At 40.2% G+C, this 57,671-nt stretch carries 51 protein-coding genes, 21 tRNA genes, 2 rRNA genes, 1 riboswitch and 1 other annotated feature (1 of these 76 only partly in view); of the genes, 55 read left to right on the top strand and 19 right to left on the bottom strand.

Translation table 11 applies throughout. The features are described 5' to 3' along the window. The first annotated feature begins 124 nt into the window (after positions 1-124). From AA0X95_RS08840 to AA0X95_RS08975, 28 genes are all read left to right on the top strand, one after another. Positions 125-3,060 (top strand): 23S ribosomal RNA (locus AA0X95_RS08840). Positions 3,061-3,189: 129 nt separating this feature from the next. Next, a 5S ribosomal RNA gene (gene rrf, locus AA0X95_RS08845) occupies positions 3,190-3,306 on the top strand. Positions 3,307-3,314: 8 nt separating this feature from the next. Next, positions 3,315-3,390, top strand: a tRNA-Val gene (locus tag AA0X95_RS08850). Positions 3,391-3,562: 172 nt separating this feature from the next. Next, positions 3,563-3,638 (top strand) — tRNA-Thr (locus tag AA0X95_RS08855). A gap of 8 nt (positions 3,639-3,646) precedes the next feature. Continuing rightward, positions 3,647-3,722: transfer RNA gene (locus AA0X95_RS08860), tRNA-Lys, on the top strand. Positions 3,723-3,736: 14 nt separating this feature from the next. Continuing rightward, positions 3,737-3,821, top strand: a tRNA-Leu gene (locus AA0X95_RS08865). Between the two features lie 13 nt (positions 3,822-3,834). Next, a tRNA-Gly gene (locus AA0X95_RS08870) sits at positions 3,835-3,909 on the top strand. A 5-nt stretch (positions 3,910-3,914) separates the two neighbouring features. Further along, a tRNA-Leu gene (locus tag AA0X95_RS08875) sits at positions 3,915-4,003 on the top strand. A gap of 13 nt (positions 4,004-4,016) precedes the next feature. Continuing rightward, positions 4,017-4,093 (top strand) — tRNA-Arg (locus tag AA0X95_RS08880). 6 nt (positions 4,094-4,099) lie between these two features. Beyond that, a tRNA-Pro gene (locus AA0X95_RS08885) sits at positions 4,100-4,176 on the top strand. A 16-nt stretch (positions 4,177-4,192) separates the two neighbouring features. Then, positions 4,193-4,268, top strand: a tRNA-Ala gene (locus tag AA0X95_RS08890). Positions 4,269-4,286: 18 nt separating this feature from the next. Then, positions 4,287-4,363: transfer RNA gene (locus AA0X95_RS08895), tRNA-Met, on the top strand. A gap of 161 nt (positions 4,364-4,524) precedes the next feature. Continuing rightward, positions 4,525-4,601, top strand: a tRNA-Ile gene (locus tag AA0X95_RS08900). A gap of 17 nt (positions 4,602-4,618) precedes the next feature. Next, positions 4,619-4,711: transfer RNA gene (locus tag AA0X95_RS08905), tRNA-Ser, on the top strand. Between the two features lie 173 nt (positions 4,712-4,884). Continuing rightward, positions 4,885-4,958: transfer RNA gene (locus AA0X95_RS08910), tRNA-Met, on the top strand. 3 nt (positions 4,959-4,961) lie between these two features. After that, positions 4,962-5,038, top strand: a tRNA-Asp gene (locus AA0X95_RS08915). Between the two features lie 6 nt (positions 5,039-5,044). After that, positions 5,045-5,120, top strand: a tRNA-Phe gene (locus tag AA0X95_RS08920). 32 nt (positions 5,121-5,152) lie between these two features. Further along, positions 5,153-5,228, top strand: a tRNA-His gene (locus AA0X95_RS08925). 8 nt (positions 5,229-5,236) lie between these two features. Beyond that, positions 5,237-5,310: transfer RNA gene (locus AA0X95_RS08930), tRNA-Gly, on the top strand. A gap of 6 nt (positions 5,311-5,316) precedes the next feature. Continuing rightward, positions 5,317-5,393, top strand: a tRNA-Ile gene (locus AA0X95_RS08935). An 8-nt stretch (positions 5,394-5,401) separates the two neighbouring features. Beyond that, a tRNA-Asn gene (locus tag AA0X95_RS08940) sits at positions 5,402-5,476 on the top strand. Between the two features lie 3 nt (positions 5,477-5,479). Then, positions 5,480-5,570, top strand: a tRNA-Ser gene (locus tag AA0X95_RS08945). A gap of 15 nt (positions 5,571-5,585) precedes the next feature. After that, positions 5,586-5,657: transfer RNA gene (locus tag AA0X95_RS08950), tRNA-Glu, on the top strand. A 926-nt stretch (positions 5,658-6,583) separates the two neighbouring features. Beyond that, positions 6,584-8,524 carry a 1,4-alpha-glucan branching protein GlgB gene (gene glgB, locus AA0X95_RS08955; RefSeq protein WP_413308009.1) on the top strand — a complete coding sequence of 647 codons (1,941 nt, stop codon included), beginning with the start codon at positions 6,584-6,586 and terminating at the stop codon, positions 8,522-8,524. After that, the gene (locus AA0X95_RS08960) at positions 8,475-9,620 is read left to right on the top strand and encodes a glucose-1-phosphate adenylyltransferase (RefSeq protein WP_413308012.1); all 1,146 of its coding nucleotides are present in this window, start codon (positions 8,475-8,477) and stop codon (positions 9,618-9,620) included. The genes glgB and AA0X95_RS08960 overlap by 50 nt, the downstream gene beginning before the upstream one ends. Positions 9,621-9,689: 69 nt before the next feature. Beyond that, complete coding sequence (locus AA0X95_RS08965; RefSeq protein WP_413308014.1) at positions 9,690-10,721, top strand: sugar phosphate nucleotidyltransferase; 1,032 nt, start codon at positions 9,690-9,692, stop codon at positions 10,719-10,721. Beyond that, positions 10,718-12,169, top strand: a complete 1,452-nt coding sequence (gene glgA / locus AA0X95_RS08970) for a glycogen synthase GlgA (protein ID WP_413308017.1) — start codon at positions 10,718-10,720, stop codon at positions 12,167-12,169. Before AA0X95_RS08965 ends, glgA begins: the two co-directional genes overlap by 4 nt. Beyond that, positions 12,159-14,552, top strand: a complete 2,394-nt coding sequence (locus tag AA0X95_RS08975) for a glycogen/starch/alpha-glucan phosphorylase (protein WP_413308020.1) — start codon at positions 12,159-12,161, stop codon at positions 14,550-14,552. The genes glgA and AA0X95_RS08975 overlap by 11 nt, the downstream gene beginning before the upstream one ends. 165 nt (positions 14,553-14,717) lie before the next feature. Here AA0X95_RS08975 and AA0X95_RS08980 read toward each other — a convergent pair whose 3' ends face one another. Then, positions 14,718-15,653 (bottom strand): 1,4-dihydroxy-2-naphthoate polyprenyltransferase, encoded by a 936-nt coding sequence (locus tag AA0X95_RS08980; protein ID WP_413308023.1) that lies wholly within the window; start codon positions 15,651-15,653, stop codon positions 14,718-14,720. Positions 15,654-16,006: 353 nt separating this feature from the next. Between AA0X95_RS08980 and AA0X95_RS08985 the strand changes: the two genes are divergently transcribed. The 6 genes from AA0X95_RS08985 (at position 16,007) to menC (ending at position 23,669) form a co-directional block, all read left to right on the top strand. Further along, positions 16,007-17,407 carry an isochorismate synthase gene (locus tag AA0X95_RS08985; RefSeq protein WP_413308026.1) on the top strand — a complete coding sequence of 467 codons (1,401 nt, stop codon included), beginning with the start codon at positions 16,007-16,009 and terminating at the stop codon, positions 17,405-17,407. A gap of 1 nt (position 17,408) precedes the next feature. After that, a complete protein-coding gene (gene menD, locus AA0X95_RS08990) occupies positions 17,409-19,157 on the top strand; it encodes a 2-succinyl-5-enolpyruvyl-6-hydroxy-3-cyclohexene-1-carboxylic-acid synthase (protein ID WP_413308029.1) in 1,749 nt (582 codons plus the stop codon). Then, on the top strand, positions 19,157-19,963 hold the full coding sequence (gene menH / locus AA0X95_RS08995; protein WP_413308031.1) for a 2-succinyl-6-hydroxy-2,4-cyclohexadiene-1-carboxylate synthase: 807 nt from the start codon (positions 19,157-19,159) through the stop codon (positions 19,961-19,963). The genes menD and menH overlap by 1 nt, the downstream gene beginning before the upstream one ends. A 17-nt stretch (positions 19,964-19,980) precedes the next feature. Continuing rightward, positions 19,981-20,799: a 1,4-dihydroxy-2-naphthoyl-CoA synthase gene (gene menB, locus AA0X95_RS09000; protein WP_308082801.1), complete on the top strand. Its 819-nt coding sequence runs from the start codon at positions 19,981-19,983 to the stop codon at positions 20,797-20,799. 267 nt (positions 20,800-21,066) lie between these two features. Continuing rightward, positions 21,067-22,563 (top strand): o-succinylbenzoate--CoA ligase, encoded by a 1,497-nt coding sequence (locus AA0X95_RS09005; protein WP_413308034.1) that lies wholly within the window; start codon positions 21,067-21,069, stop codon positions 22,561-22,563. After that, positions 22,563-23,669: an o-succinylbenzoate synthase gene (menC, locus tag AA0X95_RS09010; protein WP_413309916.1), complete on the top strand. Its 1,107-nt coding sequence runs from the start codon at positions 22,563-22,565 to the stop codon at positions 23,667-23,669. The genes AA0X95_RS09005 and menC overlap by 1 nt, the downstream gene beginning before the upstream one ends. A gap of 46 nt (positions 23,670-23,715) precedes the next feature. Here the strand turns inward: menC and AA0X95_RS09015 are convergent, their stop codons facing one another. The 4 genes from AA0X95_RS09015 to AA0X95_RS09030 form a co-directional block, all read right to left on the bottom strand. Continuing rightward, the gene (locus AA0X95_RS09015; protein WP_309859979.1) at positions 23,716-23,877 is read right to left on the bottom strand and encodes a DUF1540 domain-containing protein; all 162 of its coding nucleotides are present in this window, start codon (positions 23,875-23,877) and stop codon (positions 23,716-23,718) included. Positions 23,878-23,962: 85 nt separating this feature from the next. After that, positions 23,963-25,012 (bottom strand): cytochrome d ubiquinol oxidase subunit II, encoded by a 1,050-nt coding sequence (locus tag AA0X95_RS09020; protein WP_413308038.1) that lies wholly within the window; start codon positions 25,010-25,012, stop codon positions 23,963-23,965. A gap of 15 nt (positions 25,013-25,027) precedes the next feature. Further along, the gene (locus AA0X95_RS09025; protein ID WP_413308041.1) at positions 25,028-26,389 is read right to left on the bottom strand and encodes a cytochrome ubiquinol oxidase subunit I; all 1,362 of its coding nucleotides are present in this window, start codon (positions 26,387-26,389) and stop codon (positions 25,028-25,030) included. Between the two features lie 108 nt (positions 26,390-26,497). Next, positions 26,498-27,442, bottom strand: a complete 945-nt coding sequence (locus tag AA0X95_RS09030) for a metal ABC transporter solute-binding protein, Zn/Mn family (protein WP_413308044.1) — start codon at positions 27,440-27,442, stop codon at positions 26,498-26,500. Between the two features lie 210 nt (positions 27,443-27,652). Between AA0X95_RS09030 and AA0X95_RS09035 the strand changes: the two genes are divergently transcribed. Beyond that, positions 27,653-28,225, top strand: a complete 573-nt coding sequence (locus AA0X95_RS09035) for a beta-class carbonic anhydrase (protein WP_413308046.1) — start codon at positions 27,653-27,655, stop codon at positions 28,223-28,225. On the opposite strand, the gene yidD is transcribed toward AA0X95_RS09035, so the two are convergent. Next, positions 28,222-28,446 carry a membrane protein insertion efficiency factor YidD gene (gene yidD, locus AA0X95_RS09040; protein WP_413309918.1) on the bottom strand — a complete coding sequence of 75 codons (225 nt, stop codon included), beginning with the start codon at positions 28,444-28,446 and terminating at the stop codon, positions 28,222-28,224. The genes AA0X95_RS09035 and yidD overlap by 4 nt on opposite strands. Before the next feature lie 144 nt (positions 28,447-28,590). On the opposite strand from yidD, the gene AA0X95_RS09045 reads away from it, so the two are divergent. Beyond that, positions 28,591-29,064 (top strand): S-ribosylhomocysteine lyase, encoded by a 474-nt coding sequence (locus tag AA0X95_RS09045; protein WP_308082811.1) that lies wholly within the window; start codon positions 28,591-28,593, stop codon positions 29,062-29,064. A gap of 31 nt (positions 29,065-29,095) precedes the next feature. Here AA0X95_RS09045 and ytzI read toward each other — a convergent pair whose 3' ends face one another. Next, positions 29,096-29,260, bottom strand: a complete 165-nt coding sequence (gene ytzI, locus AA0X95_RS09050; protein ID WP_413308048.1) for a YtzI protein — start codon at positions 29,258-29,260, stop codon at positions 29,096-29,098. A gap of 128 nt (positions 29,261-29,388) precedes the next feature. Next, positions 29,389-29,646 carry a DUF6154 family protein gene (locus AA0X95_RS09055; protein WP_308082813.1) on the bottom strand — a complete coding sequence of 86 codons (258 nt, stop codon included), beginning with the start codon at positions 29,644-29,646 and terminating at the stop codon, positions 29,389-29,391. 214 nt (positions 29,647-29,860) lie between these two features. Here AA0X95_RS09055 and AA0X95_RS09060 point away from each other — a divergent pair, with 214 nt between their 5' ends. Then, positions 29,861-30,184 carry a hydrolase gene (locus AA0X95_RS09060; protein ID WP_413308053.1) on the top strand — a complete coding sequence of 108 codons (324 nt, stop codon included), beginning with the start codon at positions 29,861-29,863 and terminating at the stop codon, positions 30,182-30,184. A gap of 92 nt (positions 30,185-30,276) precedes the next feature. Continuing rightward, positions 30,277-30,750 carry an RNA deprotection pyrophosphohydrolase gene (gene ytkD / locus AA0X95_RS09065; protein WP_413308056.1) on the top strand — a complete coding sequence of 158 codons (474 nt, stop codon included), beginning with the start codon at positions 30,277-30,279 and terminating at the stop codon, positions 30,748-30,750. A gap of 21 nt (positions 30,751-30,771) precedes the next feature. On the opposite strand, the gene AA0X95_RS09070 is transcribed toward ytkD, so the two are convergent. Genes AA0X95_RS09070 through AA0X95_RS09080 form a run of 3 tightly spaced genes read right to left on the bottom strand, consistent with a single transcriptional unit; the run spans position 30,772 to position 33,373 of the window. Continuing rightward, entirely contained in the window at positions 30,772-31,539 is a 768-nt protein-coding gene (locus AA0X95_RS09070) for an ABC transporter permease (protein ID WP_413309921.1), read from the bottom strand. 19 nt (positions 31,540-31,558) lie between these two features. Further along, positions 31,559-32,335 (bottom strand): ABC transporter ATP-binding protein, encoded by a 777-nt coding sequence (locus tag AA0X95_RS09075; RefSeq protein WP_413308059.1) that lies wholly within the window; start codon positions 32,333-32,335, stop codon positions 31,559-31,561. A 21-nt stretch (positions 32,336-32,356) separates the two neighbouring features. After that, positions 32,357-33,373 (bottom strand): ABC transporter substrate-binding protein, encoded by a 1,017-nt coding sequence (locus AA0X95_RS09080; protein ID WP_413308061.1) that lies wholly within the window; start codon positions 33,371-33,373, stop codon positions 32,357-32,359. 127 nt (positions 33,374-33,500) lie between these two features. Here AA0X95_RS09080 and AA0X95_RS09085 point away from each other — a divergent pair, with 127 nt between their 5' ends. The 4 genes from AA0X95_RS09085 to AA0X95_RS09100 all read left to right on the top strand — a co-directional run bounded on the left by AA0X95_RS09085 (position 33,501) and on the right by AA0X95_RS09100 (position 36,154). After that, positions 33,501-34,295, top strand: a complete 795-nt coding sequence (locus tag AA0X95_RS09085; protein ID WP_413308064.1) for an alpha/beta hydrolase family protein — start codon at positions 33,501-33,503, stop codon at positions 34,293-34,295. A 37-nt stretch (positions 34,296-34,332) separates the two neighbouring features. After that, on the top strand, positions 34,333-34,575 hold the full coding sequence (locus AA0X95_RS09090; protein WP_413308067.1) for a DUF2584 domain-containing protein: 243 nt from the start codon (positions 34,333-34,335) through the stop codon (positions 34,573-34,575). Positions 34,576-34,686: 111 nt separating this feature from the next. Beyond that, complete coding sequence (locus AA0X95_RS09095) at positions 34,687-35,211, top strand: RNA polymerase sigma factor (RefSeq protein ID WP_413308070.1); 525 nt, start codon at positions 34,687-34,689, stop codon at positions 35,209-35,211. Further along, on the top strand, positions 35,192-36,154 hold the full coding sequence (locus AA0X95_RS09100; RefSeq protein WP_413308072.1) for a hypothetical protein: 963 nt from the start codon (positions 35,192-35,194) through the stop codon (positions 36,152-36,154). Before AA0X95_RS09095 ends, AA0X95_RS09100 begins: the two co-directional genes overlap by 20 nt. 15 nt (positions 36,155-36,169) lie before the next feature. Here AA0X95_RS09100 and pckA read toward each other — a convergent pair whose 3' ends face one another. After that, entirely contained in the window at positions 36,170-37,756 is a 1,587-nt protein-coding gene (gene pckA, locus AA0X95_RS09105; protein WP_413308075.1) for a phosphoenolpyruvate carboxykinase (ATP), read from the bottom strand. Positions 37,757-37,942: 186 nt separating this feature from the next. Then, a riboswitch (SAM riboswitch) is annotated at positions 37,943-38,091 on the top strand. A gap of 278 nt (positions 38,092-38,369) precedes the next feature. On the opposite strand from pckA, the gene metK reads away from it, so the two are divergent. After that, positions 38,370-39,572: a methionine adenosyltransferase gene (gene metK / locus AA0X95_RS09110; protein WP_413308078.1), complete on the top strand. Its 1,203-nt coding sequence runs from the start codon at positions 38,370-38,372 to the stop codon at positions 39,570-39,572. A gap of 256 nt (positions 39,573-39,828) precedes the next feature. Beyond that, positions 39,829-41,733 (top strand): asparagine synthase (glutamine-hydrolyzing), encoded by a 1,905-nt coding sequence (gene asnB, locus AA0X95_RS09115; protein ID WP_413308081.1) that lies wholly within the window; start codon positions 39,829-39,831, stop codon positions 41,731-41,733. Between the two features lie 54 nt (positions 41,734-41,787). On the opposite strand, the gene AA0X95_RS09120 is transcribed toward asnB, so the two are convergent. Beyond that, positions 41,788-42,300 carry a gamma carbonic anhydrase family protein gene (locus AA0X95_RS09120; protein ID WP_413308083.1) on the bottom strand — a complete coding sequence of 171 codons (513 nt, stop codon included), beginning with the start codon at positions 42,298-42,300 and terminating at the stop codon, positions 41,788-41,790. Between the two features lie 139 nt (positions 42,301-42,439). Here AA0X95_RS09120 and AA0X95_RS09125 point away from each other — a divergent pair, with 139 nt between their 5' ends. After that, positions 42,440-43,243, top strand: a complete 804-nt coding sequence (locus AA0X95_RS09125; RefSeq protein WP_413308086.1) for an alpha/beta hydrolase — start codon at positions 42,440-42,442, stop codon at positions 43,241-43,243. Positions 43,244-43,261: 18 nt separating this feature from the next. Then, on the top strand, positions 43,262-44,344 hold the full coding sequence (locus AA0X95_RS09130; protein ID WP_413308088.1) for a tetraprenyl-beta-curcumene synthase family protein: 1,083 nt from the start codon (positions 43,262-43,264) through the stop codon (positions 44,342-44,344). A 25-nt stretch (positions 44,345-44,369) separates the two neighbouring features. Here the strand turns inward: AA0X95_RS09130 and AA0X95_RS09135 are convergent, their stop codons facing one another. Both AA0X95_RS09135 and AA0X95_RS09140 read right to left on the bottom strand, forming a co-directional pair. Further along, entirely contained in the window at positions 44,370-44,942 is a 573-nt protein-coding gene (locus tag AA0X95_RS09135) for a class I SAM-dependent methyltransferase (RefSeq protein ID WP_413308091.1), read from the bottom strand. A gap of 3 nt (positions 44,943-44,945) precedes the next feature. Further along, positions 44,946-45,905: a TIGR01212 family radical SAM protein gene (locus AA0X95_RS09140; RefSeq protein ID WP_413308093.1), complete on the bottom strand. Its 960-nt coding sequence runs from the start codon at positions 45,903-45,905 to the stop codon at positions 44,946-44,948. Positions 45,906-46,116: 211 nt separating this feature from the next. Here AA0X95_RS09140 and AA0X95_RS09145 point away from each other — a divergent pair, with 211 nt between their 5' ends. From AA0X95_RS09145 to AA0X95_RS09180, 8 genes are all read left to right on the top strand, one after another. Then, complete coding sequence (locus AA0X95_RS09145; protein WP_413308095.1) at positions 46,117-46,380, top strand: YtzC family protein; 264 nt, start codon at positions 46,117-46,119, stop codon at positions 46,378-46,380. A gap of 14 nt (positions 46,381-46,394) precedes the next feature. Continuing rightward, positions 46,395-46,574 carry a glycogen biosynthesis protein GlgD gene (locus tag AA0X95_RS09150; protein WP_308082833.1) on the top strand — a complete coding sequence of 60 codons (180 nt, stop codon included), beginning with the start codon at positions 46,395-46,397 and terminating at the stop codon, positions 46,572-46,574. A 351-nt stretch (positions 46,575-46,925) separates the two neighbouring features. After that, the gene (locus tag AA0X95_RS09155) at positions 46,926-47,750 is read left to right on the top strand and encodes a hypothetical protein (protein WP_413308098.1); all 825 of its coding nucleotides are present in this window, start codon (positions 46,926-46,928) and stop codon (positions 47,748-47,750) included. 60 nt (positions 47,751-47,810) lie between these two features. Then, positions 47,811-48,323: a NapC/NirT family cytochrome c gene (locus AA0X95_RS09160; protein ID WP_308082835.1), complete on the top strand. Its 513-nt coding sequence runs from the start codon at positions 47,811-47,813 to the stop codon at positions 48,321-48,323. 2 nt (positions 48,324-48,325) lie between these two features. Next, positions 48,326-49,774, top strand: a complete 1,449-nt coding sequence (locus AA0X95_RS09165) for an ammonia-forming cytochrome c nitrite reductase subunit c552 (protein ID WP_413308101.1) — start codon at positions 48,326-48,328, stop codon at positions 49,772-49,774. Positions 49,775-50,033: 259 nt separating this feature from the next. After that, entirely contained in the window at positions 50,034-51,227 is a 1,194-nt protein-coding gene (locus AA0X95_RS09170; RefSeq protein WP_413308104.1) for an MDR family MFS transporter, read from the top strand. A 165-nt stretch (positions 51,228-51,392) separates the two neighbouring features. Continuing rightward, positions 51,393-51,613, top strand: a binding site (T-box leader). A 45-nt stretch (positions 51,614-51,658) separates the two neighbouring features. Continuing rightward, entirely contained in the window at positions 51,659-54,079 is a 2,421-nt protein-coding gene (gene leuS / locus AA0X95_RS09175; protein ID WP_413308106.1) for a leucine--tRNA ligase, read from the top strand. A gap of 70 nt (positions 54,080-54,149) precedes the next feature. Beyond that, on the top strand, positions 54,150-54,455 hold the full coding sequence (locus AA0X95_RS09180) for a rhodanese-like domain-containing protein (protein WP_413308108.1): 306 nt from the start codon (positions 54,150-54,152) through the stop codon (positions 54,453-54,455). Positions 54,456-54,501: 46 nt separating this feature from the next. Here AA0X95_RS09180 and AA0X95_RS09185 read toward each other — a convergent pair whose 3' ends face one another. From AA0X95_RS09185 to AA0X95_RS09195, 3 genes are read right to left on the bottom strand one after another with little or no spacing between them, the layout of a single operon-like run. Next, positions 54,502-55,029 carry a ferric reductase-like transmembrane domain-containing protein gene (locus tag AA0X95_RS09185; protein ID WP_413308111.1) on the bottom strand — a complete coding sequence of 176 codons (528 nt, stop codon included), beginning with the start codon at positions 55,027-55,029 and terminating at the stop codon, positions 54,502-54,504. A gap of 4 nt (positions 55,030-55,033) precedes the next feature. Next, positions 55,034-55,909, bottom strand: coding sequence for an FAD:protein FMN transferase (locus AA0X95_RS09190; RefSeq protein ID WP_413308114.1), 876 nt, complete (start codon positions 55,907-55,909; stop codon positions 55,034-55,036). Continuing rightward, positions 55,909-56,310, bottom strand: coding sequence for a hypothetical protein (locus tag AA0X95_RS09195; RefSeq protein WP_413308116.1), 402 nt, complete (start codon positions 56,308-56,310; stop codon positions 55,909-55,911). The genes AA0X95_RS09190 and AA0X95_RS09195 overlap by 1 nt, the downstream gene beginning before the upstream one ends. Before the next feature lie 147 nt (positions 56,311-56,457). On the opposite strand from AA0X95_RS09195, the gene AA0X95_RS09200 reads away from it, so the two are divergent. Further along, on the top strand, positions 56,458-56,643 hold the full coding sequence (locus AA0X95_RS09200; protein WP_335529969.1) for a sporulation protein Cse60: 186 nt from the start codon (positions 56,458-56,460) through the stop codon (positions 56,641-56,643). Positions 56,644-56,698: 55 nt separating this feature from the next. Here AA0X95_RS09200 and AA0X95_RS09205 read toward each other — a convergent pair whose 3' ends face one another. Then, positions 56,699-57,671 carry the 3' portion of an NAD(P)/FAD-dependent oxidoreductase gene (locus tag AA0X95_RS09205; RefSeq protein ID WP_413309924.1) on the bottom strand. It continues 311 nt past the right edge of the window, so the window shows 973 of its 1,284 coding nt (coding positions 312-1,284); the start codon falls outside the window, past its right edge; it ends in the stop codon at positions 56,699-56,701.

Raw genomic sequence — 57,671 nt, forward strand, 5'->3', positions numbered from 1 at the left:
TCTCTCAAAGCTTTTTTTAATCGTTCTTTGAAAACTAGATAATCGTAATGAAGAAGTCAAGTAAAACATCGAGTAATCGCCATTTTAGTTTTCTCTCTATTAATTTAGAGAAACAAACCTTTTAGGTTAAGTTAGAAAGGGCGCACGGTGAATGCCTTGGCACTAGGAGCCGATGAAGGACGGGACTAACACCGATATGCTTCGGGGAGCTGTAAGTAAGCTTTGATCCGGAGATTTCCGAATGGGGGAACCCACTGTTCGTAATGGAACAGTATCTTTACCTGAATACATAGGGTATTGAAGGCATACCCGGGGAACTGAAACATCTAAGTACCCGGAGGAAGAGAAAGCAAACGCGATTCCCTGAGTAGCGGCGAGCGAAACGGGACATAGCCCAAACCAAGAGGCTTGCCTCTTGGGGTTGTAGGACACTCAACATGGAGTTACAAAGGAACGGGGTAGATGAAGCGGCCTGGAAAGGCCCGTCAGAGAAGGTAAAAACCCTGTAGTCGAAACTTCGTTCCCTCCTGAGTGGATCCTGAGTACGGCCGGACACGTGAAATCCGGTCGGAAGCAGGGAGGACCATCTCCCAAGGCTAAATACTCCCTAGTGACCGATAGTGAACCAGTACCGTGAGGGAAAGGTGAAAAGCACCCCGGAAGGGGAGTGAAATAGTTCCTGAAACCGTGTGCCTACAAGTAGTTAGAGCCCGTTAATGGGTGATAGCGTGCCTTTTGTAGAATGAACCGGCGAGTTACGATCCCATGCAAGGTTAAGTTGAAGAGACGGAGCCGCAGCGAAAGCGAGTCTGAATAGGGCGAATGAGTATGTGGTCGTAGACCCGAAACCAGGTGATCTACCCATGTCCAGGGTGAAGTCCAGGTAACACTGGATGGAGGCCCGAACCCACGCACGTTGAAAAGTGCGGGGATGAGGTGTGGGTAGCGGAGAAATTCCAATCGAACTTGGAGATAGCTGGTTCTCTCCGAAATAGCTTTAGGGCTAGCCTCACGTAGTTAGAGTCTTGGAGGTAGAGCACTGTTTGGACTAGGGGCCCTCATCGGGTTACCGAATTCAGACAAACTCCGAATGCCAAAGACTTATCCGTGGGAGTCAGACTGCGAGTGATAAGATCCGTAGTCAAAAGGGAAACAGCCCAGACCACCAGCTAAGGTCCCAAAGTTTACGTTAAGTGGAAAAGGATGTGGAGTTGCTTAGACAACCAGGATGTTGGCTTAGAAGCAGCCACCATTTAAAGAGTGCGTAATAGCTCACTGGTCGAGTGACTCTGCGCCGAAAATGTACCGGGGCTAAACGTAACACCGAAGCTGTGGATTGACATCTTAGATGTCAGTGGTAGGAGAGCGTTCTAAGGGCGTTGAAGCTAGACCGTAAGGACTGGTGGAGCGCTTAGAAGTGAGAATGCCGGTATGAGTAGCGAAAGATGAGTGAGAATCTCATCCACCGTATGCCTAAGGTTTCCTGAGGAAGGCTCGTCCGCTCAGGGTTAGTCGGGACCTAAGCCGAGGCCGAAAGGCGTAGGCGATGGACAACAGGTTGATATTCCTGTACCACCTCTTTATCGTTTGAGTGATGGGGGGACGCAGGAGGATAGGGTAAGCGCGCTGTTGGATATGCGCGTCTAAGCAGTTAGGCTGGAAAGTAGGAAAATCCGCTTTCCGTAAAGGCTGAGCTGTGATAGCGAGGGAAATTTAGTACCGAAGTTCCTGATTCCACACTGCCAAGAAAAGCCTCTAGCGAGATAAAAGGTGCCCGTACCGCAAACCGACACAGGTAGGCGAGGAGAGAATCCTAAGGTGAGCGAGAGAACTCTCGTTAAGGAACTCGGCAAAATGACCCCGTAACTTCGGGAGAAGGGGTGCTTTTTGAGGTGAATAGCCTCGAAGAGCCGCAGTGAATAGGCCCAGGCGACTGTTTAGCAAAAACACAGGTCTCTGCGAAGCCGCAAGGCGAAGTATAGGGGCTGACGCCTGCCCGGTGCTGGAAGGTTAAGAGGAGGGGTTAGCGCAAGCGAAGCTCTGAATCGAAGCCCCAGTAAACGGCGGCCGTAACTATAACGGTCCTAAGGTAGCGAAATTCCTTGTCGGGTAAGTTCCGACCCGCACGAAAGGCGTAACGATCTGGGCACTGTCTCAACGAGAGACTCGGTGAAATTATAGTACCTGTGAAGATGCAGGTTACCCGCGACAGGACGGAAAGACCCCGTGGAGCTTTACTGTAGCCTGATATTGAATTTTGGTACAGCTTGTACAGGATAGGTAGGAGCCGTAGAAACCGGAGCGCTAGCTTCGGTGGAGGCGTCGGTGGGATACTACCCTGGCTGTATTGAAATTCTAACCCGCACCCCTTATCGGGGTGGGAGACAGTGTCAGGTGGGCAGTTTGACTGGGGCGGTCGCCTCCTAAAGAGTAACGGAGGCGCCCAAAGGTTCCCTCAGAATGGTTGGAAATCATTCGTAGAGTGTAAAGGCACAAGGGAGCTTGACTGCGAGACCTACAAGTCGAGCAGGGACGAAAGTCGGGCTTAGTGATCCGGTGGTTCCGCATGGAAGGGCCATCGCTCAACGGATAAAAGCTACCCCGGGGATAACAGGCTTATCTCCCCCAAGAGTCCACATCGACGGGGAGGTTTGGCACCTCGATGTCGGCTCATCGCATCCTGGGGCTGTAGTCGGTCCCAAGGGTTGGGCTGTTCGCCCATTAAAGCGGTACGCGAGCTGGGTTCAGAACGTCGTGAGACAGTTCGGTCCCTATCCGTCGTGGGCGCAGGAAATTTGAGAGGAGCTGTCCTTAGTACGAGAGGACCGGGATGGACGCACCGCTGGTGTACCAGTTGTCTTGCCAAAGGCATCGCTGGGTAGCTATGTGCGGACGGGATAAGTGCTGAAAGCATCTAAGCATGAAGCCCCCCTCAAGATGAGATTTCCCATAGCGTCAAGCTAGTAAGAACCCTGAAAGATGATCAGGTTGATAGGTCAGAGGTGGAAGCGTGGTAACATGTGGAGCTGACTGATACTAATCGTTCGAGGACTTAACCAAGTTTTAAGCGAACTCGTTTTTTACAAACACTTCTTCTACATTATCTAGTTTTGAGGGAATGAAAAAATTGAAATTTCCTCTTGCAAAATATGAAAAAGACATTATAATAAAATAGTGTCGAATAAATGGTCTGGTAATTATGGCGAGAAGGTCACACCCGTTCCCATACCGAACACGGAAGTTAAGCTTCTCAGCGCCGATGGTAGTTGGGACGAAAGTCCCTGTGAGAGTAGGACATTGCCAGGCTGTAATATGGAGGATTAGCTCAGCTGGGAGAGCATCTGCCTTACAAGCAGAGGGTCGGCGGTTCGATCCCGTCATCCTCCACCATATATTTTCCTTACTAAATGCCGGTGTAGCTCAATTGGTAGAGCACGACCGAATATGCTTCCTGAATAATCTTCAGCATACTGACCGAGTTGCTACTTGAATAAGCTTTCTGAGGTCAGGATGACGTTTACAAGGACAGCGTGTAAAATCTAATATTTTTTCCAAACTATTTGCCGGTGTAGCTCAATTGGTAGAGCAACTGACTTGTAATCAGTAGGTTGGGGGTTCAAGTCCTCTCGCCGGCACCATTTGGTACGAGCCATTAGCTCAGTTGGTAGAGCATCTGACTTTTAATCAGAGGGTCGAAGGTTCGAGTCCTTCATGGCTCACCATTTCAAATGAATATGCGGGTGTGGCGGAATTGGCAGACGCACCAGACTTAGGATCTGGCGCCGCAAGGCGTGGGGGTTCGACTCCCTTCACCCGCACCATTTAATTTTATATGCGGAAGTAGTTCAGTGGTAGAACACCACCTTGCCAAGGTGGGGGTCGCGGGTTCGAATCCCGTCTTCCGCTCCAGATGTGCCGGGGTGGCGGAACTGGCAGACGCACAGGACTTAAAATCCTGCGGTAGGTGACTACCGTACCGGTTCGATTCCGGTCCTCGGCACCACTTTTAAAATAATGCGCCCGTAGCTCAATTGGATAGAGCGTCTGACTACGGATCAGAAGGTTATGGGTTCGACTCCTTTCGGGCGCGCCATTATTACGGGAAGTAGCTCAGCTTGGTAGAGCACTTGGTTTGGGACCAAGGGGTCGCAGGTTCGAATCCTGTCTTCCCGACCATCCTTATCACAACATTGGGGCCTTAGCTCAGCTGGGAGAGCGCCTGCTTTGCACGCAGGAGGTCAGCGGTTCGATCCCGCTAGGCTCCACCATAACTTTAATAACTATTTGGCGGTGTAGCTCAGCTGGCTAGAGCGTACGGTTCATACCCGTAAGGTCGGGGGTTCGATCCCCTCCGCCGCTACCAAATAATTTTTCAGAACTTGGACCTTTAGCTCAGCTGGTTAGAGCAACGAGCAAAGCTCCTATGAAAATGCTACGAGTTGTCACCATCGAGCTGCTACTTGAGTAAGCTTTCTGAGATGGGGACAGACGGTTTTAACATTATGGTAATAGAAACTTCAACTTGGACCTTTAGCTCAGCTGGTTAGAGCAGACGGCTCATAACCGTCCGGTCGTAGGTTCGAGTCCTACAAGGTCCACCAGAAATTCTTAATAATATGGAGGAATACCCAAGTCCGGCTGAAGGGATCGGTCTTGAAAACCGACAGGCGGGTTAAACCGCGCGGGGGTTCGAATCCCTCTTCCTCCGCCATATTATTTTTTAAAAACTAAATTTTTACCGTCGCGGGGTGGAGCAACGAGCGTTGCTTCAATGAATAAACTGCGAGTTGTACCCATCGAGCTGCTACTTGAATAAGCTTTCTGAGATGGGGACAGTCAGTAACAAAACATGGAGCATATTTCAAACTTCATAATTTCTATTATCGCGGGGTGGAGCAGTCTGGTAGCTCGTCGGGCTCATAACCCGAAGGTCGCAGGTTCAAATCCTGTCCCCGCAATATGGTCCGGTAGTTCAGTTGGTTAGAATGCCTGCCTGTCACGCAGGAGGTCGCGGGTTCGAGTCCCGTCCGGACCGCCATATGTTGGCTCAGTAGCTCAGTCGGTAGAGCAAAGGACTGAAAATCCTTGTGTCGGCGGTTCGATTCCGTCCTGAGCCACCATTTATATTTTAAAGTAAATAATTTTTATTACGGCGATTGTGGCGAAGTGGTTAACGCACCTGATTGTGGTTCAGGCATTCGTGGGTTCGATTCCCATCAGTCGCCCCATTTATTTTGCGGGTGTAGTTTACTGGTAAAACCTCAGCCTTCCAAGCTGATGTAGTGGGTTCGATTCCCATCACCCGCTCCATAATATGGGCCTATAGCTCAGCTGGTTAGAGCGCACGCCTGATAAGCGTGAGGTCGATGGTTCGAGTCCATTTAGGCCCACCATGTATTATTCCGCAGTAGCTCAGTGGTAGAGCTATCGGCTGTTAACCGATCGGTCGTAGGTTCGAGTCCTACCTGCGGAGCCATATAGAGAAGTACCCAAGTGGCTCAAGGGGCTCCCCTGCTAAGGGAGTAGGTCGGGTAACCGGCGCGAGGGTTCGAATCCCTTCTTCTCTGCCATATAATTTAATTTTTGGCCCCTTGGTCAAGCGGTTAAGACACCGCCCTTTCACGGCGGTAACACGGGTTCGAATCCCGTAGGGGTCATACAAAAAAACTGATGATATATTATCATCAGTTTTTTTGTGTTCTTTTTAGAGGAAGCTTGGATTAAGATTATTGATTGTGAAAGGTGGATTTTTTACATGACCAAACATAACGTAAAACAATCGTATGGGTAACGTAGACAGTTCCTACGTGACCGAACACAACGTAAAACAATCCTATGGGTAACGTAGACAGTTCCTACGTGACCGAACACAACGTAAAACAATCGTATGGGTAACGTAGACGGTTCCTACGTGACCGAACACAACGTAAAACAATCGTATGGGTAACGTAGACGGTTCCTACGTGACTGAACACAACGTAAAACACCATATGGGTAACATAGACGGTTCCTACGTGACCGAACACAACGTAAAACAACCATATGGGTAACATAGACGGCATGTACGTAACCAAATGCTACATTCAAGACTAATCGAGTACCCTAGGTCCTTCCCCTCATATGTGACCAAAGCAGCTTTAAAAATTCATCTCTCCATTTCTGTGACCATTTCCTCATACACTAGCTAAAAAGTCCCATTATTCCATTTTAAGAATCACAAACCTCATCAACCGTGAAAATATTATAGAGAAATAATAATTTAGAGGATTTTCACCCGGAATCAAAATTGATAACGCTTACAAAATACTGCATTTCTTAAAAATTTACTACTTTAACGTGTTATAAATCAAATAATTTTTTTAAAGGTTTTTTATAAAAAAAATCAAAAAAACTTTAAAGATTCCTGTCGATTTACGATAGATTATTTGTCGTTTGGTGTTGAATATTGTTGAAAAATGCCTTTTTATAGCAGTTTACAACATTAATTGTCAGAAAAGATAAAAAAGTTTTTGGAGGCATATCAACCATTTGGAATTATAATTGGTTTTTGAAATACATATTTTCAATGGGGATGAGATTAGCCATGACAGTGAACACGTTATTTCCTACTGATTATCAGCTGCACTTATTTCATGAAGGAAACTTCTTTCAGAGTCATCAGCTCTTTGGCGCTCATATCTTCAAGAATTCCGACCAAGTATATACACGCTTTTGCGTATGGGCCCCTAATGCCCGTCAGGTAAGACTTGCAGGGGATTTTAACAACTGGAATGGTGAAGGGTATGAATTACAAAGGGTTAACAATGAAGGCGTTTGGATTCTAATCTTGAAGCAAGACATGACAGGAAGTCTTTATAAGTATGAAATTTTCTCACAAACAGGAGAAAGACTGTTAAAGGCAGATCCATTCGCGTTTTATTCTGAAATAAGACCAATGACCGCTTCGATCGTTTATTCACTAAATAACTATAAGTGGCAAGATAATCATTGGATGAATCGTAGAGGAAAAAAGAACTTCCTATCTGAACCAGCCATCATTTATGAGGTTCATTTGGGTTCCTGGAGGAAGACAACCAACAATGAATACTTAACTTATCAAGAACTAGCAGCAGAGCTAATACCGTATGTAATTGAACATGGTTTTACTCATATTGAGTTGTTGCCGATTGTCGAGCACCCGCTCGACGATTCATGGGGTTATCAAGGTACAGGATATTTTTCAGTCACTTCAAGGTATGGAACTCCAGATGACTTTCGCGATTTTGTAGACCAATGTCATCAGCATGGTATTGGTGTCATCCTGGATTGGGTGCCAGGGCATTTTTGTAAAGATGCTCATGGACTTTATCGATTTGATGGGACTCATATCTATTCCTATAAGCATGAATGTGATAGAGAAAATCTTGTATGGGGTACAGCAAACTTTGACCTTGGAAAGGGAGAAGTACAAAGTTTCCTTATCTCAAATGCTAGGTATTGGATGGAATATTTCCATATTGATGGTTTCCGAATGGATGCGGTGGCAAATATCATTTATTGGCCAAATGCTTCAAACGGTAAGTGTGAAAATCCATTTGGAATAAATTTTTTAAAAAAATTAAATCAAGAAATCCATGAATACGACCCACACTTTTTAATGATTGGTGAGGATTCAACTGATTTTCCACAAGTTACAGCACCCGTCCATTATGGAGGTCTTGGCTTTGATTACAAATGGAATATGGGTTGGATGAATGACATGCTTGAATATATGGAAACTCCTCCATACTCAAGGCAGCAAGCACATTCAAAAGTTACTTTTTCACTTTTATATGCTTTTTCAGAAAACTTTATGCTCCCCTTTTCGCATGATGAAGTGGTACATGGCAAGAAATCGTTACTAGATAAGATGCCAGGCGAATATTGGGAAAAATTTGCTCAATTAAGGCTTCTCCTCGGCTATATGTTTGCACACCCAGGAAAAAAACTTTTATTTATGGGGTTTGAATTTGGGCAGTTTGCCGAATGGAAGGATAAAGAACAACTTGATTGGCACTTAATGGACTATGACATGCACCGGAGCTTAAATGACTATGTCAAAGTGCTAACTAAGGTATATAAGCGCTCAAAAGCCCTTTATGAACTGGATCATTTACAGGAAGGTTTTCAATGGATTGACGCGAATAACAGTCATCAATCAGTCTTCTCCTTTATTCGAAAGGGGAAAAAAGAAGAAGATTATTTAATCATTATTTGCAACTTCACTGGTGTCAGTTACCCTATGTATAAAATCGGTGTTCCTCTACCAGGAGAATATCGGGAAATTTTTACTAGTGATCAAAAAGAATACGGTGGAACGGGAATGGTTAACAAAAAGACCATAGTCGCAATAGAAGAACCATTCCATGGTCAAACATACTCAATAGACATCTGCATCCCCGCATTCGGTTTTCAAATAATTAGACCGGTTAAAAAACGGAAGGAGCGAAAAGGAAATGGCAAAGAAAAAGTGCGTAGCCATGTTATTAGCAGGAGGGAAAGGTAGCAGACTTAATTCACTAACAAAGGATTTGGCAAAGCCAGCGGTACCATTTGGTGGAAAGTACCGTATTATAGATTTTACGCTTAGTAACTGTGCTAACTCTGGGATAGATACGGTCGGTGTTCTTACACAATACCAACCCTTGTTGTTAAATTCGTATATTGGAATTGGCAGTGCATGGGACCTCGATCGTAAAGATGGCGGAGTTACTGTTTTACCACCATACAGTGAGTCTTCAGAAGTAAAGTGGTATACAGGTACTGCAAGTGCCATCTATCAAAACTTAAATTATTTGAAGCAATATCAGCCGGAATATGTATTAATCCTATCCGGGGACCATATCTACAAAATGAACTATGAAAGTATGCTTGATTATCATATTCAAAAAAGGGCAGATGTAACGATTTCCTTAATCGAGGTGCCGTGGGTTGAAGCCAGTCGATTTGGCATCATGAATACAACCGAGGATATGAGAATAGTAGAGTTTGAGGAAAAACCCGCGAATCCAAAGAACAATCTTGCTTCCATGGGGATTTATATTTTCAGCTGGAATGTGCTGAAGGAATTTTTAGAAATGGACGATCGAAAAGCTGATTCAAGCCATGACTTTGGGAAAGATGTCATTCCGATGCTTTTAGAAGAAAATAAGAAATTGTTTGCTTATCCATTTAAAGGGTATTGGAAGGACGTAGGAACGGTGCAAAGCCTTTGGGAAGCAAACATGGATCTGTTAGGAGAAGAATGTGACCTAGATTTATTTGACCATGACTGGAGAATATACTCTGTCAATCCGAACCAGCCTCCCCAATATATATCACCAAATGCAGTGGTTAAGGAATCACTAATTAACGAGGGATGTACGATTGAAGGTGAAATCGAGCAATCTGTATTATTCCAAGGGGTGACCGTGGGAAGTGGATCTATTATTAAAGAGTCTGTCATTATGCCAGATGCCACAATCGGAAATAATTGCTTGATTGAAAAAGCGATTGTTCCATGCGATGTTCAAGTACCAGACGGAACAGTGATTCGTTCTTTTGATGGTGAGATTGTTTTAGTTACAGACGAAATGATAAGAGGACTGTATCCTGCATTTTAATTAATTTCAAGGGCCTAAAATAGCCCCCTTGAAAAGGCGTTTCCCATTTTATTAATTGGAGGGTTCGGAGTGAAAAGAAAGCTTTTAGGTGTCATTGATGCCACTACTTACCATGAGAATTTAGAAGATTTATTAACCCACCGTTCACTAGCTGCACTACCTTTTGCGGGCAGATACCGCATTATAGATTTTGTCTTATCAAATATGGTGAATTCAGGGATACGAAGTGTAGCTATTTTTCCAAAAATGCAATATCGCTCGCTTATGGACCATCTTGGTTCAGGGAAAAACTGGGATTTAAATCGAAAACGGGACGGACTTTTCTTTTTCCCGTCTCCAATTGTTGATAACGACGGGAATAAAATCGGGTCGTTTGAGCATTTTGCCGCGAACCTGGACTTCTTTTATCGAAGTACCCAAGAATATGCAATTATTACTAACTGTTATACTGTTTTTAACATGACCTTTAATTCTGTTCTTAATTGGCATAGTGAAAATGGATGTGATATCACTGAAATCCATCATAAAGATGGCCGTCCAATGGAGATGTATTTAATTAAGACTTCTTTGTTAATAAAGTTAATTGAAACAAGAAATGAAACAGGATATACGTGTATGAAGGATGTAGTAAATGATCTACATAATGACTTCACGATCTGCCGCTATAATTATGAAGGTCATGCGGTAATGATTGATTCCATTGAAAACTTTTTTTCTACTAGTATGAACTTGTTGCAGCCAGATGTATGGAAAAAACTCTTTATCAAAGAACAGCCGATTATTACAAAGGTAAAGGATGAACCTCCGACCAAATATGTAAAAGGCTCTGAAGTGAAAAACGCAATGATTGCTAATGGCTGTTTAATTAATGGTCATGTTGAAAATAGTATCGTTTCCCGTGGAGTTAAAATCGGTAAAGGTGCAGTGATTAAGAACTGTATTATCATGCAAAAATGCCATATAGAAGATAATTGTTATCTAGATTCAGTTATTCTAGATAAAGATGTAAGAGTAGAAGCAGGAACCCACTTAGTCGGAACTGCTCGTTCCCCATATGTGATTCGAAAAGGGACGAAACAAGGAGCGTTGATGAACTCGTGAAAGTATTATTTGCTGTTTCGGAATGTGGTCCATTTGCCAAATCTGGAGGTCTAGCAGATGTTGCTGGTTCCCTTCCAAAAGAACTAAAAAACCTAGGAACAGATGTAAGAGTAATATTACCTAAGTATGGAACCATTTCTGAAGAGTATAAAATGGAAATGAAAAAAATAAAAGAATTTACTGTTCCTGTTGGTTGGAGAAATCAATATTGTGGCATTGAAGAGTTAACTTATCAGGGTGTTACCTATTATTTTGTAGATAATGAATACTATTTTAAGCGGGAGAATCTCTATGGTTATTACGATGATGGAGAGAGATTTGCCTATTTTAATCGAGCGGTGCTTGAAACCATCGCTCAGCTGAATTTTTTTCCTGATGTCATGCATTGTCATGATTGGCATACGGCGATGATTCCTTTTCTATTACGAACAGAATATTACAAGAGAAAAGGGTACGGTCTTATTAAGACGATGTTTACCATTCATAACCTTCAATTTCAGGGTATCTTTCCGAAAGAGGTGCTTAGTGATTTACTTGGACTGGACTATCAAGTCTTTCGTCCCAACACCTTAGAGTTCTTTGGAAATGTTAACTTTATGAAGGGTGCATTGGTTGCAGCTGATAAAATCACCACCGTAAGTCCGACCTATAAAGAGGAGATTCAAACACCAGTCTTTGGTGAAAAACTAGATGGACTTCTAAGGGAGAGAAACGAAGATCTCCTTGGTATTTTAAATGGAATAGACGAGGACTTTTACAACCCTGCCAAGGATGAATTGATTTACCAAACCTATACAGCAACTACTCTCGAAAAAAAATCAATCAATAAGAGCGAGATCCAAAAACGGTTTGACCTCCCACAAAGCGCAGGAACTCCCTTACTCGTTATGATTTCAAGACTAACGAAGCAAAAGGGGCTTGATTTAGTGAAGTGTGTGCTGCGCGATCTTTTACAAGAGGAGATTCAAATTATCATTCTTGGCACTGGTGATTACGAATACGAAGAACATTTAAGACAGGCTGCCCGTATTTATCCTGAAAAATTAAAAGTTTATACTGGTTTTAATGAAGAGCTTGCTCATAAGTTGTATGCCGCAGCTGACTTATTTTTAATGCCATCCTTGTTCGAACCATGTGGACTCGGTCAGTTAATTGCTATGAAATATGGTGCGGTGCCAATTGTTCGTGAAACGGGAGGCTTAAACGATACAGTCCATGCCTGGAATGAATTTACTGGTGAAGGAAATGGATTCTCCTTTAAAAACTTTAACGCTCATGACATGCTCTATACTATTCAAAGAGCGGTTAGCTTTTATCATGACCGTGATGTGTGGGAAACCATTGTCACGCAAGCAATGAAAATGGATTATAGCTGGGCACAGTCCGCATTCCGATATAACCAACTCTATGCGGAGCTCATCTCAAGGAGTGAAACCCATGTTTTCTAGTACAACTGAGTTTAAGAAGACCTTTTTAAAGAGGCTTGAGATGCTGTGCGGGAAGAATTTCTCAGAAAGCTCTAATAGAGACCACTATCAAACACTAGGGAACATGATTCGTGAATATGTAAGTAATGACTGGATTGCTACAAACGAGCGGTACCATGCTGCACAGGGGAAGCAGGTATATTATCTTTCCATTGAATACTTATTAGGAAAGTTACTAAGGCAAAATTTAATCAATCTAGGAATTGAAGAAACTGTCCAAGAAGGTCTCCAAGAACTAGGCATTGACCTGGGAGAGTTAGAAGAACTAGAAAGTGATGCGGGTTTAGGAAACGGCGGCTTAGGAAGACTAGCCGCCTGCTTTTTAGACTCCCTTGCATCCCTTAATCTTCCGGGACATGGTCATGGAATACGGTATAAACATGGGCTATTTGAACAAAAAATTGTGGATGGCTATCAAGTGGAATTACCTGAACAATGGTTACGGAGCGGCAATGTTTGGGAAATTAGGAAAGTAGACTATGCGGTGAAAATTCCATTTTGGGGTAAGGTGGAAGCCAAAATGGAAAATGAACGTCTTGTCTTTCATCACCTAAATGCGGAAACCGTTACAGCTGTACCTCATGATATGCCAGTCATAGGGTATAAATCAAATACGATTAATACGTTAAGGCTTTGGAATGCGGAACCGTCACAATTTCCCTTTCATAAAGATATTTTAAAATATAAGCGAGAAACAGAATCGATTTCTGAGTTTTTATATCCGGATGACACGCATGATGACGGGAAAATTTTAAGATTAAAGCAGCAATATTTTCTCGTTTCAGCTAGTATTCAATCCATTATTAAAAGCTACAGAAAACAACATACGAGCTTAAATCAGATCCATGAACATATTTGTATTCATATCAATGATACTCACCCCGTACTTGCTATTCCAGAATTAATGAGAATCCTCATTGATGAAGAAGGATTTGATTGGGAACAGGCATGGGAAATTACACAAAATACAATCTCGTATACAAACCATACAACCCTATCTGAAGCCTTGGAAAAATGGCCAATCCATATTTTTCAGCCATTACTACCTAGGATTTATATGATTATTGAAGAAATTAATGAACGCTTTTGCAGTGAGTTATGGAATCAAACGCCAGGTGAGTGGGAGCGAATAAGGGGTCTCGCCATTCTAGCAGATGATTTTGTGAAAATGGCTCATTTAGCGATCGTCGGAAGCTTTAGTGTCAATGGTGTGGCGAAGCTGCATACGGAGATCTTGAAGCAACGGGAGATGAATCAGTTCTACCAGTTATATCCTGAAAAGTTTAATAACAAGACAAATGGAATTGCACACCGCCGTTGGCTGCTCAAAGCCAACCCGAAATTATCATCCCTGATTTCTGAATCGATTGGGGAATCCTGGACTTATTCAGGAACAGAGCTCTCCAGCTTACTTAATTTTCAACATGATACCGCATTTTTAGAGCAGCTCCTTAAAATAAAAAATGAAAATAAGCAGGTTCTGGCAGATATTATTCTCGATAAAACGGGTGTCGCAGTGGATACACAGGCAATTTTCGATGTCCAAGTAAAACGACTTCATGCCTACAAGCGTCAATTGTTAAATGTGTTACATATTATGCACCTTTATAACAAGATTAGAGAGGATTCCAGTTTCTCGCTTGTACCAAGAGTGTTTATTTTTGGAGCAAAGGCATCTCCGGGGTATTATTATGCAAAGAAAATTATTAAATTAATTAATACGGTGGCTGAAAAAATAAATAATGACCCAAAAGTGAATGACCGCTTGAAAGTCATTTTCCTTGAGAATTATCGTGTTTCTTTAGCTGAAAAAATTTTTCCTGCTGCAGATGTAAGTGAACAAATCTCAACGGCAAGCAAAGAAGCGTCAGGTACGGGAAATATGAAATTTATGATTAATGGCGCATTAACGGTTGGGACATTAGATGGTGCTAATATTGAAATAAAGGAATTGGTGGGCGACTCAAATATTTTTACATTTGGTCTTAGTGCAGAAGAAGTTCTCCATTATTATCAACATGGAGGATACCAATCTGTTGACTATTATCACCATGATGTTAGAATTCGTCAGGCAGTCGATCAACTGGTAAACGGATTTTTTCCTGGAGTTTATAACGAATTTGAGCCAATTTTTGATTCCCTACTTGAGGAAAATGATCAATATTTTGTTTTAAAGGATTTTGCATCCTATGCTGATATTCAACGTTCTGTTGGAGAAGCGTTTAATGATACTTTAAGATGGCAAAAAATGAGTTTATCGAATATTGCTCATGCGGGTTATTTTTCAAGTGACCGAACCATTCAAGAATACGCGGATGGTATTTGGGGGATTAAATCAATTTAACAAAAAAGCTTCTGCTAAAATGGCAGAAGCTTTCTTTGTTTTATTTAGGCTCCTTTAAACTTGGATGTTGATTTCCACTCCAGGCGCTTCGCTTTCCGCGGGCGTGCCGGGGAGCCTCCTCGTCGCTTCGCTCCAATCAACATTGCCGTTTATCGCAGCATTTATTTAAATATAATGTCCGATGAAAATTCCAATCGCTAATAAAAATCCAAAAATCGTATTGGTTTGGGCAGTTGCCTTCATTGCTGGTGCCATTTGAATTGGCAACGTACCAGCGATAAAACCTTTGATTGCTTTGATTGCTTTCGGTACACTTAGTATAACAACTGCTGTCCAAATTGGTGCCTCATTGCTGATGATAAGACCGAGAATCCAAAGGTAAGAAAAGACGAACATGACAGCTAATAAGCGGATGGCTTTCTTTTTTCCAATAAGGATGGCTAATGTTTTACGGCCATTTTCTTTATCACCATCAAGGTCACGAATGTTATTTGAAAAGTTAATTGCGCCAACTAACACTAATATTGGAATGGAAATAAGGATACTTGTCTTGGAAACAGTTCCTGTTTGGATAAAGAAAGTAATCAGAATTATTAACATTCCCATGAAAAAGCCTGAAAATAATTCACCAAATGGGGTGTAAGCTATCGGTAATGGACCACCGCTATATAGATATCCAACTGCCATACAAACGAGACCGACTGCTGCCAGCCACCAGCTGCTATTCAAACAAATATAAACTCCTAATAAAAGGGCTATTCCATAAAGGCTTAAAGCAATTTGCATTACTGTTTTTGGCTTAATTCCGTCACGGACAATAGATCCGCCAATTCCGACTGAATGTTCATTGTCGAGGCCGCGTTTAAAATCAAAGTATTCATTAAACATATTCGTAGCTGCTTGTATTAATAAACTAGCAATTAACATGGCTAAAAATAGTCCAAAGTGAATGTTGCCTGATTTTAAAGCAAGTGCAGTACCTAATAAAACCGGTACGAAAGCAGCAGTTAATGTATGTGGTCGGGTCATTTGCCACCAAACTTGAAAGCCACGATTTGATTCAACGGCAGGTTTTGAATTCTGCTGTATATTTGGCTGCATATTATTCTCTCCCTTTTCTAAAATTTATTCTCTATATGAAGTTCAATTAGTAGTGTTGTATGGGTTTATGCCCAAAACTAAGTGTATGGAATTCCAGTATTAGTGTCAATTAATTTTTGCTATCAAAACTAGAAGATAATACCTGTTCGATTATTATTAGTTGGTTCGTGGGACAATGAAAGTAATGATAAATCCGTTTTCACCAAAAAGGTGACAATTTGATATATAATAAGGAATGAAGGCAGTTTTAGTAGTGACAAGTAATATTGACTTCTTTACAATGGGAATAGTATCTTAAATAAAGCTTAAAATGAATGGATAACAGTCATTTCGGCTGTTTTGGAGGGATTTGTTTGGTTACCATTCAAGAAACGGAAATAATACAAAAGGGTCTTTCGGCGGTTAATCGTGCGAAAGAACTAGGTCGGCCGATTTTAATAAGTGAAGTTCATCAAATGGACATGATTCACCCATTACAATTTTTTAATGCCGGAAAGGAACGCTACCAAGGGGAACGTTTTTTCTGGAAGGATCCTACAAATGATGTCATTCTTATTGGACTTGGTATCTCTAAACAAATTCAGTCGGATCAGGCTACTGACCGCTTTTTTCTTGTTGAGAAGGAGTGGAAAAACTTCTTAAAGGATAGCCTTATTTACAACGAATTTAACGAAATTGGGACTGGTCCTGTCATGTTCGGTGGTTTTTCATTTGACCCTTATAAAGAAAAAACAGAGCTCTGGTCTAAATTTGCGGATTCTTTATTTCATATTCCTAAATACTTACTAAGTATTGTTCATGGAAAGGCCTTTTTAACCATCAACACAGTTTGTACCCCCCATGATGACTTGTCTTTATTCAGCAAGATTCTCGAAGAAAGAAATCAACTATTAGGTTCCTTAGAACAAAAATATAAATCACTGCCTAGTGCATTAGTTGAAAAAAGAGAGATTCTTCCTGAAAAATGGAAAAGCACTGTTGATGGAGTTGTGAATGAGTTAACAAATGGTCCGTTAAAAAAGGTTGTACTTGCACGTGAATTAAGGCTTGTTTTTAACGACTTAGTAGAGGCTGAGGATGTACTAAATAATTTGTACACCCAGCAGCACGAAAGCTTTATTTTTGCTTTTGAGTCGAATGGGGATTGCTTCATCGGTGCTTCACCAGAGAGGCTCGTTAAAAAACAGGGAACTGAAGTGTACTCTACATGTCTGGCTGGCTCTATTTCAAGGGGAAAGACCGAAGAAGAAGATCGAATTTTAGGTGAGACGTTATTAAACGATCAGAAAAACTTAATCGAGCATGGTTATGTGGTGGAAATGATTAAGGAAGCCCTGGAAGAATCATGTGAAGAAATCATTCTTCCAGCTAAGCCTCAGTTAATGAAAATTAGAGATATTCAACACTTGTACACACCTGTGATAGGAAAGTGTAATCAAGCAGCTTCCTTATTGCTATTAGTTGAACGACTTCACCCCACTCCTGCACTTGGCGGATTACCGAAAGAGGCGGCAGTTGAAAAGATTAGACAGGTGGAGGACTTAGACCGTGGTTTTTATGCTGCTCCGCTAGGCTGGGTAGATTATAGGCAGAATGGTGAATTTGCCGTTTCGATCCGTTCTGGTCTTATTCAGGGAAGAGAGGCTTCGTTGTTTGCTGGATGTGGTGTGGTTGCAGACTCGAATGCAGAAAGTGAATATATGGAGACGAGTTTGAAGTTTAGACCCATGCTTCGAGCTCTTGGAGGACAATAATATGAATCATCAAGAAGCATTAACCGCATATATCGCTGCCTTTGTTGCAGAGCTTTTTTCTTCAGGAATAACAGATGTGGTCGTTAGCCCGGGCTCTAGATCTACCCCCATGGCAATGGTGATGGCGGAACATCCTGATTTGAAGGTTCATATCCATGTAGATGAGCGCTCAGCGGCTTTTTTTGCCTTAGGAATAGCAAAAGCAACAAAAAGACCAGTAGCTATTCTTTGTACTTCGGGCACTGCTGCAGCAAACTATTTTCCAGCCATTGTTGAGGCACGCTATTCAAGGGTGCCATTAATTGTGTTGACAGCAGACAGGCCACATGAGTTAAGAGAAGTGGGTGCTCCACAGGCAATTGACCAAATTCATTTATATGGAAAACATGTTAAGTGGTTTGCAGAAATGGCCTTACCGGAGAATAGTGACGAAATGATCCGTTATGCACGGACAGTCTGTGCTCGGGCCACGGCTATCGCAACAGGGGCACCATCTGGACCCGTTCATTTGAATTTTCCATTTAGGGAACCGCTTATCCCTAAGATGGATGAAACTCTGTTCCAATTTACAGAACGGCCAAAAGGATATGTGAAGGTTCATAATGGCGAATTAACTATAGATGATGTGTATTTTAAAGAAATGGCAGTAAAATTAAGGGGAAAAGAGAGAGGCATTATTGTTTGTGGGAATCTCGAAGACAAAAATTTTGCTGATGCTGTGACCAAACTTTCCACTTCATTAAACTTTCCAATATTGGCGGACCCGTTGTCTCAATTAAGAAGCGGGGGACATAGTCATGAAAATATTATTGAAACGTACGATACATTTTTACGAAATGAAGATGCCAAATCCTTTCTGAAGCCTGAAGTGGTGATTCGATTCGGGGCCATGCCCATCTCGAAATCATTAACGATTTTCTTAAAAGAAAATCATGCAGCAGAGCAATATGTCATTGATGGTGGTGGAGGCTGGCGCGACCCCGCATCGTTATCTACTGAAATGGTTTTTTGTAATGAAACTTTATTTTGTGAAAAATTGCTTAGCTTTAATGAAAGCAAAGGATCTACTGCCTTCTTAGAAGAATGGCGTAAGGTAAACGAGCTAACGAAATCGAATATGACCCAAATACGAGATATCACAGAATTAAGTGAAGGGCGTCTGTTTTACCAATTAGCAGATTTATTGCCTGAAGGTTCAACTCTTTTTGTTGGAAATAGCATGCCGATTCGTGACTTAGATAGTTTCTTCCTAAATAATAATAAATCTATTAAGGTTATGGCTAACAGAGGTGCAAACGGGATCGATGGGACTGTATCCACAGCACTAGGGGCCGCCTTGTATTCTGATTCATTATATCTTGTGCTAGGTGATTTAACCTTTTTCCATGATTTAAATGGCCTTATCGCAGCAAAACTTTACAATATTAATATCCATATCATCCTAGTGAACAATAATGGGGGCGGAATTTTTTCTTTCCTTCCACAGTCTGAACACCCTAAGAATTTTGAACTCTTGTTTGGAACACCGTTAAATATAGACTTTGAGCACGCTGTTCGCATGTTTAATGGGTATTTTTCCAGAATCCAAAATTGGGATCAGTTTGAATTGGAAATGAAAAAATCAGTTGACCAGTCTGGTATTAATGTGTACGAAGTGGCAACGAACAGAGAAAAAAATCGTGACGAGCACCGCGAAATTTGGCGTTCTGTTTCCCAGGAAATATCAGAATTTGTCAAAGGAGCTCATTAATGGATGTAGTGGTGGAGGGGCTTAACTATCATGTTGAAGTTTTCGGAAATGGATTTCCCTTGGTTTGTTTACATGGATTTACAGGGGATTTTACGACATGGCTCCCATTTGTTGAAGAGTGGAGTAGGCATTCCAAGGTGATCATACCTGACATTATTGGTCATGGGCAGACTGAGTCACCTGATTCACTAGATTTCTACAATATTGAGGCGGTAGCCCATAATTTATATAAACTCCTTGATCATATAGGAGTGGAACAAGTGGATGTGCTTGGTTATTCAATGGGGGGAAGGCTTGCTCTTACCTTTGCCATTCTCTTTCCTCATAGGGTTCGTAAGTTGATTTTGGAAAGTGCATCACCTGGACTTCCAACAGAGAAGGAAAGAGAAATTCGCCGCATGAATGATGTGAAACTTGCAAATTTTATTAATGAGCATGGAATTCAACCGTTTGTCGATTACTGGGAGGAGATTCCCTTATTTTCGACCATGAAGAGTTTGCCTAAATCAATCAATGAATCCATAAGGAGTCAACGTTTAAACAATTCGTCAATCGGGCTTGCCAATAGCTTGAGAGGTATGGGCACCGGGTCACAGCCTTCCTGGTGGGGAAGATTGAATGAGATAGAAATAGATGTCCTGCTGCTTACTGGTAAAAAGGATAATAAGTTCTGTTTGATAGCTGAAAAAATGCTCAAAGAGTTGAAAAACGGAGCTTGGATGATTTGTGAAAACAGTGGACATGCAATTCATGTGGAAGAAAAAGAAAAGTTTGGTACAATAGTAAGTGACTTTCTTAATACATAATAAAGGAGGATATCATTTTGACAGTAGAATGGATTGCAGGACGTAAATATGATGAGATTTTATATGAAACATATAACGGGATTGCAAAAATTACGATTAACAGACCGCACGTACATAATGCGTTCACACCAAAAACAGTATCAGAGTTAATCGACGCTTTTGCTTTTGCACGCGATGATTCTAGTATTGGGGTTATTGTTTTAACAGGTGCTGGTGATAAGGCATTCTGTTCTGGTGGAGATCAATCGGTTCGTGGACATGGCGGATATGTGGGAGAAGACCAAATTCCACGCTTAAATGTACTCGATCTTCAACGCTTAATTCGAGTGATTCCTAAGCCAGTCATTGCGATGGTTAAGGGATATGCAATTGGTGGTGGACATGTTCTTCATGTTGTATGTGATTTAACGATTGCAGCTGATAATGCTAGATTTGGACAAACTGGTCCTAAAGTGGGTAGCTTTGATGCTGGTTATGGTTCAGGTTATCTTGCAAGAATTATCGGTCATAAGAAAGCCCGTGAAATCTGGTACTTATGCCGTCAATACAATGCACAAGAAGCCCTTGATATGGGACTTGTAAATACAGTAGTTCCACTTGAGAAAGTCGAAGAAGAAACCATTCAATGGTGTAATGAAATTCTTGAGAAGAGCCCAACTGCCCTTCGTTTCTTAAAAGCAGCAATGAATGCTGATACAGACGGCTTAGCTGGCCTACAGCAGTTCGCTGGTGACGCAACATTACTTTACTATACAACGGATGAAGCAAAAGAAGGCCGTGATTCCTTCAAGGAAAAACGCAAGCCTGATTTCGGCCAATTCCCACGTTTTCCTTGATTAAAAAAATTGCTAACAGCTTGATGGCTCCCATCAGGCTGTTTTTAATAGAAAGGCTATGTTAAAGATTCTCTGTTGTTTTTATAGACAATGTTGTTTGGAGCGGAAGGCGCGAAGACTCCTGCGGGAGTACGGGGCAGGGGAGACCCCGCAGGAGCGTAGCGATGAGGAGGCTCCCCGGCACGCCCGCGGAAAGCGAAGTGCCTGGAGCGGAAATCAACAAACAAGTTTAATACAGCCAATAGAAAAAGCGAAGGCGATGATTTAATGCAATACGAGACAATGCCTAACTTCATAAAGAAACGAGTTTTTTTAACGCCGGATCGGACGGCGGTGTATTTTAACGAGCAGACCTTAACCTTTAAAGAACTTTATGAACGTTCCTTTAAGACTGCAGGGCAGCTTCAGGCACTAGGCGTTCAAAAAGATGATTTCCTTGCCGTTTTATTAAAAAACCATATAGATACGATTGTGATATTATTTGCCCTTCAGTTGTTAGGGGTAAAAGCAGTTATTTTGAATAACCGTTTAACACCAGCAGAATTAGTATGGCAATTAAGTGATTCCAAAGCAGCCTTTCTCCTTGTTGAAGACTCATTTTCAGATATAGAACAAGCCATAAGAGTCGAAATACCATCTCTAGCTACAATGACAAAAAGCGGCTTGTTTAACGTGGAAACAAAAACTCCCGTAATACAGGAGGAAATCAACTTATCAGATACCTGTACGATCATGTATACTTCAGGAACAACAGGTCATCCAAAAGGAGTTATACAAACCTATGGGAACCACTGGTGGAGTTCGGTCGGATCTGCGTTAAATTTAGGATTTATGGACAGTGATTGCTGGTTATGTGCGGTACCACTGTTTCATATCAGTGGATTCTCCATTTTGATGCGGAGTGTCATCTATGGCATGCCTATTGTATTACATGATAACTTTGATGCGGAACGAACGATTGAAGATATGACCACTAAAAAAGTTACCATTATGTCTGTGGTAGGAACCATGCTAACCAGGATTGTTGATACACTACAGGAGAGGCGTCTACCTCCTCATTTTCGCTGTATGCTACTGGGAGGAGGGCCAGCGCCATTGCCATTGCTGCAAGCCTGTTTAGAAAAAAATATTCCAGTTTTTCAAACCTATGGCATGACCGAATCCTCCTCACAGATCGTAACACTTTCTCCAGAATACAGCTTAGCCAAGCTTGGATCTGCCGGTAAGCCATTGTTCCCTGCACAGCTGCAGATTAGGATGGAGGATGAACGTATGGCAGAGGCAGGAGAGGCTGGTGAAATTGTCGTAAAAGGACCCAATGTTACACCTGGCTACTTGAATAGGCCGGATGCCACAAAAGAAAAAGTACGCAACGGCTGGTTTTACACGGGTGATATCGGTTACCTCGATGCGGACGGATTCTTGTATGTGATTGACCGGCGGTCGGATTTAATTATTTCAGGGGGAGAAAATATATATCCTGCTGAAATTGAATCTGCATTGCTTGCCCATTCAGATGTTGCTGAAGCTGGTGTTACAGGGATACAAGATACGAAATGGGGACAGGTGCCCGTTGCATTTATTGTATTGAGAAGTGGTAAAAAAGTAGAAGAAGATGATCTTCGAGAGTTTTGCTTACAACGCCTTGCAAAATATAAGGTACCCAAAGCTTTCTATTTTACCGAAATGCTGCCTCGAAATGCTGCAAAGAAATTATTGAGAAGGAATCTTCGAGAATGGCTAAGAGAAGGAAGATATAAATGATGAAGATTGTATCAGTTGAACTTTTTGTCATTCAGATGCCCTTAAGATCTCCTTTCTTAACTCATTTAAGTACTGTAGACACTCGTGAGGGAATCATCGTAAAGGTTACAAATAAAGACGGGATAGCTGGCTATGGGGAAGGTGTGGCTTTTTCATCCCCATGGTACACAGAAGAAACCGTTTCAACTAGTTTACATATGTTAACCGATTTTTTAATTCCCTTATTACAAAAAAATCCAATTAACCATCCCGAAAATCTTCACTCCCTTTTTAATTCTATTAGAAGAAATCATATGGCAAAGGCTGCTTTAGAAACGGCCGTATGGGATCTATTTGCGAAAATCCATTCACAGCCACTGTCTAAGATACTGGGAGGTACTCATACGGAAATTGCCTCGGGTGTAGTTGTAGCAACAGACTCAGCATCAAAGGCATTAAAGCAGATTGAACAATATCTTGATGAAGGGTATCAGCGTATTAAAGTTAAGATTCATCCGAACCAGGATTATTTCTTTCTAACAGAAATCCGACGAAACTACCCAGACATCCCGATTATGGCGGATGCCAATTCTGCTTATTCGTTAGAGGATGTTGATCGTTTAAAAGCGCTAGATGATTTTAATCTACTGATGATTGAACAGCCGCTTGCACAAGATGATATTTTAGAACATTCCATTCTTCAAAAAGAACTGAAGACTCCCATTTGCTTGGATGAAAGCATTGTTAGTTTTGATGATGCAAGAAAGGCGATTGAGTTTGGCAGCTGTAAGGTAATCAACATCAAAGTGGGGCGTGTGGGAGGCCTATATGAGGCCAAACGAATCCATGATTATTGTTTGGAAAAGGAAATCCCTGTTTGGTGTGGCGGAATGATTGAATTTGGTATATCTCGTGCTCACAATATTGCGCTTGCTTCCCTTCCTGGATTCACCATACCAGGAGATATCAGTGCATCGAGCCGTTTTTGGGAGGAAGACATCATCTCGCCGGAAGTTGTTGTGGAAAATGGCTTTATTACAGTACCGAATCAACCAGGTATTGGTTTTAACGTAAATGAGAAGAGACTTAATGAGATTCTTTTAACAAAAAAGACTTTTCAGTTCTAATACGAAAAGAACCAGCCTACATGACAGCTGGTTCTTCTTTTATCAATTACGATAAACCACTTGGTTCAAAGGTCTTACAATCCGTTTCCTTATTAGAATCAGCTGTATCACCAGTATGGCTGACTACATAAATTTGATCCGCACTACATCTATTACCCTTCGCCCAAAACGAACAGTTATTTACTTCACATAATACATCTTTAGCCATTGTTGTATCACTCCTTTTTGGATTTTAAGATACAGAAATAGCATTTGATGATTTCAAGGAAAACATGCCTGCCAGAATAGGGATATTACTTTTTAGGAATGCTTGTTTTGGCCTGTCTTAAATAGCGCTTATCATTCATAAATAAGCTCCAGAAGTAAATAAAGCCGGGAAACAAAATGGCAAAACCAACAATATAGGTAATAAATATCGCTCTAAAAGAGTTTGGATCCGTAAAAGCAGAATGAATCGTAACCTCAGGATAAACAATGTAAGGCAAATGCGCTTTACCATAGACATAACTGGCTACTAAATATTGTGCGGTTATGGCTATAACAGATAGTCGAGGCCAGCCGGGTGTCTTTGTCTTATTAGAGGGTAGCAATAAGCCAAGTCCACCTACTAAAAAGCATCCTAGTGATAGGTAAAGTAATGGAAGGTCCTTCATCATTTTCCCATAAATCCAAGCTGCCTCATTTTTTAAAGTAAACATAATAAGAAATGCCATTATTAAAGAAATGGGCCCAATAAACAATGCATCTCTCCGATAGACACGGTAAGCCTCGAATTCCTCTGAGGCTTTTGAATAGTCCGCTAATAGGAGGGAGGAAAGGAAAAGAGTACTTGTTAGGGCAAATCCGAAAAAAGCATATTCATTGGGGCTCGTAAACAATCCTGCTAAATCTAAGGTTTGCCTGCTCCCGGAAAAATCCACATAGTTCCCATGGGTAATGGGAAGTACACTAATTAATAATCCTGGAATGACAATACCTGAAATTCCAGAAATGTAGGTAAGTGGTTTTTTGTATTCCTCAGCTATATTAGAAAAGACCAAGAACGCACTGCGGATGGACAACAGTAATAAGATAAGACTTCCTGGTACTAATAAAATCGTACCGAGTGTGTAGGCGCCTCTAGGAAAAAGACTGTATACGGCAACTACAAGTGCCACAATAAACGTATTAGTTACCTCCCAGGTCGGGGATAGGTAGCGGTTAGCAATGCTTGTAGCTGTTGCTTTTCTACGATTAATGTAGAACATCGACCAAAATCCTGCGCCAAAATCCATTGTGGCCATAACAGCATAGATAAACACAAATCCCCATAATACTGTTATTGCAAGATAGACATCTAACATGATTGTTCCACCTTCTTATGAATTTGAACTAAACAGTGGTACTCCTTTTTGATCCGCACGGTTTAGGTCATCAATAACGGTATTTTTCTTGAAATAATACCGAAGGACAAAAAGAACTGAAAAGGCTAAAATCGCATAGACAATCGCAAATAGGATGAATAATATTCCTAAATTGGTTGCTGTAGTGACAGAATCTTTTGTTGAAAGCACATGATAGATGGTCCATGGCTGCCTTCCTGTACAAGCAAAGACCCAACCAAATTCAATTCCTAAAACCGCCAAAGGACCAGAAAGCACGTAGAGCCACATTAACCACTTTGGAAAGTTATCTTTTTTCAACACTCGTTTCCACGCAAGTCCAAGAAAAGAAAGGAGAATGAGAAGAGAACCGATGCCAACCATTCCATTAAACAGGGTATGGACAAACAGCGGCGGCCAGTGTTCTTTAGGGAAATCGTGTAACCCTTTAACAACGGTATCAAAACTATTTCCAGCTAAAAAACTTAATGCCCATGGAATTTCAATCGCCCCTTTTATAGTCTCTGTTTCTCGATCTGTAAATCCACCAATCGCGAGTGGTGCATGGGACTGAGTTTCAAATAACCCTTCAGCAGCTGCAAGCTTCTCTGGTTGGTACTCATGAAGAAGTTGAGCGGATTCATGCCCATTAAGAGCAGTTAATAAGGAAAAAATACCCCCAACAATAAGACTCAGCATCAATGCTTTTTGATGAAATTGATAAATTCTTGAAGGACGATCTGCTTTTAGCATTTTATAGGCTGAGACCGTTGCTACAATGAAGGCCCCTGTTGTATAAGCGGATAGAGCTACATGCCCAGCGGTTACGAAAAAGCTTGGATTAAAGAAAGCTGCCCATGGGTCTACATCGACAATCTTCCCATTGACAATATTAAAACCAGCTGGTGTCCCTTCAAAGGCATGGACATTGGTAATCAATACAGCTGACCCCATTGCTCCTATGGCAACGAGGAGTAAGCTCGTAATTCTCATCCATGGGGCAATGCGTTCTGCAGCATAGACATATATGGACATAAATAAGGCCTCTATGAAGAAAGCATAGATCTCAATTTGAAAGGGAAGGGCCATTACCTTTCCAATCACTTCCATGAAACCAGGCCACAGCAAGGACAGCTGTACCCCAGCGATGGTACCAGTTGGAATGCCTACTCCGAGAAGAACGGCGAATGCTTTTGTCCATCTTTTAGCCATGACCACATACTCAATATCCTTGGTCTTTTGATAAATGAGCTCAGCAGTCAATATCATAAAAGGTAATCCAACCCCTATAGTAGCAAAGATAATATGGAAGCCCATCGTTGTTCCGAATAGACTCCTTGCGATTAATAAATCATCCATGTGAATCTCCCTCTCTAGTTTACACGTATGAATGTATTGTTTACATGTTAAGGAGGAATATGTAATTTTTTCTATAAAAAAACCTCCCGTTTTACAGGAGGTAGATACTTAATTATTTAATGCAGTTTTTAGGGAATCAAGATTTTTAGACATTAATGTAAAGTATGTTTCCTTGTTTTTGATGTCATTTTTTGATAATATTCCAAGGTTGTGAAGTGGTAAAGCCCTTGCACCAATTTCCTTTTGAACGACTTTTCCTAGTTTCGATTGGACGTTTTGTTCGAAAAGAATATAGTGTAAGCCGTCATGATCAGCAATTGAAATTATTTTTTCAAGTTCTTTTTGTGTAGGTTCATTTGTTGTTGAAAGTCCAGAAATACTAATTTGTTCAATGCCATACCGTTTTTCCCAGTAACCAAATGCAGCATGGGTAACGATTATTTTTTTATGCTTTGCAATTGAAATCGTCTGCTGATATTGAGTATTCAGTTCATCTAATTCAGTTGCCAGCTTCTGATAATTAGCTTCAAAAAGGTCTTTATTTTTCGGCATTTCTTTAGTTAATCGATCACGAATCACGGCTGCCATTTCCTTTGAATAAATAGGATCAAGCCATACATGTGGATTGACATCACCGCGGTGCTCATGCTTGTCTTCCTCTTCTTCGTGAAGAGTGCTATCTTCCTTTGGCAGTTGAAGTTGATCCGCAACAGACACCAACTTTACATTTTCATTTTTTAATGTACCTTTTGCCTTTTCTACAAAGCCTTCCAGTCCGAGGCCAATATAGAATAATAAGTCTGAATCAGCCAAATTCATCATATCCTTTTGGGATGGCTCAAAAGTATGTTCATCGGCGCCAGGTGGATAAATGGTCTTTACATCAACCAAGTTACCCCCAATTCGTTCTGTAAAATATTGTAAGGGAGCAACTGTTGTATAAATTGTTAATTTGTCTTTTTTTGATTGTGACTGTTGGGTACCGTCTGAACATGCAGATAAAACAAGTGTTAATGGCAACAACAGAGAAAGTAATAGAATAATTCTTTTCATAAAAACTCCTCATCCTATATTTAAATCGGATTTATTACGATTTATTTGTCAAAAAAATTTTAGAATATAAAAAAGAAATAAAAGTGTATAATACGGAACGATCCCGATTTCCTCAAGTATCTTACAAAAAAAAAGCCATCAATGCAAGTATAATATTTGTTTTAACTAAGGAATATTATGTATGCTTATATAGAAAGGTGGGATTCAGAAATGGAAAAATTAACATTGTTAAATGAAATCTTAGAGTTCAATCACCAATTTGTGGAAAAACATGAATATGAGAAATATGAAACAACTAAATTTCCAAATAAAAAAATGGTGATCCTCACTTGTATGGATACTCGTTTATTAGAGTTATTGCCGAAGGCTTTAAATTTAGGTAATGGGGATGCGAAGATTGTTAAAAATGCAGGAGCAATTGTCTCACATCCGTATGGAAGTATTATGAGGAGTATTCTCATCGCTTTATATCAATTAAAAGCGCAGGAGGTTTTAGTAATAGCTCACCATGATTGTGGAATGAGTGGTATGAAGGCAGAACCTGTGATTGAGAATATGAAGGAGCGGGGGATTTCTGAGGAAACGTTCAATATACTTACATATTCTGGGATTGATATTAAACAATGGTTGCATGGTTTTGATAATGTAACAGAGAGCGTAGAAAATAGTGTAAGCATTATTAAAAACCATCCATTAATGCCGAAGGATGTTCCGGTTCATGGCTTAGTCATTGATCCGAAAACAGGAAAACTAGATTTAGTTGTCGATGGGTACAAAAATTAATGCTTCTCTTTTTCAGGTACAGGATCTAATCCACCTGGGTGAAAGGGATGGCACTTTAATATGCGCTTGATAGTAAGCCAGCCGCCCTTGAAGGCTCCGAATCGTTGGATAGCCTCTAAGCCATAATGTGAACAGGTTGGATAGAACCTGCAAGTTGGTGGTTTAATGGGTGAAATAACAATTTGGTAAAAACGAATGAATGAAATAAAAACTTTTTTCAACACGGGTTTCACTCCCTAATTACGATTAATGTAAACATACCATATTTTACAATGGACGTCTAAATGCTTAACTGTACTAAGTAGATGAAAAAACTTGGTTTTTGCGGTATAGTAGTAGGTAGATTATAAAAGGAGTGATTCTTAATGCCTTCAGTTGAAAGCTTTGATTTAGATCATAATGCTGTTAAAGCCCCTTATGTAAGACACTGTGGTGTTCATAAGGTAGGTAGTGACGGGATTGTTAATAAATATGATATTCGTTTTTGCCAGCCAAACAAGCAAGCTATGAAACCAGATGCCATTCATACATTGGAGCACTTGCTTGCGTTTAATATTCGCAAGCATTCAGAGAAGTACGATCACTTTGATATTATTGACATCTCACCAATGGGGTGCCAAACAGGTTATTATCTAGTGGTAAGCGGTGAACCAACGGTAGAGGAGATTATCGATCTTCTTGAGGATACTATGAAGGATGCAGTGGAAATCATTGATATCCCTGCTGCAAATGAAAGACAATGCGGCCAAGCAAAACTGCATGATTTAGAAGGTGCCAAACGCTTAATGCGTTTCTGGCTTGAACAAAGCAAAGAGGATTTAAAACAGGTATTTGCATAAAAAATAAAAAGGTTGACTCCGGTCAACCTTTTTATTGTGGCTTATCTTCTTGATCCATCTCTTTTTGGTCTATATGTGGATTTTTTTCTAAAGAATCGATTGTATGTTTATAGGAATAGGCTTTGGAAGTAGTTATTACTGCTAAAAGTAAAACCACAATGACAATGACAATACAAACGACAAATACCGTATTCAAAGCTTTGGCCTCCTTGACTCCCTGTTCTTCTCTTATTGTATCACGAATAAGTCATCGTTGATTAGAAAAGCAAATAAAAAGGAGGCTGAATTGGCAGCCTCCTTAAATTAATTAAGTGGTATGTACAATCAATGAATATTTCTTGGATAATAAGTATTTGTGCGAAGTTGACCATATTCTTCCTGTGCAAATTTCCCTTTAAGACTTTCTATTAAGTAAAGCCCCATTAAATCATATAGTTCTTGTTTATCCATTTCTTGAATTAAGGCTAAAAGATCTTCATGTGTCATTTCTTCTAAAAAGGCAAATGTAAGCATATCAATATCCTCTTCGTCACCAGTTAGCTTATTTCGATACATTTCATATAACTCATCGACCAATTTCAATTGCCACACCTCCTTAGAATAATCATTTGCATTCCTAACTTATTGAATTCCCATATTAAGATAAAATAAACCCTTGGAAAAAATTAACTGAAAAATCTGTTTTCTTGATTGTATGTTAATTATATCGTATTCATCTCTAAAAAATGAGTCGAAATATGAAAAAGAATAAATTTTTCTCAATTGTGGACTACTATAGGTAAAAGGGGATGACATAATGAGTGAGCAAAAGAAAACCTATTATATAGATGTCGGAACAGGTGAAATTTCACAAAGTGCCACCAGCTCGACATGGAGTTATAAAATACAAGCGGACGATGAAGAAATAACACAACTGCGCGAACTGTTTGATGAAAATTATTCCACCGAGTGGCAAAACTTTTTTAGAGCCCATGTTCCTTATGTCCAGTATCATTACGACCGGGAAAACGATGCGTATGATAATACGATTCAGAAAGTGTATGGGATGCTGCATAAATTAGGTGATGACGAGGCAAAAAACCATATTGAAAGTATGGATATCTTACCCAAACAAGAATAAATGCAAGTAACAGGCTGACTCCTTAGTTTTTGAGTCAGTCTCTTTTTTCGCTTATAATAAAAGTATATTGAAAAAAGTAGGGCGGTTTTTTAATGATACAGTTTTTCGATCAGAATAAAAATAAAGTGGAACTTGTTTTCAAACAAAAGGCCTTTAAGGAAGAGGCCAAACATGTACTAGTTATTTGCCAACAAGGGGACAAGTGGCTTTTAACGAATCATAAGAAAAGGGGCCTGGAATTTCCTGGAGGAAAAGTAGAGCCCATTGAAACCCTGGAAGAAGCAGCAAGAAGAGAGACATTTGAAGAAACAGGTGCCATTTTGGGACAACTACAATTTGTTGCAGAGTACAAAGTGAGCGATCAAAACAGTTCATTTGTTAAAGCGGTTTTTTGGGGACAAGTAAAAGAAATGGATAGGAAGAACAACTATCATGAAACAAATGGGCCTGTCATGCTCGAGGGGGATGTATTGGAATTAAGAATGGGAAATCAGTTTAGTTTTATTATGAAGGATCAAGTCATTGAAGAATGTATCCATCACATTAAGCAAAAATCAAAAGAATAGTGGAAGCTTCTTCGCAAACCACTACTCTTTGATTAGTTTCTTTTCCAACAATTCAACCAACTGATACATAATCGTGGCAACTACAGCTATAACTAAAAGTGATAAGAATACAAGTGTAAAATTAAACACTTGGAAACCGTAGATAATCATGTATCCAAGTCCACGGGAAGAAACAAGAAATTCACCAACAATCACACCTACCCAGGATAGACCGACATTTACTTTTAAAGTGGAAATCATCGTCGGAAAGCTTGCTGGTAAAATGGCTTCCTTAAAGCACTGAAGGCGTGATGCCCCGAATGTTTGCAATACTTTTAAGTAGTTGGGGTCCACCTCCTTAAAGGACGTATACACAACAATAGTGGTAATGATGATAGAGATGATTGCACCCATGGCAATGATAGAAGGGTACCCAGGGCTCAAGGCTACAATTAATATCGGTCCCAGTGCTACTTTTGGCATAGCATTTAAAATGACCAAATAAGGATCAAGGATCTTTTGTATCCTAGGTGACCACCAGAGGACAGCAGCCAGTACGATTCCTAATAGAGTTCCAAGAATAAATCCACAAATGGTCTCTGTTAAGGTGACGCCTAAGTTGGCTACGAGAGAACCATCTTTGATTTTATCTAAAAAAAGATGCCAAATTTTTGAGGGGGAACTAAAAATTAATGGATCAATCCACTGCTTTTGACTGGCTAGTTCCCAAGTAGAAAAAAAGGCGATAAAAATAATAGCCTGATAAAATCGGATCCATCTTTGTTCAATTTTTAAAGAATGAATGTACATTTTATGGAGGAGTGTCACCTTATTCTTGTTCTGGTTCAAGAGACTCCAACTCCTTCCATATCATTTGAAAGATATCTGAGTAAAGTTCATGGTTCCTTGCCTCAAAAGGGGTCAGCCTTCTCAACTCTTCAGGCATTACAAAGGTCTTGTAGATCCTTCCAGGACTTGGTGAGAGCAAATAGACACGATCACTCATCGCAATGGCTTCACCAATATCATGGGTAACAAGTATGGCTGTTTTACCAAAGGTTTCTAATGTACGTGACACTAGGTCCTCCAGTTTAAGCTTTGTTTGATAATCAAGTGCAGAAAAGGGCTCATCAAGCATAAGTAGCTTTGGTTGTGTCGCTAGTGTCCGTACAAGGGCGACCCTTTGCCGCATGCCGCCAGATAATTGCTTAGGAAGTTGTTTCTCCACTCCACTTAAGCCAATTTGCCCGAGTAGGTCCAAGGCACTCGCTTTCGTTTGATCATTTAACTGATTGGATAATTTCAGCCCGATCAAGATATTTTCCTCTATCGTTTTCCAAGGAAACAAATAATCCTGCTGAAGCATGTAGCCAATTTCATTTTTAGCGGTTGAAACGGGTTTACCCTCTAACAATATCGATCCTTGTGTCGGTTTAAGTAAGCTGGATATGATCGATAGCAAGGTGGTTTTTCCACAGCCACTTGGGCCGAGGAGGGAGATAAATTCTCCTTCCTCAACTGTAAGTGAAATATCGGAGAGGGCCGTGGTGGCATTGGCTTTGGTAAAATATATGTGCTGGACATCTTGTATGGTTAAGAAACTCATGTGGACGGCCTCCCTATCCTATTATTTTTTGATTACTTTTGAAGCGATTTCCGTATTAACCAGAGTTTTATGATCCACCTCTTTTGGAAGCTCGCCAGCTTCTTTCATGATGTTTTGAAGATTGTTCCACTCTTCCACATCCAAGATTGGATCTGTTGCAAAAGAACCTTGGCTCTTATATCGCTCAACCACTGTTTTCATAATTTCAAAATCAGTATCAGGGAAGTAAGGTTCCACAGCCTTGGCAATTTCTTCGGCACTGTGGGATTCCACCCATTGTTGTGCTTTATAAATAGCTCTTGTAAATTTTTCAATGGTACTTTTATGGTCCTTCAAATAGCTTTCTTTGGTCATAAAGGTTGTATAGGGGACATGACCGGATTCTTTACCGAAGGAAGCGACAATATGCCCTTTACCCTCTTTTTCAAAAATGCTTGCCGTTGGTTCGAATAGTTGGACAAACTCTCCAGTTCCCGAAGCAAAGGCATTAGCGATATTGGCAAAATCAATGTTTTGAATGAGATTCAAATCCTTATGGGAATCAATTCCATGTTTTTTAAGAACGAACTCACCAACCATTTGAGGCATACCGCCTTTGCGTTGACCTAAGAAGGTTTTTCCTTTTAGTAAATCCCAAGAGAAATTATCAATTTTGTCTCTTGAAACAAGGAAAGTACCGTCTGTCTGGGTGAGCTGTGCAAAATTGATCACCGGGTCATTAGCCCCTTGAGCGTAGACATAAATGGATGTTTCCGAGCCGACTAGTGCAATATCTGCCCCTCCAGAAAGTAAGGCCGTCATCGTCTTGTCACCGCCTGCTGTCGTTGCCAGTGTGACATCCAAGCCTTCCTCTTTAAAAAATCCTTTAGATAGGGCAACATACTGAGGGGCATAGAAAATGGAACGTGTCACTTCTGCAATACGAACCTTTTCTAGTTTCTTTGGTTCATTCGTGGAATCATTATTACAAGCCGCTAATGAAATCATAAGTATACCGATAAGAAGAAAGGAGAAACTGAATCTTATCCATTTTTTCATACAAAAGAACCTCCTTATTTCCGTAAAAGAATATGGGCTAATTGCCTAAGATATCGTATGAAGTTGAGAAAAATGTGTGAATGCCTAGGAACAAATAATTTTCTTTATATACAAAGGAAGAATTGAAATGATCAATGACAATAATGGAAAAATACTTGAGAGCTACCGTTTTCCTTCTCCAAATCCAAAAGTGGAATTAAGGGTGATTACCTACCTATCTGGTGGTTTACGTGTAAAAGGGATGCTTGCTGAGCCCATTGAGGAAGGAGTATATGATGGACTGCTTTATTTACGCGGAGGAATAAAAAATGTGGGTAAAGTAAGGCCTGCCCGGATTGCTCAGTTTGCCTCTGAAGGTTTTATCGTTTTTGCTCCTTTTTATCGCGGGAATCAAGGTGGTGAAGGGAATGAAGATTTTGCAGGGGAAGACAGGGAAGATGCTTTTTCTGCTTTTTCACTTTTACAAACGCTACATAGAGTTCGGCAAATTCATATTTTTGGTTTTTCTCGCGGCGGTGTTATGGCGCTGATGACGGGCATAAATTTTCCTGAGGCAGCATCCGTAGTCACCTGGGGTGGGGTCAGTGATATGTCATTAACCTATATGGAACGGCTGGATTTACGAAAAATGATGAAACGGGTTATTGGGGGGACTCCTGAGAAATATCCTGAACGTTATCAGGAAAGGACTCCTCTTTATCAATTGGAACAGCTCGAACCTCCTGTATTAATCATTCACGGTGTGAACGATCACAACGTCTCTGTTGAGCACTCCTATCGGTTAGAAAAGCGGCTTAAAAGCTTAAACAAACCAGTCGAATGTTGGTATTTTGATGAGTTCACACACTATTTTCCACCTGCAGTAAATAGAAAAGTAGTGAAAGATGCCACAAAATGGATGAAAAGGCAAGGCGAAAGATGATAAAATAAATTTAATATAAGCAGAGGAGCGGATTGCCATGGGTATGCCCCTTGAGTTAAATACGATGATTGTAACAAAGGGTAGAGAGAAAAGGGTCGAGGAAAATCTTTTTGTAATGGAAAAAGAAGGCTACAGACTCTATCCGATTGACATTCCCATTGATGTGAGAAAAACGATGGACAGCGATTCAAGCGGAACAGCTGTAATCAAAAAAGTGGAGTGGCAGCAGGGCATTACCACAATTACATATCAATTAGTTTCGTTAAACTCAACGAATTAAGCAGGTAATAAGATACCTGCTTTTTTTTTTGAAAAAAGTGTAAGAAAAGATTGGAAGATACGTCTTATTAGTAGTTAACAAAAATGTTAGACAGAGAAAGGGGGATTTTGGTTGGAGCGGACCCATCAAATAGAGAAATGGTTCATCGACTACGAAAAGGATGTCACAAATTATCTTGTTTATTATACCGGTACCACCGATGTCGAGGACTTGGTCCAAGAGACATTCTTGCGGGCGATTAGAGCTATAAACCGTTTTAAAAATGAATCCAGTCCCAAAACATGGCTGATCTCAATAGCTCGCAATACGGCTATTGATTTTTATCGAAAGAAATCGGTCTGGAACAGATTGAAACAATTGATAGATGTTGAATCACCCAAACTTCAGGAACAAGGAGCAGAAGAGAAAGTAGTTAAGAAAATGGAATATACCCATTTATATGAGGCCATTAATGCTTTAAAACCCAACTATCGGGATGTCATCCTACTTAGGGGAATTAGTGAGTTGTCTTCACAAGAAGCGGGGCAGGTTCTAGGGTGGTCAGAAAATAAAGTGAATGTGACTTTTTATCGAGCTGTCAAAAAACTAAATGAGCGACTGAAGGAGGGGGAGCAGTTTGAGTCAATTATCGGATAAAGAGCTACTGAAAGTGATGGCGGATTTCCCTAAGCATGAGTTAACCACGAGGCAGAGAACGGAAATGTTAAAAGTTCTTGGTGAGGCAGGCAGTCGGAAACAGCGGAGTCCTATTCATTTTCAAAGATTTGCAGCGTTGGCTGCCGTGTTAATCCTGGTCCTAATTGCCCCGATTCTATATTTTTCGAGTAGTAAGGAGAACGATGCTGTTCGAACAGGATCGAAAGGGGAAACGAGTAATCATGTTGAACAGGGGGATTACTTTGCGCTGATGGATGAGAACGGTGCACATTATGTAGACAGTAATTACGGCATTCCTAATAAAGTCAGTTTGTTGGCACCAACGGAATGGATTGCGAAAGATAAGCGCTCTGTTTCTAAAATCATGATTTATTTATGGGGAGATTACGAGAAGGATTTTGCTAATAAGCCACTTAAAGTGGATGCTGTCCATGTAAAAACAGGTGCAAAGGAACATCTAGCGACAACCGTAATATCTGGTGGTATGTATGGGTCTGATGGCCATGCCATGACAAGTTTTGAGCCATTTAATTATTCTGGCGTATACAACCTTACCTTTACTGCTGGAAATAAAATGGTAGGTACATTCTCCATCTATGTGAAAGAACCTTATATTAAAATAGGGAATTCTACCTTAATGATCTCACAAGAAGATTTATACGCTGGTTTTTATGAGGATGCTGTGATTGAAGTAGAAGGTGACAATCTTCCACCTGAAATCGAACTAGAGTTATTTCAATTAGATAATGCTGAAGTAACTACCTTTACATTTAAAGAAAAAACAGACTACACAACAACTGACGGTAGAAAAATTTCTATATATACAGGTGATTTCCAAATTAAAAAAAGCGGCAAATTCCGGTTTAGTGCCTTACAACAATCGGAAGCTGTAGAAGTTAAAAAGCCCATATCAAATGAATGATATGGGCTTGTCGTGTTAAGCAATCGGTCCGCCTTTAAGTTCGATTTCTTCTGAAACGTCCGTGAATTTTTTGAAGTTTTCGCGGAACTTTGCTGCAAGTTCTTTTGCTTTCTTTTCATAGGCATCTGGGTCTGCCCAAGTTTTACTTGGCTGTAACACTTCATCAGGAACACCCGCAATATGAAGTGGAATATTTAAACCGAAGATCTCATCTTTTGTTGTCTCAACATGATTTAATTCGCCTTCTAGTGCGGCTTGAATCATGGCTCTTGTGTAAGCAAGCTTCATTCTGCTTCCAACTCCATATTCTCCGCCAGTCCATCCTGTATTCACAAGGAATACGTTGGCATTATGCTCAAGAATTTTTTCACCGAGCATATCAGCATAGCGAGTTGCAGGAAGTGGTAAAAATGGTGCACCAAAGCAGGTTGAGAACGTTGCCTCAGGAGAGGTTACACCACGTTCCGTCCCGGCAAGCTTAGACGTATACCCACTTAAAAAGTGATACATAGCCTGTTCTTTCGTAAGTTTTGAGATAGGAGGTAATACCCCGAACGCGTCTGCAGTTAAGAAGACAATCGTATTCGGGTGTCCGGCAATACTTGGTTTGGCAATATTATCAATGGCATCGATTGGATATGCTGCCCTAGTATTCTCTGTTAATGTTCCGTCATCATAATCAGGGACCCGCGATTCTAGGTTTAGCGTTACATTTTCAAGAACGGTTCCAAAACGAATGGCATCAAAAATTTGCGGTTCTTTCTCCCTAGAAAGATTGATGCATTTCGCATAGCACCCTCCCTCGATATTAAAGACACCGTTTGAGGACCAACCGTGCTCATCATCACCAATCAAACGGCGATTTGGATCAGCTGATAAAGTAGTTTTCCCTGTTCCTGATAGACCAAAGAATAGAGCGACATCTCCCTCAATTCCTACATTTGCAGAACAGTGCATGGAGAAAATATTGTTTTCCGGTAATAAATAATTCATTACGGAAAAAATGGACTTTTTCATTTCACCTGCATATTCAGTCCCACCGATGAGAACAATGCGACGTTCGAATGAGATGATGATAAAGGTTTCTGAATTGGTTCCATCGACGTTAGGATCTGCCTTAAAATTAGGTGCTGAAATTACTGTAAATCCTGGGTCATGTGATAGCAATTCATCTTCTGATGGACGTATAAATAGTTGATGAACAAAGAGATTGTGCCAGGCAAATTCATTCACTACTTGAATAGGTAAGCGGGATTTTTTATCTGCCCCTGCAAAGCCTTTAAAAACAAAAATCTCTTCTTGTTGTTTTAAATAATTTAAGACTTTTTGATAAAGTTTTGTAAATATTTCTTCAGATATAGGTTGATTCAACGAACCCCAAGCAATCTTATCCTTTGTGGACTCTTCCATCACAACGAATTTATCTTGAGGTGAGCGGCCTGTATATTTACCAGTTGAAACGCTTACAGCGCCAGTCGAAGTTAAAGAACCTTCGTTACGACATAAGATCTTTTCTACTAACTGGGGAACTGATAATTGCACGTGGACATTACTTTCTGATAACATTTGTTTTAAGTCATTGGGAATATGAACAGAATTCATCTACTGCAACCTTCCTTTATCCATGTTTTTAATGGTAATAACTTATTAAAAAGTATAACACATTTATTCAAATAATCTATACTAATTAATGAAAAATAGGTTGTATGAATTAGAATTTAAATTTCTAAAAAAATGCATTGACATAGTTCGACAGTGTAGGTTATGATTTACCCTTGAACGGATACTCTCTTATCCCGAGCTGGTGGAGGGACAGGCCCAATGAAACCCAGCAACCTGCAAACGAAAAGCAAGATAGTAGTAGATTTTCTTCTATTATTATTTTTTCGGGCAAAGGTGCTAAACCTGAAGCAAGGCCTAGCCTTGAACGATAAGAGTGAAAGGCGCGCAAAACTTTTGCTATCAACCTTTCCTCAGAGATGGAAAGGTTTTTTGTTTGTATTGTTTTCGTGCTTTAGAATCGCTTCTTTTTATTCCATCGTTAGAATTTTCTATGGGGTTATTGCAGACAGAATATTGTTTAATTAATAAAAACCCCGTATTTATTTCATACTACTAAGGGAATGAGTTCCGTATCAACCCGAGGTTAAACGGCAAGGTCATTACATACCCACACAGATAACCTCACTTATCTCACTATATAGGAGGAATTCAGATGTCAACAAAACGTCGTTTGTTCACTTCTGAATCAGTAACTGAAGGTCATCCCGATAAAATCTGTGACCAAATTTCTGATTCTATTTTAGATGCTATTTTAGCAAAAGATGCTAATGCACGTGTTGCTGCTGAAACTTCAGTTACAACTGGTTTAGTTTTGGTTGCTGGCGAGATTACTACTTCAACTTACGTGGACATTCCAAAAATTGTTCGTGAAACAATTAAAAGCATTGGCTACAATCGTGCAAAATACGGATTTGACTCCGAAACATGTGCCGTTTTAACTTCTATCGATGAACAGTCTCCTGACATCGCGATGGGTGTTGACCAAGCACTTGAAGCTCGTGAAGGCCAAATGTCAGATGAGCAAATTGAAGCAATTGGTGCAGGTGACCAAGGTTTAATGTTTGGTTTTGCATGTAATGAAACAAAGGAGCTTATGCCGCTTCCAATTTCACTTGCGCACAAGCTTGCACGCCGTTTAACAGAAGTTCGTAAAGAAGAGATTCTTCCTTACCTACGTCCAGATGGTAAGACACAAGTAACAGTTGAATATGATGAGAACGACAAACCAGTTCGTATTGATACAATAGTTATTTCTACTCAACACCATCCTGAAGTTACATTAGAACAGATTCAACGTAATCTGAAAGAGTATGTAATCAATCCGGTTGTTCCACAAGAATTAATCGATGAAAATACAAAATACTTCATTAACCCAACAGGCCGTTTCGTAATCGGTGGACCACAAGGGGATGCAGGTTTAACAGGCCGTAAAATCATTGTTGATACTTACGGTGGCTATGCACGTCACGGCGGTGGCGCATTCTCTGGTAAGGATCCTACAAAGGTTGACCGTTCTGCAGCGTATGCAGCACGTTATGTAGCAAAGAATATCGTTGCTGCAGGACTTGCTGAGAAGTGTGAAGTTCAACTTGCTTACGCAATCGGTGTAGCAAGACCGGTTTCCATTTCTGTTGATACGTTTGGCACTGGCAAAGTAAATGAAGATGTATTAGTTGAATTAGTAGAACAAAACTTTGATCTACGCCCAGCTGGTATCATTAATATGTTGAACCTTCGCCGTCCTATCTACAAGCAGACAGCAGCTTACGGACATTTTGGCCGTACAGATGTGGATCTTCCTTGGGAGCGTACAGACAAAGCAGACGCATTAAAAGAACAAGCAGCAAATCGCTAAAAACCATTCGCAAGCGAATACCTTATATAGAAGGGAGTTGCATTTTAAATGTAACTCTCTTTTTCTTTTTTCGTCTAAATGGTTGGTACGTAATTGGTTATTGGAATAAAATGTTTACGTAGGTCAAAAGAAGTGAAAAATGATGGTACGAAAATTACCTATAAGTTCACAGTGTTATTTTAATAAAAAAGTGGTAGTATTATAGAGATGTTTTTTAGAGAATGTTTAATTTAGATTGGAGTAGGTGAGGTACATAATGTGTGGTTTTATCGGTTGTGTACACGACAAAACACAAAACTATAGTGATGAACAAAAACAACAATTTAAAAATATGAACGATATCATTACCCATCGCGGACCAGATGATGATGGTTTTTATTATGATGAACATATTCAATTTGGATTCCGCCGCTTAAGTATTATTGATATTGAGAGTGGGCATCAGCCATTAACATATGAAAACGAACGTTACTGGATTATTTTTAATGGTGAAGTGTATAACTATGTCGAGCTTCGTGAGGAATTGGTAAAAGAGGGCCTTTCGTTTGCAACGAGCTCTGATACTGAGGTTATTATTGCCTTATACAGTCATTTAAAAGAGAAAGCTGTAGAAAAGCTGCGTGGAATGTTTGCTTTTGTCATATGGGATAAACAAGAGCAAAAATTATTTGGAGCACGTGATCCATTCGGTATCAAACCATTCTTTTATTTACAAGACGGTGAGAAGACCTTCTTTGCTTCAGAAAAGAAAAGTATCTTGCTTGCACTTGAAAATGATGTTTTAGACTATGATTCTCTGCAGCATTATTTAACGTATCAATTTGTTCCTGAACCAAATACCTTATCAGAAGGAATTAAAAAGCTTGAGCCTGGTCATTATTTCACAAAAAAAATTGGCTCACCAATGGAAATCAAGCGCTATTGGAAGGCACATTTTAGTCCTGTTCAAAAATCTGAAAGTGACTTTACAAAAGAAATTCGTGATATTTTATTCGATTCAGTCGAAAAGCATATGCGCAGTGATGTACCGGTAGGTTCCTTCCTATCTGGTGGTATCGATTCTTCTATTATTGCTTCTATTGCAAAAGAGTTTCATCCTGCCATCAAAACCTTCTCTGTTGGTTTTGAACAAAATGGCTTCAGTGAAATTGATGTGGCAAAAGAAACAGCGGAGAAACTGGGTGTGGAAAATATCAGCTATGTGATTACTCCTGAAGAATATATGAATGAAATTCCCAAAATTATGTGGCATATGGATGACCCCCTAGCTGATCCTGCCTGCGTACCACTTTACTTTGTTGCTCGCGAAGCTAGAAAACACGTAACCGTTGTTCTCTCAGGTGAGGGCGCTGATGAATTATTTGGCGGCTATAACATCTACCGTGAGCCACAAGATTTAGAGATTTTCAACAAAATTCCTCGAGTAGGGAAAGTCCTTCTCAAAGGAATTGCCAATATGATGCCAGAAGGAACAAAAGGAAAGAGCTTCATTGAGCGTGGTGTAACTCCTATGGAAGAGCGTTACATCGGAAATGCCAAAATGTTTACAGAAGAAGAAAAACGTGATTTATTGAATGTTTACCATGAAGGACTAAAGTATACAGACATTACTAATCCTCTTTATGCGGAATCTAGAGGCTATGATCCAGTGGATCGAATGCAATATATTGATATCCATACATGGATGAGAGGCGACATTCTTCTAAAAGCGGATAAAATGACTATGGCTCATTCGTTAGAGCTTCGTGTCCCGTTTTTGGATAAGGCCGTTTTTGAAGTAGCTTCTAAAATTCCGACAAGCTTGAAAACAGCTAACGGCACAACAAAATATATCTTGCGCAAGGCAGCTGAAGGGGTTGTTCCGGAGCATGTTCTTACCCGTAAGAAGCTTGGATTCCCTGTTCCCATCCGTCATTGGCTAAAAAATGAGATGAACGATTGGGCGAAAAAAATAATCCGTGAAAGTAATACGGATCATTTAATTAATAAAGCGTATGTATTACGATTGCTTGAAGACCACTGTCAAGGTAAGGCAGACAACAGCCGTAAAATTTGGACCGTTCTTATGTTTATGGTGTGGCATCAAGTGTATGTTGAAGATGTTTATTCTTTTCAACGTGACTATGCACAGAAAAGAGTTTTAGAATCACTTAAACATTAATCGTTTAGAGGCTGACTCTTGATCATTGAGTCAGCCTTTTTTTATTTTTTAAATTTATGATTGCAGTGACTTATAATATTGGGCCTTTTCTGCATATTCTGTATAGATTCTTGTCATATCTTTTATATCTTCTTCTGTTAATTCTCTAATAACTTTTGCTGGTCTGCCAAATGCTAAGGTATTAGGTGGAATTTTTTTACCTTGAGGAACAAGGCTCCCTGCACCTATAAACGCACCTTCACCAATTTCAGCTTGATCGAGGATAATAGAGCCCATACCAATTAATGCTCGTTTCCTAATGATGCAGCTGTGAAGGATGACCTGATGACCGATGGTTACCTCATCTTCTAAAATTAGCGGGTTATTAGGGCTTTGGTGTAAGATAGAGTTATCTTGGATATTTACCTTATTACCAATTCGGGTGGGGGCAACATCTCCTCTAATCACTGAATTAAACCAAACGCTGGACTGTTCACCAATTTCAACATCACCAGTTATCGTTACATAATCGGCAATAAATGCGGTCTCAGCAATTAATGGATATTTATCTTTATAAGGGTAAATCATTCTGTTCGCTCCTTTATCGATGATATCTCTATTGTAGCGAATGCATGACCGGAAATTCAAAAAATTCATCTTTTTTAATGACTATAGTAAAATGAACTTTTCAACAAATAGCAATTACAATTTTCTAGGGGGAAAAAATATGTGGAAGTGGGAAGCGGAAGGGGAGGCAAAAGCAGTCATTGTGATGGTTCATGGTGCAATGGAACATCACCGACGATATGGCTGGCTGATTGAAATGTGGCGTTCATCGGGCTTTCATGTAATTATGGCCGATCTTCCAGGTCAGGGTATGACAACGAGGGCGAACCGTGGCCATATCGATTCCTTCGACGAATACATTTATGAGGTAAAGGATTGGATTCAAGCAGCATACCGTTACGAGCTTCCTGTTTTTTTATTAGGACATAGTATGGGGGGATTAATTTCTATCCGTTTATTACAGGAAGAAAAGCTAAACATTGCTGGTGTCATTTTGTCATCACCATGTTTGGGCCTGGTTAAATCCCCATCTAAAATTGTAGAAATCCTATCTTATGGTTTGAATGTGGTATTCCCATCTTTACGGATGAATTCAGGCTTAACGGTTCAAATGGCGACTAGAAATGAAGATGTTCGTGAAGCGGATTCCAATGATACCCTATACGTTACAAAAGTCTCTGTCAGATGGTATAGAGAGTTAGTCGCTGCCATGAAGCAGGCGTTCGTAACTATGGATCAAACACAGGATATTCCGATGCTGGTGATGCAGGGTGGGGATGACTTAATTGTCAATAAGGCAACCGTTAAGGAATGGTTTAATCAAGCCCCATTATCCGAAAAAAGATTTAAGGAATGGCCAAAATGCTATCATGAAATCTTTAATGAGCCAGAGCGTGAAGAGGTATTTGAATATGCTAAGGATTTTGTAAATAGTCAATTAAAAGCTATTGGTTATATTGTATAGAAAGGTAGTTGATTTTCCATGATGCCAATCACCCTCATGTCCAGGGTTTATCGAAAAGTACTTCCAGCAGTCCATCAAGAATTGGCCTATTGGAAAAGCCGAGCGGAGAAAATCCCGAATCCTGAACTAAGGACACAGGCCCTGGCAAGTATTGAGCATAAAACCTTCCACTGTGAAGGAGGATCCATTCTTGCCCTAACTGCCAAAGGAGAGTATAGAAATGCAATAAAATTCATTGTGGCCTATCAAACGATTAGTGATTATTTAGATAATCTTTGTGACCGAAGTACGTCTCTTGATCCTATCGATTTTGCTGCCCTGCATGAATCTATGTCAGATGCCTTGGTTTTAAATGCTGAGGAAAAAAACTATTACCGGTTCCGTGAAGACCAAGACGACGATAATTATTTGCATGATCTATCGGAAACCTGCCGTTCAGTATTAAGAGAATTAAAACATTATGACAAGATAAGGGATTATCTTCTAGAACTATGCAAGTATTATTGCGACCTACAAATAAATAAACATGTGGTTCACGATGAACGTGTCCCACGCTTAGAAAAATGGTTTAATCAGTACCAACAGCATTTGCCTGAAATGGAATGGTATGAATTCTCCGCATGTTCTGGCTCTACATTGGGGATTTTTTGTTTAGTCTCCTATGCTATGCGAGACGATTTTAAGACCAGCGATGCTGAGAACATTCGTAAAGGGTATTTCCCTTATATTCAGGGCTTACATATCTTGTTGGATTATTTTATTGATCAAGAAGAGGATATTGCCGGAGGGGACTTGAATTTTTGTGCTTACTATGAAAATCAGGAAACTCTGTTTAATCGTTTAAACCATTTCGTAGTGGAAGCCGATAGGCATACAGAGTTTCTCCCGCATAAAAAGTTCCACCAGCTGATCAATCGCGGTCTGCTAGGGATTTATTTATCTGATGCGAAAGTACGAAAGCAAAAAAATGTCCGTAAGCTGGCAAGAGGAATGATTAAATCTGGTGGGTGGATTAGTTATTTCTTTTATTTTAATGGACTTGCCTACCGTTCCATTCAAAAATCTGTACCATCCTTTGTCGTAAGATTAATGACAAAATAAAAGAGGCGACTTTCTAGTCAGCCTCTTAGCGTTTTTCAATAGCCACAATAAATGGCGGATTATTTTGCTGATTGATGAATTGGTATTGGAGGACATGTGCCTTTTTTTGATCTAGTTGCTGACAGTAATCGAGCAAGGAATCACGTTCAACTGCTCCTTCCACATGACCATGGTAAATAACAAGTACAATGATGCCTTCTGGAGTCATTATTTCTAATAATTGTTCAATCGCTGAAATGGTTGTTATAGGACGGGTTACAATTGATTTATCGCTTCCTGGTAAATAACCTAGGTTAAAAATAGCTCCAGTAACCTTACCATAATGCCTGCCTGGGATGAGTCTGGAAAGATTCTCATGACCTTCGTGAAAAAGCTCTACTCGTTCATAAAGCGCATGCTGCTTTATGCGATCCTTACTCGAAGCAATCGCCTCTTCCTGTACATCAAACCCGTACACTTTTCCACTATCTCCAACCAGACCGGCTAAAAAAACAGTATCATGGCCATTACCTAATGTGGCATCTATCACGATATCTCCAGGTTTTACTGCTTTTTCAAGTAAGTTTCTGGCAAAAGATAAAATACGATCCATCTTCATACTTTATTCCTCCGTCTGCCCGTGATAATACTTTCCTTGCCAGCTGTTTCTCTTTTTTAACTCGGAATCAATGCTATTTAACACTTCCCACTTATTTACGCTCCACATTGGACCCACCATTAAGTCAATTGGGCCGTCACCTGTGATTCGGTGCACAATCATTTCCGGCGGTAAAATCTCCAATTGGTCACATACTAATTTTATATAGTCATCTTTGGAAAGAAACTCGAGCATTCCTTTTTCGTATTGCTTAACCATTGGTGTGCCTTTTAAAAGGTGAAGCAAATGGATTTTAATCCCTTGAACATCAAGTTTTGCAACTTCACGTGCCGTTTCCATCATCATGTCATACGATTCAAGCGGCAGTCCATTAATAATATGGGTGCAAATACGAATCCCGTGCTTCCTTAATTTATTAACACCATCAATATAACATTGGAAATCATGGGCTCGATTAATTAGATGGGCCGTTCGTTCATGGACCGTTTGTAGGCCAAGCTCCACCCACAAATAGGTTCTTTGATTTAATTCCGCTAAATATTCGACGACATCATCCGGGAGACAATCTGGACGAGTGGCGATTGACAAGCCAACAACACCCTCCTGTTGTAGAACTCTTTCAAATTTTTCACGCAGAACATCAACGGGTGCGTGAGTATTTGTGTATGCCTGAAAATAGGCCATATACTTGCCGTTTTTCCATTTGGTGTGCATTTTCTCTTTAATGTCAATGAACTGTTTCTCCAGGTCATACGCGCGGTTTCCAGCGAAATCTCCCGATCCAGAAGCACTACAAAAAGTACAACCGCCATGGGCAACGGTACCATCACGGTTTGGGCAGTCAAAGCCTCCGTCCAGTGCCACTTTAAATACCTTGTGACCGAATTGGTTTCGCAAATGGTAATTCCATGTATGGTATCGCTTATCATCTACAGCATAGGGAAAAGGTTTAGTCTGAATCAATTCAGTAAACCTCCTTGTTAAAAAATTTCCACTCAATAAATTGAATAAGATAGAAAAATTTTATCATGAACGCTAGAGCATATCCAATTGAAATTCTTTCATGAAAAATTGGCAGCATTTATCAAATTGGTTCTGTTATAGGAAAAAGAAACAAGAACAAAATAAGAAATGAAGCATTGTGCTTGCTTCAAAATAAAGGGGGTTCTTTTACATGGCTACTCGTGAATCAATGGATAATCTAATGCAGCAGTGTGAGGATGCGCTTCGACATGCTGAGGATCAATATAAGCAAAGCAGCCTTCAAGAGCATTATAATGACGATGATTACACAAAAGCATTACAACAGCTAGAAGAAACCTATCAGGACATTGCTAAAATGGCACATAGTGCGAATTCACAACAGCGTGAACAACTCCATCGAATGAGATTGCAGCTGCAGCAGCTTCAAAACTCAATGATCCTTGAAAGTCATTAAGAGGAGGAGAAACCTTGAAAAAACGTTCAAAACAACAAAACCCTGAGCAAAAAACTCGAAATGGAGTAAATAATCAAGACGTAGAGCTTGGTCAGGATTTCGATGTGGTTAAACAATCCAAAAAGAAGTACGAAAAAACTGGCGGCCAGCCAGTGAAGTCTAAATTCCACCAAGAAAAAAATCAATCCTCCTAAAAAAAATAAGAAGAGGCCGACAAAAAAGTCTGCCTCTTCTTTTCGTTAAAAAAGCCCCTTAAACCCCTTCTATATAAATTTTTCAACGAAAACACCTTGAAAATAGAAGAAAAATCCCGTTCACACATTCGAAACAACTCAGTTTTGATATGTGATGTAGGTCACAGATTGGGTGTGTTTAACATGGTTTAAATAAGGTATGGATTATAAGATTTCATTCCAAAACCTCCACTTTCTGTTAGGGGACCAAGGAGTTTGAGGACGGTCACCTAACAACTTTTTAAACATACCATGTGAACATATTCACAATTTATCCATATTTTTTACCAACCGATCCTGAAAGGAGTACCAATGAAAAAGTATCTATTTTTCCTAAGTATGTTCTTCGTCTTAATGTTTCCAATGAATGGCTATGCAGAAAATCAAGGTGTTTTAAGCATAGAAGAACTGTCGATACATATCATGCCGGAGTATGCGTATCACCCAAATGATCAAAAAAAGGACCATGCTCCACTTTTAATCGGCTATCAAGGGACTATGATAAACAACTCAAAAGTTCCCCAAAAAGGTCAAATCGAAATTCCGCTGCCAACTAAGGAGAAGAATTTTCGAATTGGCTACATAGGAGATTACTCAAGTAATTTAAGCAAGGCTTATAAGATTGAATATGTACTAGATCGTGAAGAAAAAACCATTTCCTGGACTACAAGTGAAGAAATAGGTCCAAATGAACGATATAAATTCGTAATTGAATTTTTTACCGATAGCTTAATGATTAAAAAAGAAAAGAAGTCATTAGCGTATGACTTTAAAAGTTTTGCTGATATTGGACTTCTTCACATTTCCTTTACCCAGCCCGAAAAAGCAAAGAATATGAAGCTTACGCCAGCTCCAAAAGAGAATCAGAATCATGCTGAAGGAGATAAAACGTTATCTTATCTTTTCCAAGATGTGAAAGCAGGGGACGAGAAAGAATTCAAAATGAAGTATGACCGTAAAGAAACGAAACCAACAACAGAACTAAATAATAATCCAGTAAACATAGATGAAAAGAAAGAGACGAAGAATGCCACACATCTGGCCGTTGGCGCATTTGGTGGAGTAACTGTCCTTTCAGCAGGGACCATGGCCATTCTTTTAAAGAAAAGAAAAAGAAAACAATCTACCGGGGATTAAGGTACATAAGTACTTTAATAAATAAAAAGAGAGAAAAAGAATTCTATGGGAGGTGAAGAGATGTTCAAAAAGCTTTTAAAAATCAACAAAAAATTTCTATTTGTAGTCGTACTTCTAATCGGTGTCCTTCTATCACTCACAACAGTAAAGACCATGGCGTATCTGGATTCACCTGGTTTCTGTCAAAACTGTCATACGATGAAGAATGTATACACGTCATTCATGGACTCCACTCATGCAGAACTTCAATGTAATGACTGCCATTTGCCACACAAGAGTGAAGTTGGAAAGTTATTTTTTAAAGGTCGAGCAGGGATGACCCATGTGTATTACAACTCACTAGGAACAGATGATATCCCGAATGTCATCGAGGCAACTGACCGTACGATGAAAGTAATCAATGAAAACTGTGTTTCCTGTCACAAGAGTACCATTACCAATGTGTCTCATGATGCGAAGGATAGTTGTGTCTCCTGTCACAAAACAGTACCACACGGGAAAGGCTTTAAAGATGACCACTATAATAAGCCACCTAAATCAGGAGAACTATTAGAAAATAAGGGAGGATTTTAAGAATGGGAAGGTTCCGATATGGGGCATATCTTTTCCTGCTTGCAGTTGTACTATTAATCACTGGCTGTGGCAATGAGTCTGGTGATAAAACAGCATCCGCGGCAGGTAAAAAGACGACAGGCCTCTCAGCCGATGAAATTAGTAATGAAGCATTTAAAGACTTATTTCCGCTTCAATACAACAGTTATAAGAAAAATGAAAAGATGGAAGATACAACATACGGGGGCTCTGTTAAACGCAGCAAGTATGATGAGGATAAAGAGCCATTGCTACCGATTTTGTTTAATGGTTATGGATTCGCAACCGAGTATAACGAAGAGCGTGGGCATACGTATGCATTAGAAGATATTCGTAATGTTAAACGAATTACTGATAAATCTGTAGGTTCTTGTTATACATGTAAATCAACGGCCGTTCCAAAAATGATTGAGGAAATGGGCGATAGCTATTGGGGGGCCAATTTTAACAAGGATATTTGGCCAAAGGGTGAAGCGATGGGCCACTCTCCAATTGGCTGCTCTGATTGCCATGACCCAAAAACGATGGACTTGCGAGTGACACGTCCTAGTTTTTATAAAGCTTTAGAAGCTAAGGGAGTAGATGTATCAAAACCAACGAAAAATGATATGCGCAGTTATGTATGTGGACAATGTCATGTGGAGTACTACTTTGCCTCCAAGAATAGTGAAGTAACCTTCCCTTGGACAAAAGGCTTTAAGCCTGAAGAAATGTATGAATACTATAATACCATTGCAAAAGAAAACGGTTTTGAGAAGGACTGGGTAAGTAATATTTCAGGTACTCCTATGTTAAAAGCACAACATCCTGAATATGAAACGCACTCATCCGGTACACATGGCAAAGCTAATGTCTCATGTGCAGATTGCCACATGCCGTATGAACGTGTCGATGGAAAAAGAAAGATCACATCACACTGGTGGACTTCTCCACTTAAAACAATGCAAACCTCTTGCGGCCAGTGCCACGGAGACCGTGATTTAGACAAATTAAAAGATCGAGTCCTTGAAATTCAAGAGGCAAATGTCAGTGCATTACACGAAGCGCAGGACGTTTCAACCACCTCTCACTATTATGTAAACAAAATGATTACTTCTGGTGTGAGCCAAGAGAAAATTAAACAAGCACAGGAATTTGTGCGCAAGGGACAGTGGTACTGGGATATTATTGCAGCTGAAAACTCTGCAGGCTTCCATAATCCACAAGGATCCATGGATTCATTACGAATCTCTATTGAACAGTCTAATAAAGCCATTCGCTTAGCTACTGAAGAACTGGTAAAAAAAGGCGTGAACATGGATGAGTTGGATATGGAAATTGAAAAAGTGAAAAAAGCCGTCCTAGATGAAAAGGTTAATGAGAAGAAAAAAGATAAGGCGATAAACCGTTATTTTCCTGCCCAAGCCCCTGTTGTACCGCCTGTAAAAAAATAGACTCCTCCATTAAACATCTTATTCGTCCCGCCAAGAAGGAATAAGAATGGAAAGAGCCTTAGGAAACGTTGTAGAAAACACTGTTTCTCCTTCAGAAACAGTGTTTTCTTGCGTTTATTTTGTCAAATTAATTGTGGAGTGTCAATTGAAGTTATCCAGGAACCAACTGGATATAAAAAATGATTGCGCATAAATTGAAAAAGGAATAATATATTTCTTTGGGAATTGAAATAGCTAATTGTAAAGGAGCGTTTTTTTCATGCCACGTGCCTTATGGCTCTTAATCATCGGGATGGCAGTGAATGTAACAGGCTCTTCTTTTTTATGGCCTTTAAATACAATCTATATTCACGATCATTTAGGTAAATCCTTATCCGTTGCTGGTGTTGTATTGATGCTGAACTCAGCAGCCAGTGTCATCGGAAATCTGTATGGCGGCAGTCTATTCGATAAAATAGGCGGCTATAAATCTATTATTTTGGGAATTGGTATTACGCTCGCAGCGCTGATTGGCCTGACGTTTTGGCATGGCTGGCCAGCATACATTGTGTTTTTAACCATCATCGGCTTTGGTTCTGGGGTGGTATTTCCAGCGATGTATGCTATGGCGGGAACTGTGTGGGTGGAAGGTGGACGCAAAGCCTTTAACGCCATATATGTGGCGCAAAATCTGGGTGTAGCTGTTGGAGCTGCGCTTGGAGGGATTGTGGCAGATTATTCCTTCCAACTAATCTTCCTTGCTAATACTATCATGTATATCATTTTTCTTCTCATTGCTGTGTTTGGCTATAAAGGAATCGCTACGGCTTCAGCTAAGCCAATAACAAGTGATACAGATGGACCAGTTGTAAAAAACAGAAATAATTTGCAAGCATTGTTAATCCTGTGTTTAGGGTATTTACTTTGTTGGGTTGCATACGTTCAGTGGTCAACAACGATTTCTTCTTATACACAGGAAATCAACATTTCGTTAAGCCAATATAGCTTGTTATGGACAATAAATGGTGCCATTATCGTTTTAGGGCAGCCACTCTTAAATGGGGTATTGAAGCGACTTTCATCCTCACTGAAGCTTCAAATGCTGATCGGGATTGGTATTTTTATCGTTTCGTTTATTGTTGCAGGAAAGGCAAATGCTTTTTCTGGACTTTTAGTTGCGATGATTATCTTAACAATCGGAGAAATGTTTATCTGGCCTGCTGTACCAACCGTTGCCTTTAACCTTGCACCTAAAGGACGCGAAGGCTTCTATCAGGGAATCGTCAACAGCACCGCTACTGGCGGAAGGATGATCGGCCCTCTGCTTGGGGGGATAATCGTAGACATCTACGATATCTCAGCCCTATTTATTGTCCTTATAGGACTATTCATCATCGCAATCGTAACTACTTTAATCTATGACCGCACTTTAAAAACAAAAATGGTGTCAGGCACCATCCGTGGACAAATGTAGGGATTTGTCCATCCGACACGGACAGTAAGACAAAGGCCCAATTTTCCTTTGTCTTTTGTTTTTATTGAGGTTTAAAGCTTTGTGATTTGGTCAATTCTGAAATTAGGCTATGTTTACTTGCATACTTATGATAAATTTAATACAATAACCGTGATACTTCATATTGAAAAGACAGTGACTAGGAGTAGTAGTGGTCCATACCCGTACGAAGAGAGTTGACGGCTGGTGAAAGTCAATCGGGTACATCATGAACTCGCCTTTGAGTTGCAAACATGAAGGAACAGTAATGTTTGCCGTATTCCGCGTTAAGGATGAATGAAGTGAGTGCATAAGCACTAATGTGGGTGGTACCGCGGGAAGATACATACAATCCTCTCGTCCCTTTTTTGGGATGAGGGGATTTTTTTATTTTTTACTAGGAGGAGCTAACAATGAGTTTCGATCATCAACAAATCGAAAAGAAATGGCAAAACAAATGGGAAGCAGAAAAAACATTCAAAACAAGTGAAGAATATGATAAACGCAAATTTTATGCGTTAGACATGTTTCCATATCCATCAGGTGCTGGCCTACACGTAGGACACCCTGAAGGTTACACAGCAACCGATATTCTTTCACGCTTAAAGCGTATGCAAGGCTATAATGTCCTTCACCCAATGGGCTGGGATGCCTTCGGTCTTCCGGCAGAACAATACGCGTTGGATACGGGGAACGATCCAGCCGAGTTTACGACAAAAAATATCGATACCTTCCGCAGACAAATCAAAGCATTAGGTTTCTCCTATGATTGGGACCGTGAAGTAAATACGACAGATCCTGAATACTACAAGTGGACACAGTGGATCTTCTTAAAGCTTTACGAAAAAGGCTTAGCATATATAGATGAAGTAGCCGTAAACTGGTGCCCTGCACTTGGAACTGTCTTGGCTAATGAAGAAGTCATCGATGGTAAGAGTGAGCGTGGCGGCCATCCAGTTGAGCGCCGTCCAATGAAGCAGTGGATGCTAAAAATCACTGCTTACGGTGATCGCTTATTAGAAGATCTTGAAGAACTTGATTGGCCTGAAAGCTTAAAAGAAATGCAACGCAACTGGATCGGACGTTCAGAAGGTGCTGAAGTAAACTTCCAAATTGACGGACACGATGAAACGATTACTGTATTCACCACTCGACCAGATACATTATTTGGTGCAACCTATGCAGTTCTGGCTCCAGAGCATTCTTTTGTTGATACAATTACAACAGCAGAACAGCGTGCGGCAGTGGAGGCATACTTAGATAAGGTGAAAACGAAGAGTGACCTTGAGCGTACAGACCTTGCAAAGGAAAAAACGGGTGTATTCACTGGTGCCTATGCCATCAACCCAGCGAATGGTGAGAAAATGCCAATCTGGATCGCCGATTATGTATTAGTAAGCTACGGAACAGGTGCGATCATGGCAGTCCCTGCACATGACGAGCGTGATTTTGAATTCGCGAAGGAGTTCAATTTACCAATTAAAGCAGTAGTAGCAGGCGGAGATGTGGAGAAAGAAGCATATACTGGTGACGGTGAACATATCAATTCTGAATTCTTAAATGGTTTAAACAAAGAAGAAGCCATTTCAAAAATGATTGCTTGGTTAGAAGAAAAAGAAATCGGAACAAAGAAAGTAACCTTCCGTTTACGCGATTGGTTGTTCAGCCGTCAGCGTTATTGGGGTGAGCCAATTCCAATTATCCACTGGGAAGATGGCACAATGTCTGCTGTTCCGGAAGATCAGCTTCCATTGACATTACCAAAAACAACAGATATCAAACCATCTGGTACAGGAGAATCCCCATTAGCCAATATTGATGATTGGGTAAATGTAGTTGACCCAGAAACAGGTAAAAAAGGCCGCCGCGAAACGAATACCATGCCACAATGGGCAGGCAGCTGCTGGTATTACTTACGATATATTGATCCTAAAAATGATCAGACTCTAGCTTCCCAAGAGAAGTTAAACCACTGGCTTCCTGTTGATATCTATATTGGTGGTGCCGAGCATGCCGTACTTCACTTACTTTATGCGCGCTTCTGGCATAAGTTCTTGTATGATATCGGAGTCGTACCAACAAAAGAACCATTCCAAAAGCTATTTAACCAAGGAATGATTTTAGGCGAAAACAATGAAAAAATGAGTAAATCAAAAGGAAATGTTGTGAATCCGGATGATATTGTAAGCAGCCATGGTGCAGATACACTTCGCTTATATGAAATGTTTATGGGACCACTTGATGCATCTATTGCATGGTCAACAAATGGTTTAGACGGATCACGTCGTTTCCTTGACCGGATTTGGCGTTTGATGGTAGAAGAAAATGGAGTGTTAAATCCAAAAGTTCAGCCAAATGAAGAAGCATCTAATTTGGAAAAAGTGTATCATCAGACCGTGAAAAAAGTAACTGAGGATTACGAGGGCTTACGTTTCAATACTGCTATTTCTCAAATGATGGTATTCATCAATGAAGCCTACAAAGCAACTGTGCTTCCAAAGGATTATATGGAGGGCTTTGTTAAAATGCTATCACCTGTTGCTCCACATATCGCAGAAGAACTTTGGGAAAAGCTTGGTCATAGCGGCGGAACCATTTCGTATGAGGCATGGCCAGCCTATGATGAAGCGAAGTTAGTAGATAACGAAGTGGAGATTGTAATCCAGGTAAATGGTAAGGTAAAAACAAAGCTTATGGTACCAACGGATGCTAGTAAGGAAGCGTTGGAAGGAATTGCGATGGATGATGAAAGAGTGAAAGAGCAAATCGAAGGAAAAACCATACGCAAGGTGATTACTGTTCCGGGTAAACTTGTAAACATTGTAGCAAACTAAATGAAATGAAGAGGCTGCCTCCAAAGCGAACGGGGTAAGCCTCTTTACTCTTAAAAAGGGGATGGATGACATGGAAGAAATTCAAATTATTACACCTGAAGAGTTACAAAAGAAGCTTGAAGCGGGGGAAAAGCTTGAAATTGTAGATGTAAGAGAAGATGAGGAAGTAGCAGGAGGAATGATTCCAGGTGCAAAGCATATTCGTATGGGCGATATTCCTGCAAATCTTGATTACTTTAACAAGGATAAAGAATATATTTTTATCTGCCGCTCTAGTGCCCGAAGTGGGAATGTCTGCTATTATTTGCAGGAACAGGGCTACAAAGTCCGCAACATGATTGGCGGAATGCTTAATTGGTCAGGTGAAACAAAGTAATAAACAAAAAAACCGATTCGTCCTTTTGGAGAATCGGTTTTTTGTCTCAATGAGTTGCTTCAAGAGTCGGCTTATCTCTAAAAAGCAAGCTACCTATTAGCAAGGCTGGAAGTATATTGATGACTAAAAGGACAACCCCTTGGAAGTCTGTACCGATGAATAGTCCATGCAGCGTCACTAAAATATAGAGAATCGGATTCAAGGCGTGTAATTTGCGCCATTTTTGATAGCCAATCTTTTTTCGTGCTTTTGAGATGACGATCGTCATGATTAAAAAATACAATGACACTGTCCCCATTGCCATTTGCAGGGGCTTATAGTCTGTATTAAAAGGTGTTAACACTTCAACCCATTGAAAGGAAAAATATGAGTCAATGAGCAAAAAACCAACATGGCCTAAGACAAGATTTAGTGCCCAATTGGAAAGCGCTTCATGTAAAAACAAGGAAACGGTAACTTTTTGTTTTCTCTTTTTTTGAACCTGAGAATACAGGCCGAGAAGGACTGATAGGTAAAGTAGCAAATAAGACACCGTTCCAGTAGCTCGAATCATATACCACTCAAACATTTCCATATGACTAATTTCCTCCTTTCCAAATTTCATTTTTCCTATTAATTAAAACTGCTTGCGTGCCTTTTTCTTTAATCCACTCTTTCCCTTGCTCTTCTCCTAAAAGGAGGACGGTTTTTGCCCATACATCAGCTTCTACAGCGGTTGGAGCGGAAATAGTCGCAGATAAAATCTTACTCTCAGATGGCTCCCCCGTTCTTGTATCAATTAGGTGATGCTTCCACTCGCCATTGGCAATCCACTTTCTTTTCATAGAGGTGGAGGTTGCTACCGCACCGCTGGTCATTTGAATAGAGGAAATCATTTGTTTTTCATCAAAAGGACTCTCAATTCCTATGTTTAATGTACGAGGTAATTCTCCAAAAATTCGAATATCTCCGCCTACATTAATAAAACCGTAGCCCATCTTTTCCAAGAGTTCAGTGGCACGATCGATGACCCAGCCTTTGGCAATTCCACCTAAATCAATTTTGGCATGAAGTGTGACTGTCTGCTGCTCTTTGTTAAGAGTAAATGGTGATTGAGGCATAGTTACAACAGTTGAAGGGATTGGTACGACTACCTGTCCCTTAATATATTCAATCGATCTAGCATAACCATTGTCCTCTAGTGACGTTAATACACAAGGATTAAAGATTCCCTTTGTTTCCTTATAAAAACGAAGGGCATCGGTAAGAATGGACAACATTTCACTAGAAATCGTGACTTCATTTCCTACCTGCTGATTTAACCGACACAGTTCACTATCTTCACGAAACCGGCTACAAGTCGACTCTATTAATTCAAATAGTTTATAGATGGGCATCATATCATTTGCAAACAGTTCATGATTGATAGAAATTTGAACAATCGTACTCATAGAGTTGAATCGATAGGAGTACATCAGGTTCCACCAGTAGTAGTATCAAATCCACCATGATGGCCCATCTCAGGACTCCCACCATTTGAGAATTGATCTTGCTGATTACTATTTTCAAAGGATTGATCATTATTACCCGAAAATTGATCACTATTATCTGAATTTTGGTCATTTGGATTAAATTGAGAGGAGCGATCCCCCCGAAAAGAATGATTATATCCTTGATTTGATTCCTCAGGCGCTTGAGAATTAAAATTGTCTTGTGACTGCTGATTGGAATTATTGTTAGAAGGTTGCCCCTGATTTAATGCTAGTGAATTGTTTGCTTGATCTCCATTTGATAATCCCAGATAGGACACCATTCCTACCACTAAAGCTAAACTACCAAAGCTAACACTCCATGAGATTTTTTGTTTTTTATCCAATTGTAGTGCTCCTTTCCTCTTTCAAATGTCTTACATGTAGGAGTTTATAAGTTAAACCTTAATATAAACTTAAATTTTCCAGACCTTAATTTTTAAAATTCAGAAAAATGGTAAATAATGATAGTAAAAAAGGAGAGGGAGAGTACAGTGATACAAGTAAAGTTATTTGACCGGGAGCATGAGAAGGATTTAGAAAAAGAAATGAATCGTTTCTTAAGAGGAATTGATGAGCAGAGTCTGCTCGATATTAAATATAACGTTGCTGCAATGACAGAAGAGGAAGAGGAAGAACAAATCTATTGCTTTTCAGCAATGATTATCTATCGAGCATAATAATAAAAGAACCCTTTAGTGAAGGGAGTGTTTCACTAATAGGATTCTTTTTCTTTTACCAAATAGGATGATAATTCGATTTAGCGAAGAGGGCGGCGTTCGTCCCAGCAAGTCTTCCGGTTACGAGCGCAGAGGTAATATTATAGCCACCTGTATACCCGTGAATATCAAGGATTTCCCCGCAAAAATACAAGCCGTTCATTAGTTTTGAACCCATGGTTTGAGGTTCAATTTCTTTCACGGAGACCCCTCCACCGGTTACAAAAGCTTTTTCAAGTGGAAGGGTGCCATTTACCTTAATTAGAAACTGCTTACAGCTTTTAGAAAAACTTCTGATCTTTTCATTGGAAATTGTTCCACCCTGCTCTGATGGGTCGATGCTATTTTGTTCTAAGAGAAATAGTAAATACCGTTCAGGCAGCAATCCTTTTAGTGTATTTTTAATACTCTTTTTAGGTTCGCTTTTTACTAGTTTAACAATTTCTTGAAAAATTTCTTCTTCCTTTTTATCGGGTAGTGCATCAAGACTCATGGTAACTTCTTTTAAGTTCCATTTCTTCATCGCTTTTACAACAAATTGACTGCAACGTAATACAGCAGGGCCGCTAATGCCAAAGTGGGTGAACAGCATGTCCATTCGATGAGAGATAATCGGTTTCCCTTTTGGATTTAAGACGCTTAAGTCAATATCCCGTAAAGATAACCCCTGCAGCGATTTATTTTTGATAAAAGGTTCGCTGGATGTGACAGGGACCTCAGTAGGAAACAGTTCCGTAATGGTATGCCCTGCTTTTTCCGCCCATGCATATCCATCACCTGTGGATCCTGTATGGGGAACAGACTTTCCGCCAACAGCAATCACAATAGATTTGGCTGATAGACGTTGGCCATCCTTTAACAAGACAACGGATACCTGACCATCTTCATATAGGAGATCCTTTACAGGGCTATTTTTGAACACTTTCACGTTAAGCTTTTCCAGTTGATGTAGAAGGGCGTCAACGACCGATTGTGCTTTATCCGAAACA

Origin of the sequence: Neobacillus phoenicis (assembly GCF_047302305.1) — a bacterium.
Lineage (GTDB): Bacteria > Bacillota > Bacilli > Bacillales > Cytobacillaceae > Neobacillus.

Excerpts from the sequence above, each read along its gene's own strand:
- glgB (WP_413308009.1), top strand. The coding sequence starts at position 6,584 with ATGACAGTGAACACGTTATTTCCTACTGATTATCAGCTGCACTTATTT.
- AA0X95_RS08960 (WP_413308012.1), top strand. The coding sequence starts at position 8,475 with ATGGCAAAGAAAAAGTGCGTAGCCATGTTATTAGCAGGAGGGAAAGGT.
- AA0X95_RS08975 (WP_413308020.1), top strand. The coding sequence starts at position 12,159 with ATGTTTTCTAGTACAACTGAGTTTAAGAAGACCTTTTTAAAGAGGCTT.
- AA0X95_RS08980 (WP_413308023.1), bottom strand. The coding sequence starts at position 15,653 with ATGCAGCCAAATATACAGCAGAATTCAAAACCTGCCGTTGAATCAAAT.
- menD (WP_413308029.1), top strand. The coding sequence starts at position 17,409 with ATGAATCATCAAGAAGCATTAACCGCATATATCGCTGCCTTTGTTGCA.
- menH (WP_413308031.1), top strand. The coding sequence starts at position 19,157 with ATGGATGTAGTGGTGGAGGGGCTTAACTATCATGTTGAAGTTTTCGGA.
- AA0X95_RS09005 (WP_413308034.1), top strand. The coding sequence starts at position 21,067 with ATGCAATACGAGACAATGCCTAACTTCATAAAGAAACGAGTTTTTTTA.
- menC (WP_413309916.1), top strand. The coding sequence starts at position 22,563 with ATGAAGATTGTATCAGTTGAACTTTTTGTCATTCAGATGCCCTTAAGA.
- AA0X95_RS09015 (WP_309859979.1), bottom strand. The coding sequence starts at position 23,877 with ATGGCTAAAGATGTATTATGTGAAGTAAATAACTGTTCGTTTTGGGCG.
- AA0X95_RS09020 (WP_413308038.1), bottom strand. The coding sequence starts at position 25,012 with ATGTTAGATGTCTATCTTGCAATAACAGTATTATGGGGATTTGTGTTT.
- AA0X95_RS09025 (WP_413308041.1), bottom strand. The coding sequence starts at position 26,389 with ATGGATGATTTATTAATCGCAAGGAGTCTATTCGGAACAACGATGGGC.
- AA0X95_RS09030 (WP_413308044.1), bottom strand. The coding sequence starts at position 27,442 with ATGAAAAGAATTATTCTATTACTTTCTCTGTTGTTGCCATTAACACTT.
- AA0X95_RS09035 (WP_413308046.1), top strand. The coding sequence starts at position 27,653 with ATGGAAAAATTAACATTGTTAAATGAAATCTTAGAGTTCAATCACCAA.
- AA0X95_RS09045 (WP_308082811.1), top strand. The coding sequence starts at position 28,591 with ATGCCTTCAGTTGAAAGCTTTGATTTAGATCATAATGCTGTTAAAGCC.
- AA0X95_RS09060 (WP_413308053.1), top strand. The coding sequence starts at position 29,861 with ATGAGTGAGCAAAAGAAAACCTATTATATAGATGTCGGAACAGGTGAA.
- ytkD (WP_413308056.1), top strand. The coding sequence starts at position 30,277 with ATGATACAGTTTTTCGATCAGAATAAAAATAAAGTGGAACTTGTTTTC.
- AA0X95_RS09070 (WP_413309921.1), bottom strand. The coding sequence starts at position 31,539 with ATGTACATTCATTCTTTAAAAATTGAACAAAGATGGATCCGATTTTAT.
- AA0X95_RS09075 (WP_413308059.1), bottom strand. The coding sequence starts at position 32,335 with ATGAGTTTCTTAACCATACAAGATGTCCAGCACATATATTTTACCAAA.
- AA0X95_RS09080 (WP_413308061.1), bottom strand. The coding sequence starts at position 33,373 with ATGAAAAAATGGATAAGATTCAGTTTCTCCTTTCTTCTTATCGGTATA.
- AA0X95_RS09085 (WP_413308064.1), top strand. The coding sequence starts at position 33,501 with ATGATCAATGACAATAATGGAAAAATACTTGAGAGCTACCGTTTTCCT.
- AA0X95_RS09090 (WP_413308067.1), top strand. The coding sequence starts at position 34,333 with ATGGGTATGCCCCTTGAGTTAAATACGATGATTGTAACAAAGGGTAGA.
- pckA (WP_413308075.1), bottom strand. The coding sequence starts at position 37,756 with ATGAATTCTGTTCATATTCCCAATGACTTAAAACAAATGTTATCAGAA.
- metK (WP_413308078.1), top strand. The coding sequence starts at position 38,370 with ATGTCAACAAAACGTCGTTTGTTCACTTCTGAATCAGTAACTGAAGGT.
- asnB (WP_413308081.1), top strand. The coding sequence starts at position 39,829 with ATGTGTGGTTTTATCGGTTGTGTACACGACAAAACACAAAACTATAGT.
- AA0X95_RS09120 (WP_413308083.1), bottom strand. The coding sequence starts at position 42,300 with ATGATTTACCCTTATAAAGATAAATATCCATTAATTGCTGAGACCGCA.
- AA0X95_RS09125 (WP_413308086.1), top strand. The coding sequence starts at position 42,440 with ATGTGGAAGTGGGAAGCGGAAGGGGAGGCAAAAGCAGTCATTGTGATG.
- AA0X95_RS09130 (WP_413308088.1), top strand. The coding sequence starts at position 43,262 with ATGATGCCAATCACCCTCATGTCCAGGGTTTATCGAAAAGTACTTCCA.
- AA0X95_RS09135 (WP_413308091.1), bottom strand. The coding sequence starts at position 44,942 with ATGAAGATGGATCGTATTTTATCTTTTGCCAGAAACTTACTTGAAAAA.
- AA0X95_RS09145 (WP_413308095.1), top strand. The coding sequence starts at position 46,117 with ATGGCTACTCGTGAATCAATGGATAATCTAATGCAGCAGTGTGAGGAT.
- AA0X95_RS09155 (WP_413308098.1), top strand. The coding sequence starts at position 46,926 with ATGAAAAAGTATCTATTTTTCCTAAGTATGTTCTTCGTCTTAATGTTT.
- AA0X95_RS09160 (WP_308082835.1), top strand. The coding sequence starts at position 47,811 with ATGTTCAAAAAGCTTTTAAAAATCAACAAAAAATTTCTATTTGTAGTC.
- AA0X95_RS09165 (WP_413308101.1), top strand. The coding sequence starts at position 48,326 with ATGGGAAGGTTCCGATATGGGGCATATCTTTTCCTGCTTGCAGTTGTA.
- AA0X95_RS09170 (WP_413308104.1), top strand. The coding sequence starts at position 50,034 with ATGCCACGTGCCTTATGGCTCTTAATCATCGGGATGGCAGTGAATGTA.
- leuS (WP_413308106.1), top strand. The coding sequence starts at position 51,659 with ATGAGTTTCGATCATCAACAAATCGAAAAGAAATGGCAAAACAAATGG.
- AA0X95_RS09180 (WP_413308108.1), top strand. The coding sequence starts at position 54,150 with ATGGAAGAAATTCAAATTATTACACCTGAAGAGTTACAAAAGAAGCTT.
- AA0X95_RS09185 (WP_413308111.1), bottom strand. The coding sequence starts at position 55,029 with ATGGAAATGTTTGAGTGGTATATGATTCGAGCTACTGGAACGGTGTCT.
- AA0X95_RS09190 (WP_413308114.1), bottom strand. The coding sequence starts at position 55,909 with ATGTACTCCTATCGATTCAACTCTATGAGTACGATTGTTCAAATTTCT.